This window comes from Okeania sp. SIO2B3, from assembly GCF_010672525.1.
Taxonomy (GTDB): Bacteria; Cyanobacteriota; Cyanobacteriia; order Cyanobacteriales; family Microcoleaceae; genus Okeania.
Genome location: NZ_JAAHGH010000036.1, coordinates 1 through 57,671, shown reverse-complemented (window position 1 = coordinate 57,671; position 57,671 = coordinate 1). Strand labels below are relative to the sequence as shown.

Annotated in this window: 32 protein-coding genes; 15 read left to right on the top strand and 17 right to left on the bottom strand. The window is 38.2% G+C overall.

Features of this window, described 5'->3' with window-relative positions:
* Positions 1–117: 117 nt before the first annotated feature.
* Together F6K15_RS21415 and F6K15_RS21410 are read right to left on the bottom strand one after the other, a co-directional pair.
* The gene (locus tag F6K15_RS21415) at positions 118–252 is read right to left on the bottom strand and encodes a hypothetical protein (RefSeq protein ID WP_293064071.1); all 135 of its coding nucleotides are present in this window, start codon (positions 250–252) and stop codon (positions 118–120) included.
* Positions 253–458: 206 nt separating this feature from the next.
* Positions 459–1,358 (bottom strand): bestrophin family protein, encoded by a 900-nt coding sequence (locus tag F6K15_RS21410; protein WP_293064068.1) that lies wholly within the window; start codon positions 1,356–1,358, stop codon positions 459–461.
* Positions 1,359–2,165: 807 nt separating this feature from the next.
* On the opposite strand from F6K15_RS21410, the gene F6K15_RS21405 reads away from it, so the two are divergent.
* From F6K15_RS21405 to adhE, 3 genes are all read left to right on the top strand, one after another.
* Positions 2,166–3,296 carry a hypothetical protein gene (locus F6K15_RS21405; RefSeq protein WP_293064066.1) on the top strand — a complete coding sequence of 377 codons (1,131 nt, stop codon included), beginning with the start codon at positions 2,166–2,168 and terminating at the stop codon, positions 3,294–3,296.
* Between the two features lie 387 nt (positions 3,297–3,683).
* The gene (locus F6K15_RS21400) at positions 3,684–4,538 is read left to right on the top strand and encodes a mechanosensitive ion channel family protein (protein ID WP_293064063.1); all 855 of its coding nucleotides are present in this window, start codon (positions 3,684–3,686) and stop codon (positions 4,536–4,538) included.
* A 1,624-nt stretch (positions 4,539–6,162) separates the two neighbouring features.
* Entirely contained in the window at positions 6,163–8,793 is a 2,631-nt protein-coding gene (gene adhE, locus F6K15_RS21395; protein ID WP_293064060.1) for a bifunctional acetaldehyde-CoA/alcohol dehydrogenase, read from the top strand.
* Between the two features lie 743 nt (positions 8,794–9,536).
* Here adhE and ppk1 read toward each other — a convergent pair.
* Positions 9,537–11,708 (bottom strand): polyphosphate kinase 1, encoded by a 2,172-nt coding sequence (gene ppk1, locus F6K15_RS21390; protein WP_293064057.1) that lies wholly within the window; start codon positions 11,706–11,708, stop codon positions 9,537–9,539.
* Between the two features lie 1,081 nt (positions 11,709–12,789).
* Here ppk1 and F6K15_RS21385 point away from each other — a divergent pair.
* Complete coding sequence (locus F6K15_RS21385; protein WP_293064056.1) at positions 12,790–15,231, top strand: choice-of-anchor Q domain-containing protein; 2,442 nt, start codon at positions 12,790–12,792, stop codon at positions 15,229–15,231.
* Positions 15,232–16,031: 800 nt separating this feature from the next.
* On the opposite strand, the gene crtD is transcribed toward F6K15_RS21385, so the two are convergent.
* Positions 16,032–17,555 carry a C-3',4' desaturase CrtD gene (crtD, locus tag F6K15_RS21380; protein WP_293064054.1) on the bottom strand — a complete coding sequence of 508 codons (1,524 nt, stop codon included), beginning with the start codon at positions 17,553–17,555 and terminating at the stop codon, positions 16,032–16,034.
* Between the two features lie 1,800 nt (positions 17,556–19,355).
* Between crtD and F6K15_RS21375 the strand changes: the two genes are divergently transcribed.
* The 5 genes from F6K15_RS21375 to F6K15_RS21355 all read left to right on the top strand — a co-directional run bounded on the left by F6K15_RS21375 (position 19,356) and on the right by F6K15_RS21355 (position 25,106).
* The gene (locus tag F6K15_RS21375) at positions 19,356–20,663 is read left to right on the top strand and encodes a choice-of-anchor L family PEP-CTERM protein (RefSeq protein ID WP_293064052.1); all 1,308 of its coding nucleotides are present in this window, start codon (positions 19,356–19,358) and stop codon (positions 20,661–20,663) included.
* Positions 20,664–21,275: 612 nt separating this feature from the next.
* Positions 21,276–21,536 carry a photosystem I reaction center subunit PsaK gene (gene psaK / locus F6K15_RS21370; RefSeq protein WP_293064050.1) on the top strand — a complete coding sequence of 87 codons (261 nt, stop codon included), beginning with the start codon at positions 21,276–21,278 and terminating at the stop codon, positions 21,534–21,536.
* 696 nt (positions 21,537–22,232) lie between these two features.
* Positions 22,233–22,700 carry a L,D-transpeptidase gene (locus F6K15_RS21365; protein ID WP_375341081.1) on the top strand — a complete coding sequence of 156 codons (468 nt, stop codon included), beginning with the start codon at positions 22,233–22,235 and terminating at the stop codon, positions 22,698–22,700.
* Between the two features lie 90 nt (positions 22,701–22,790).
* Entirely contained in the window at positions 22,791–23,540 is a 750-nt protein-coding gene (locus F6K15_RS21360) for a L,D-transpeptidase (RefSeq protein WP_293064046.1), read from the top strand.
* Between the two features lie 375 nt (positions 23,541–23,915).
* Positions 23,916–25,106: a peptidase U32 family protein gene (locus tag F6K15_RS21355; RefSeq protein ID WP_293064043.1), complete on the top strand. Its 1,191-nt coding sequence runs from the start codon at positions 23,916–23,918 to the stop codon at positions 25,104–25,106.
* A gap of 575 nt (positions 25,107–25,681) precedes the next feature.
* Here F6K15_RS21355 and F6K15_RS21350 read toward each other — a convergent pair.
* A complete protein-coding gene (locus F6K15_RS21350; protein WP_293064040.1) occupies positions 25,682–26,143 on the bottom strand; it encodes a GNAT family N-acetyltransferase in 462 nt (153 codons plus the stop codon).
* Between the two features lie 1,573 nt (positions 26,144–27,716).
* Here F6K15_RS21350 and F6K15_RS21345 point away from each other — a divergent pair.
* The gene (locus F6K15_RS21345; RefSeq protein WP_293064037.1) at positions 27,717–29,135 is read left to right on the top strand and encodes an aldehyde dehydrogenase family protein; all 1,419 of its coding nucleotides are present in this window, start codon (positions 27,717–27,719) and stop codon (positions 29,133–29,135) included.
* Positions 29,135–29,515: a DUF2784 family protein gene (locus tag F6K15_RS21340; RefSeq protein ID WP_293064034.1), complete on the top strand. Its 381-nt coding sequence runs from the start codon at positions 29,135–29,137 to the stop codon at positions 29,513–29,515. Before F6K15_RS21345 ends, F6K15_RS21340 begins: the two co-directional genes overlap by 1 nt.
* Before the next feature lie 906 nt (positions 29,516–30,421).
* Here F6K15_RS21340 and F6K15_RS21335 read toward each other — a convergent pair.
* Together F6K15_RS21335 and F6K15_RS21330 are read right to left on the bottom strand one after the other, a co-directional pair.
* Positions 30,422–31,465 (bottom strand): nitrilase-related carbon-nitrogen hydrolase, encoded by a 1,044-nt coding sequence (locus F6K15_RS21335; protein ID WP_293064031.1) that lies wholly within the window; start codon positions 31,463–31,465, stop codon positions 30,422–30,424.
* A 440-nt stretch (positions 31,466–31,905) separates the two neighbouring features.
* The gene (locus F6K15_RS21330; RefSeq protein ID WP_202224222.1) at positions 31,906–32,094 is read right to left on the bottom strand and encodes a hypothetical protein; all 189 of its coding nucleotides are present in this window, start codon (positions 32,092–32,094) and stop codon (positions 31,906–31,908) included.
* Between the two features lie 524 nt (positions 32,095–32,618).
* Between F6K15_RS21330 and F6K15_RS21325 the strand changes: the two genes are divergently transcribed.
* Both F6K15_RS21325 and F6K15_RS21320 read left to right on the top strand, forming a co-directional pair.
* A complete protein-coding gene (locus F6K15_RS21325) occupies positions 32,619–35,003 on the top strand; it encodes a CBS domain-containing protein (RefSeq protein WP_293064021.1) in 2,385 nt (794 codons plus the stop codon).
* 108 nt (positions 35,004–35,111) lie between these two features.
* On the top strand, positions 35,112–36,293 hold the full coding sequence (locus tag F6K15_RS21320; RefSeq protein ID WP_293064020.1) for a DUF4336 domain-containing protein: 1,182 nt from the start codon (positions 35,112–35,114) through the stop codon (positions 36,291–36,293).
* 355 nt (positions 36,294–36,648) lie between these two features.
* Here the strand turns inward: F6K15_RS21320 and F6K15_RS21315 are convergent, their stop codons facing one another.
* From F6K15_RS21315 to F6K15_RS21300, 4 genes are all read right to left on the bottom strand, one after another.
* Positions 36,649–37,143 carry a transposase gene (locus F6K15_RS21315; protein ID WP_293064018.1) on the bottom strand — a complete coding sequence of 165 codons (495 nt, stop codon included), beginning with the start codon at positions 37,141–37,143 and terminating at the stop codon, positions 36,649–36,651.
* 653 nt (positions 37,144–37,796) lie between these two features.
* On the bottom strand, positions 37,797–39,194 hold the full coding sequence (locus tag F6K15_RS21310; protein ID WP_293064016.1) for an alpha-amylase family glycosyl hydrolase: 1,398 nt from the start codon (positions 39,192–39,194) through the stop codon (positions 37,797–37,799).
* A gap of 434 nt (positions 39,195–39,628) precedes the next feature.
* The gene (locus tag F6K15_RS21305) at positions 39,629–39,760 is read right to left on the bottom strand and encodes a hypothetical protein (protein WP_293064014.1); all 132 of its coding nucleotides are present in this window, start codon (positions 39,758–39,760) and stop codon (positions 39,629–39,631) included.
* A gap of 84 nt (positions 39,761–39,844) precedes the next feature.
* Entirely contained in the window at positions 39,845–41,437 is a 1,593-nt protein-coding gene (locus F6K15_RS21300; RefSeq protein WP_293064011.1) for an AGE family epimerase/isomerase, read from the bottom strand.
* 456 nt (positions 41,438–41,893) lie between these two features.
* On the opposite strand from F6K15_RS21300, the gene F6K15_RS21295 reads away from it, so the two are divergent.
* Positions 41,894–42,301: a DUF4430 domain-containing protein gene (locus tag F6K15_RS21295; protein ID WP_293064009.1), complete on the top strand. Its 408-nt coding sequence runs from the start codon at positions 41,894–41,896 to the stop codon at positions 42,299–42,301.
* A gap of 375 nt (positions 42,302–42,676) precedes the next feature.
* On the opposite strand, the gene F6K15_RS21290 is transcribed toward F6K15_RS21295, so the two are convergent.
* From F6K15_RS21290 to F6K15_RS38525, 4 genes are all read right to left on the bottom strand, one after another.
* Positions 42,677–44,839 (bottom strand): bifunctional UDP-sugar hydrolase/5'-nucleotidase, encoded by a 2,163-nt coding sequence (locus F6K15_RS21290; RefSeq protein ID WP_293064006.1) that lies wholly within the window; start codon positions 44,837–44,839, stop codon positions 42,677–42,679.
* Between the two features lie 691 nt (positions 44,840–45,530).
* Positions 45,531–46,622 carry a formylglycine-generating enzyme family protein gene (locus tag F6K15_RS21285; protein WP_293064003.1) on the bottom strand — a complete coding sequence of 364 codons (1,092 nt, stop codon included), beginning with the start codon at positions 46,620–46,622 and terminating at the stop codon, positions 45,531–45,533.
* Between the two features lie 282 nt (positions 46,623–46,904).
* Positions 46,905–48,629, bottom strand: a complete 1,725-nt coding sequence (locus F6K15_RS21280; RefSeq protein WP_293064001.1) for an arylsulfatase — start codon at positions 48,627–48,629, stop codon at positions 46,905–46,907.
* A gap of 138 nt (positions 48,630–48,767) precedes the next feature.
* Positions 48,768–48,959, bottom strand: a complete 192-nt coding sequence (locus tag F6K15_RS38525; RefSeq protein WP_363268420.1) for a zinc ribbon domain-containing protein — start codon at positions 48,957–48,959, stop codon at positions 48,768–48,770.
* A gap of 382 nt (positions 48,960–49,341) precedes the next feature.
* Here F6K15_RS38525 and F6K15_RS21275 point away from each other — a divergent pair, with 382 nt between their 5' ends.
* Positions 49,342–53,871 carry a caspase family protein gene (locus F6K15_RS21275; RefSeq protein WP_293063998.1) on the top strand — a complete coding sequence of 1,510 codons (4,530 nt, stop codon included), beginning with the start codon at positions 49,342–49,344 and terminating at the stop codon, positions 53,869–53,871.
* A 1,400-nt stretch (positions 53,872–55,271) separates the two neighbouring features.
* Here the strand turns inward: F6K15_RS21275 and F6K15_RS21270 are convergent.
* Positions 55,272–57,425, bottom strand: a complete 2,154-nt coding sequence (locus tag F6K15_RS21270; RefSeq protein ID WP_293063995.1) for a tetratricopeptide repeat protein — start codon at positions 57,423–57,425, stop codon at positions 55,272–55,274.
* Positions 57,426–57,429: 4 nt separating this feature from the next.
* Positions 57,430–57,671 (bottom strand): hypothetical protein (locus F6K15_RS21265; protein WP_293063993.1); only part of this gene is annotated, 242 nt, incomplete at its 5' end.

The following is a 57,671-nucleotide window of genomic DNA, read 5'->3' as shown; positions in this document are numbered from 1 at the left end:
GGGTAAAAATTTCCATCAAAAAAACTCTGGGAGTGATATAGGCATGAGAATATCCATGGTAGAAATGGGCACTATAAATACTTCCAGACCTTGATGATGTGATTTGAGATGTATTTTTTATTCTGTAGTTAGTGCGACAGTATCTAGAACATTTGTGGCTAATATAAATTTATCTGCTCGCTTTTTTTCCAGCTCAACTTTTTCTGTAATAACAGTTATTTGACCAAGGACATTGATAACAGGAATCTCCACTCTTATTATCTTAATATTTGTTTGATATTAATTTCTGTTAGTTGATGATACATACACTTTTGGAAAAGCTGCTTGGGTGATTTTTGAGCATCAGGTATATACGCAAACTTTTGAGATATTAATTCCCTGAGTTTTTTCTGAACTGCTACCTCTTCATTTTTAATTTTTTCCTCTAGATGTTTTAAAAAAGTCTTCTCTATATTTATTCAACGGTCATATTCCTTTCGAGAATCAGAACTCATTAACTCCTCAACATCCCACAAAAGTCGATTACACATATTATCTAAAGGTAAATCATTAGGATCGTAACCAAAAGGATTTTCTATCTCTAGTCCTATTGCTTCAATTCCTAATAAAGCAAAGCTAATTACTCCTGTAGCAGGAATAGTTATCCAAGATAACTCAGCTACTAATTGAAAAGGTAGAGCAAAACAATACAAAAATAATAAATGTTTTAAGTGAATTGCATAAGCTAAAGGAATAGGTGTATTTACAATTCTTTCGCAGCTAGTTTCATCTTTTACCATTAAATCTAAAATTTGATTATAAGTAGATAACTGAATACTGTCTATATAATTAAGGTCATAGATTTTTCGGAAATAATCTCCAATCCATTTAGCTATTCTCAGGGGTCTATGATGAATCTCTTTCAATTCTAAATATTGATTATTGCTAATAATTGACTGAAGTTGCTGATCGATACTTTCATTTCTTAAATGTAATTTTGTTGCCATCAGAAAACCAGCTAAAAGTAAAACTGCTGCCTTCTTCTCCTCTGTATCTGCTGGAGTTTTCTCCGGAATATTTACCCACATTTGTCTTGATAAAGACCGACCTGAAATTATTATTCCCCCAATCAGTTTTCGCCCTTCCCAGAATTTATCATAAGATGTATTTGTTCTAAAAACTAATAACAAACCTAAAACAACACCCGGGATTAAGCTAGCTAAAATTGGTTGATGAATCCAAATAAGTCCACTCTGATAAATAATAGTAACTATTAAAGAAAAAGTCATTGCAATTACTACCCGTTGCCAAACTCCAGGTATGACAGATCCTTTTAATGTCAACACTAATTCTATCCAGTTTTTCTTATGAAAAGGCATATTTACTTAATAAGTCATTAGTAGTGTATAAATTAAAATTACCATAAAAAAAGTTGACTAGGCTCAATTGTAAAAGTATCTATCAAGCTTGAAAAATAAGGTGTCAAGTTATGTGTAGTCTGACTTTAGGAAATTGGTATAGCGTTTCTCAGGCTAGTAAGGTACACTCTTGTCTTTACTTCACTATTGCCTATTGCCTGTTCCCTGTTCCCTGTTCCCTAAAGCTTAGAGTTTTGTACCTCACTCTTTTTGGAAATTGCTATATAACTTTCATAAGCTAAAGGTTCTAATCATTTATATTTGATAAATATCCACAATATTTATATTTGATTTAATTGTGGTGAGTAAGTGGGCAAAAATATTATTATTTATTTTATTCTTTATATTTTTTTTGCCGATTACAGGGTTTTTTATTCTGGTAAATCGAAACATTTTCCATTACTAAGTAGGTGGGTTTAATTATCCGTAAAATAGCGATGGAAATTCAAAACTTGGAAAACTGCATTCTGGCTTCATTTTCAGATTCTTAGTTTTTTTGCGTAGCATGACCTAGGAAAAGTTTATGTATGCCCATTTACTTAATACTGTTTCTTTTTCTAGCTTTTCAACTTAATTTATCAAATGCAAGCTAAAATTATATTCACTATTAATCTGACCTTCAAATACATGACTTTCTCAGATATTATTTCTTGATAGCTGTTAAACGGACATGGTATATAGCAATAGACAGGGTTTTTTTATACTGTTCCCTATTAAGGGTTCCCTGTTCTCTGCTATAAAAACTCCGATGTGAATACTAATAAAATCATGCAAATCTTTGATCGATTAAAATCTCTGTTTATAAAAGTTCCATTCCAGGAAACTGAGAATGAACTTGATGAACTCCCAAAAAATGTTATTTCTGGTTTAAATCAACAAATTCATGCTTTGCCTTGTCATCCTAAATATGTCAAAATTTTGCAATCTACTTTAGAAGAAGCATTATGCCAATGGCAAGATCATCCAGAAGCTAATGAACTGGTAATTTTGAGCAGTTCTATAGAACCTTTATCTCAAATTATCCAGACAGCTTTAGTTAATTGGAGTTATGAAAATATCAGAGATATAAAATTATTATCCTGGTCAAATAGACCTAAAGATTTCCTGAAAATTGTCTCCAAATTACAAAATGATTTAGGTTTGTCTGCAAAGTTAGATGTCGATTGTAATTCTGGCAAATTTCAGGAATTAATAGTTATTCCTTGTTTGGAATTTTGCTTTCTACGACATATACATGGTTTGGATGGAATTGAGTTTTTAAGAAATAGAATCTTTCAAGATCATTCTCGATTTTGGTTAATTGGTTGTAATTCTTTAACGTGGCAGTATCTTGACTATATTTATAATATTAATTCTTACTTTGAAAAAACTCTATTATTACCGACTATGACAGGAGAAGAACTTATGGAATGGCTAACTCCTGTATTTACTAAGATGGAGTTTCAAAAAAATGACCTAGATGAAGAAAAACAAGTTGCTAAAATGCAAGAATATTTTGATTATTTATCCCATACTTCTCAAGGTTTAAGTTCAGCAGCTTCTCAATTATGGCTAAAATCTTTGAGTATGATAAATACGGAAAATCTTGATTCTCAAGAAACAGAAAAAGAGAATATTTTAGTAGAGTATCATCAAATTAAATCATTAGATTTACCAGAATTAAGCAGTAGCGATCGCTATCTTTTATTTTCTATGCTTTTGCACAAAGAAATTAATTTATCTCACCTTGCCTTGAGTTTGGGAGAGTCTGAAAGTAGAATTCAATTCCAAATTCAAAAATTATTAAGCATGGGAGTAATTCAACGTTTGAATAATCTGTTGACTATTCATCCTACATATTATCCAAAGCTGCGTAAGCATTTAAAAAACTATAACTTTATTACTGATTTAATAGAATAGATTTATTGCATAAATTAGGGAATAGGGAATAGGGAATAGGGAATGGGGAGATTAAATTGCTGATTTAATATCTTGAATTGATTTAATTAGGGCTTGCTGATTAAATCTAAAAGCATTGACATATAAAGACAAGTGCCTTTTTGGGGTCGAATTGCAGTGCGCCTGTTTCAGTCTAAAACGCCCAAAAAGGAGCGTATTTTAGACGCATAGTTGGGCAGAAAAATCACTCTGACAATTCTTACTCCTACCTCCTTGCTCCCGACCCTTTTCTCCTGTCTCCTGTCTCCTGTATTCCCCTCCTGGGAGGGGCCTGCGGGTGGGTTGTCTCCTACCCCTACTAAAAAACTTTTTCAGCAAACCCTAATTATTTTTTTTGCAAGAGGTATAATGATTCTAAAGTATTTAGGATTAACATTCTTTTTTCATTTTCATCTACTTACAGTAGCGCCAGGATTAAATGGAATAGGTATCAAAGATATAAATCTTCGGACTATTCTACAAACAGTAATTGCTTTAGCTCTTGCTTATGGATTTCTTATTAGCGTTAAATTTTTGAGTAAGTGGTTATCAGAAAGAGTTCCTTTAAGATTTCGAGCGGCAGCTAAACAATCAGAGCCTTTTTTACAAGCCTTAATTTTATTGACTTCCACAATATATATATTGAGCTTGTTCTTGCAACTTTCGACTGAAAATTTATTAGCTATAACCGGAACAATTGCTGTGGCTTTAGGTTTTGCTTTTAAAGATTATGTTAGTTCTCTAATTGCTGGAGTAGTAGCTCTATTTGAAATTCCTTATCGAGTAGGAGATAGAGTTCAAATTGGAGAAAATTATGGCGAAATTATTACTTATGATTTGCGGGGAATACGTTTACAAACTGTTGAAGATAATCTGATATTTATTCCCCATAACAAAATTTGGAATGAGCCGATATCTAATGCTAATAATGGTGCTTTAGAAGCTCAAGTCACAACTGATTTTTATTTGGCTCATGGAGTCGATTCTGAATTGGTTATTAAAATTTTACATCTGGCTGCTTATACCAGTAAGTACACTCAATTAAAACTTCCAATTACTGTATTAGTTGAGGAAAAACCTTGGGGAACTCAATATCAGTTAAAGTCTTATCCTATAGATGCTAGGGATGAATATGTTTACAAAACTGATTTAGTGAGACGAGTTAAACAAGCTTTTGCTAAAGATAATTTTAATTATCCTAAAAGTAATTTTAGTCAAGAGTAAATATAGAGTAGGGGAGAAATTCAAGTAGATGCTAGGGATGAATATGTTTACAAAACTGATTTAGTGAGACGAGTTAAACAAGCTTTTGCTAAAGATAATTTTAATTATCCTAAAAGTAATTTCAGTCAAGAGTAAATATAGAGTAGGGGAGAAATTCCAGTAAGCATTCAGCGGTCAGCTAGCCTCTTACAGAAGAACTGCATTATCAGTTATGATTTATTATAGCGCTACTTGAATCGGGAATAGGGAATAGGGAAAGTAAACTGTTAAAGGGTTTTCGGTGCGGAAATTCTCCGCAAACAGGGTTTAGAAATGTCAAATACCTGAATGCGTAGTGCTATAACTGATTATCGCACTGAAGGAGAAATTAGTCTCCAAGGATAATTAACAGTTATGTTTGCTTCCCAATTTCGCAGGAAAGAAAAAGCTTATCAGCTATCCTTCGTAGTTGCTTGAATATGTTCAAAGGCTGAATGCTTACAAATTGAAAGATATCAAGTTTCTTCAATACTGTGTGGGAAAGACTCGATCTTACCCAGAAACAGCAGATTAGTTCCTAGGAAGATTTTCCCTGAATAATTGACGAAAAATAAATCAGAAGATACAGCAGATTCCACCTTTGTGAAATACATCCATAGCGAGCAAGATGCTCGCACTACAAATATTTAATTGTTAATGTTTGTACTTCATTATACTTGGAATTTGCTGCATCAATATAATAAAATCTATAAATCCACATTCTGCACTTCAAAATAATAAAAAAATACTGATAATTAACATTTGATTTGTGATTAATTTGAACATCTATAGCGACCTAATAGCAAAGTCTGAAAAACAATTAGACAGAGCAAATAGCCAAAAATCTAAGAAGTACAGAGGTGCTATTAAACCGCAATTAAAAAACTATCATATTAATTATTAATTTTTGAATGCTTATCTTTTATGAGAATCTCAAAATTTCGCCGATCCTAAAATTCGTTTTAGTCAAGAGTAAGAATATCTAAAGACTTGAATACCACAAAATTTTCATTCTGTCAAAATGGACAAATTATTGGTTCCAACAAATAGTTATATATTGAGGCGGTGGCACAGCACTCAATTACTACTTTATTTCTATCTCAGGAACGAAAATACTTAGGTTTCAGCCTATTAATTCCTAAGTATTTTTAAAAGTAGCTACAACATTGGCAGCATATCATTGTTTTTCAGTATACCAAATCTCTGAAAAAACGCAAGTTCGTTGAAATACAAAGTAAAATTTATACCGAATTTGATGACTCATATTTAAAATTTAAAACAGAGATTGTATTTTGTACAAATTTTATTTATACACATTTTTTCGGACTCTCTTAATTAAAAATCCGTAATATTTTCATAAAATTTTGTTTGTTTTATCGATCAAGATATTTTTTCAAATACATGAAACTATCATAGTTACCTGAAATTTAATACTAATTTAAACTTAATTAAATCTTCAACAGAAAAATGTGTCATCAATTATAAAAAAAGTACAAAAAAATAGAGAAAACAATTCAAGTCAACCCCACAAAAAAAGAACAGAACTATAATAAAACAGATATCAAACCAGCCCCAGAAAAATCCCAAATTAGGGCAAGGAGAGAATATGAAAGTAACAAACGAGCAAGAACTTGAAGAACTGATAAAAAGAGTAAAACAAGCTCAAGAAAAATACGCCACTTATACTCAAGAACAAGTAGACTACATATTCAAAAAAGCCGCCCTAGCAGCCAACGCAGCTAGAATTCCCCTAGCAAAAATGGCAGCCACAGAAACAGGCATGGGATTAGTAGAAGACAAAGTAATCAAAAATCACTTTGCCTCAGAAATAATATATAACAAATATAAAGGTGAAAAAACCTGTGGAGTTATCGCAGAAGACAAATCTTTTGGCTTTCAAAAAATCGCCGAACCAGTAGGAATTCTTGCCGGGATAGTTCCCACAACTAATCCCACATCAACAGCAATTTTTAAATCATTAATAAGTCTCAAAACTCGTAACGCAATTATATTTTCTCCTCACCCCAGAGCCAAAAAATGTACCTGCGAAGCAGCTAGGGTAGTTCTCGAAGCAGCCGTTGCAGCAGGGGCACCAGAACAAATAATCGGTTGGATAGATGAACCAACAGTTCCCCTATCTCAACAACTGATGCAGCATCCAGATATTAAACTGATTCTTGCTACTGGCGGACCGGGAATGGTTAAAGCTGCCTACTCCTCGGGTAATCCATCCTTGGGAGTCGGTGCTGGTAATACTCCAGCTTTGATTGACGAAACTGCCGAGATAAAAATGGCAGTCTCTTCAATTATCCTCAGTAAAACCTTCGACAATGGGATGATTTGTGCCAGCGAACAATCAGTAGTTGTCGTTGATAGTGTTTATGATACAGTCAGACAAGAATTTATCGACCGAGGCGCTCATTTCTTAACCCCAGAAGAAAAAGACAAACTAAGAAGCAAAATTATAGTCAACGGACGGTTGAATGCGGAAATTGTCGGCCAACCCGTGCAAAAAATTGCCGAAATGGCAGGTTTTTCCATTCCAGAAAATACCAGAGTAATTATTGGTGAAGTAGAAAATATTAATCAAGAAGAACCATTTGCCCACGAAAAACTTTCCCCTATCTTGGCAATGTATCGAGCAAATACCTTTGAAGAAGCTGTAGACAAAGCCGAAAGTTTAGTAGAATTTGGTGGACGTGGACATACAGCAGCTCTATATACTTCTCCTGCCAATACAGATCATATCAAACGATTTGAAGATACAGTCGAAACAGCCAGGGTTCTAATTAATACCCCTTCTTCCCAAGGAGCGATCGGTGACATCTATAATTTTCGCCTTGACCCTTCCCTAACTCTTGGTTGTGGAACATGGGGTGGTAACTCCGTTAGTGAAAATGTTGAACCTCACCATCTGCTGAATATTAAAACAGTAGCGGAACGTCGAGAAAATATGTTGTGGTTTCGCGTTCCACCAAAAATTTACTTTAAATATGGAGCTTTACCTACTGCCATGCGAGAGTTGGCAGGTAAAAAACGGGCATTCATTGTCACTGACAAACCCATATATGAACTTGGCATGACTCGTGGTTTAGAAAATGTGCTGGATGAAGTTGGGGTTAAATATGACATCTTTTATGATGTAGAACCTGACCCTTCTCTGGATACTGTCAACCGTGGTTTGGAAATGATGCGGAAATTTAATCCTGATGTGATTATTGCTATCGGTGGTGGTTCGCCTATGGATGCTGCCAAAATTATGTGGTTGATGTACGAGCATCCAGAAATTGAGTTTGAAGGTTTGGCAATGCGGTTTATGGATATCCGTAAACGGGTTTATGATTTACCACCTTTGGGAGAGAAAGCTATTTTGGTAGCAGTACCTACGACTTCCGGTACAGGTTCGGAAGTTACACCTTTTGCCGTGGTTACTGACCGCCGAAATAATATTAAGTATCCTCTGGCAGATTATGCTTTGACTCCCAGTATGGCAATAGTCGATCCAGAGTTGGTGTTAAATATGCCGAAAGGTCTGACTGCTTTTGGTGGAATAGATGCTTTGACTCATGCGGTGGAAGCTTATGTTTCTGTTTTAGCTTCTGAATATACTAATGGTCTGGCATTGAAAGCTGTTGGATTAATTTTTAGATATCTCCCTTCTGCTTATAACAATGGTGCTAATGACCCCAAAGCACGAGAAAAAATGCACTACGCTGCAACAATTGCAGGTATGGCTTTTGCTAACAGTTTTTTGGGAATTTGCCATTCCATAGCTCACCAGTTAGGAGCTATTTTTCATATTCCTCACGGTTTGGCAAATGCGTTGATGATTTCTCATATTATTCGTTACAACTCTACCAATGCGCCGTTCAAACAAGCAACATTCTCCCAGTATAAATATCCTAATGCTAAATGGCGTTATTCTCAAATTGCTGATTATTTGCTATTGGGCGGAGAAACTGAGGATGAAAAAGTAGATTTGTTAATTGCTGCGATTGAAGAACTAAAAAGTCAGGTTGGTATTCCCAAGGCAATTAAAGATGTGGTCTCTGTGAGTGAAGCTGAATTTTTTGCTAAGTTGGAAGATTTGGCAGACCAAGCTTTTGATGACCAATGTACAGGTTCAAACCCTCGTTATCCTTTGATTAGCGATATTAAGCAGTTGTTGACCAATGCTTATCATGGTGACTTGGCTACTTCTCCTCACGGGGTGACAGGCGTTCTAAACGCTTTGTAGTCAAGGGATCAGAGTAAATAAGAGTGTTTCTAAAATTAAGATTTTTGGCGTTGGTGATGCGTGGCTATGATTGGGCTTTAATGGCTATTGCCTAACTATTAACTGAAAAGCATTTTATGTTTTGCAAAATTTAGATTTCATAGCTTGATTAAGCAACGCCACTTCCACAGTTTAACTCCCCCGGCGAGAAGTCCCGCGCTCTCCCGGAGGGAAGCGTCGTATGGGAAAGCCGGGCGTTATCTGTGTTGTCCATCGGGGATTTTCTCTTTGTAGCATACATATTATATTGTAGCATATAGATTGACTATAGCTATTGACAATTACAAATCAATAGATTATTATCGTTATCAATACAGGGGGAGGACATCACCTCTGTTAAAACAGCGGTCAGAGCTTCTCTGACTGAAGAATCCTGCTTTTTCGCGTAAGCGCAACGTCGGGAGTATGTCAAGTCTAGTCCCTATGTCTAATTAGAGCTTGCTGATTAAATCTAAAAGTATTTACAGATAAAGGTAAATGCCTTTTTGGGGCCTAGAAAAAGTGCCTAATTTTTAGCTATTGATGCTCATGCGTGTTAATATTTTAGGCTCATAGTTGGGCAGAAAAATCCCAAATTGACAATTGTTACTCCTACCTCCTCGCTCGTACCCCGTTCCTCCTGTCTACTGTCTTCCCCTCCACGGTCGGGGCCCGTGGGTGGGTTGTCTCCTACCCTCACCCATAAGACTAGTGAAGTGCAAACCCTAATTACTCACTGCCGTTTCCATCAAAATTTTATGAGAACCCAATTCTGGAGAATTTTCAACAGGGCGACGTTGAATATACTGACCATCTGATTGTAAATCCCAAGCTTGACGGTTGTCAGATAACAGAATACCCATAATCTCTTGCAACTCTTTAGTTAAGTCAGGATCTTCAATAGGCGTAATAGCTTCTACCCGACGGTCAAGATTGCGAGGCATCCAGTCAGCAGAACCAATATATAACTCCTCTTGAGCATTATTATAGAAGTAGAAAATACGAGAATGTTCTAAATAACGCCCAATAATACTTACTACCTTAATATTTTTACTTACACCCTCTAAACCAGGACGCAAACAGCAAATACCTCGAACAATCAAATCAATTTTCACCCCTGCTTGAGAAGCTTCGTATAACTTAGCAATTATTTTCGAGTCCACCAAAGAATTCATCTTAGCAACAATGCGACCTGTTTCTCCATTTTTACAATTCTCAATTTCACGATTAATTAGCTTAATAAAGCGATCGCGCATATTTACAGGTGCCACCAACAACCTCCGGTAAGACTGCTGACGCGAATATCCCGTCAAGAAATTAAACAAATCTGTTAAATCTGCTCCTAACTCTGGGCAACAACTCAACAAACCCAAATCGGTATAAAGTTTAGCAGTCTTAGGATTATAGTTACCAGTACCAATATGAACATAGCGGCGGATATGATCTTCTTCCTGACGCACCACCATCACAATTTTAGTATGAGTCTTCAGACCTGCTAAACCATAAACAACGTGAACGCCAGATTGTTCTAACTTCCGCGCCCACTGAATATTATTTTCTTCATCAAATCTTGCTTTCAATTCCACCAATGCTGCTACTTGTTTGCCATTTTCTGCCCCAGCAATCAAAGCATTGATAATAGGTGAATCTCCAGAAGTGCGGTAGAGAGTCATCTTAATTGCCAACACATTAGGATCGTGGGCAGCTTGAGTAATGAAACTTTGTACCGTATTTGTAAAAGAGTGATATGGATGATGTAGCAATAAATCTTTCTGGCGAATGACTGAAAAAAAGTCTATGCCATTATTCTTATTCTGGTCAGAAGTTGCGATGCGATCGCCATGATGTCGCAACCGTGGAGGGACAGTAGATGCCCAATTTGGATCTTTGAGTTGTGGTAATGGTAACCCCATGAATGACATCAAATCTTTTAAATCAAGTAATCCATCTACTGTGTATACATCCTTTTCTGATAGCTCCAACTTTTCCATTAGTATCTTTTTTAATGTACTAGGCATTGTTGAATTAATTTCCATCCTCACTACGGTACCACCAATACGGCGTTTTCTTAGTTCTTTTTCGATCGCCAATAGCAAGTCATCGCCTTCATCTTCTTGCACTGATAGATCGGCATCACGAGTAATCCGAAATAGGTGATACTCCTGGATATCCATACCAGGAAACAGAACACCCAAATTATGAGCAATAACTTGTTCGAGAGGCACTCCCATCCAATTTACAGTTTTATTCTTTTCTTGCACCTGTAATTTTTCTGGTAAGGGCAAAAACCGAGGTAGTATTTTGGGAACTTTGATTCTGGCTAATAAATCTTCCTGAGTTTCTGGATTTTTCAGCATTACTGCTAAGTTTAAACTGAGATTAGATAGATAGGGAAAAGGGTGACTAGCATCAATAGCTAAAGGTGTTAGTACAGGAAATATATGTTCTTCAAAATAGTTTTGTAAGTATGTTTTTTGTTTTTGATTTAAGTCTATATAATTGAGGATATGAATGCCATTTTTTACTAACTCTGGTCGTAAGGTTTGCTCAAAGAATTGATGTTGCAAAGAAACCATTGGTAATAGTCTTTGATTAATCCCATCAAGTTGTGTTTGGGGAGTACGACCGTCTGGAGTTAATTTATTTACTTCAGCTTCTATTTGTTTTTTCAGAATTGCTACCCTGACCATGAAATATTCATCTAAGTTAGAACTAAAAATTCCTAAAAACTTTAAACGCTCTAATAAGGGAGTACGGGGGTCTAAACCCTCAGATAAAACTCTACGGTTAAACTCTAACCAACTAAATTCTCTGTTAAAGTAGTATTGTGGATCGCTAAAATTTTTTTCTGCCTTAGTTTCTGCACTTTCTGTGGTATTTTTTTTGTTTTTGGACATAGTTAATTTAAGGTATATTTTGATATTTGTTGAAATTAATATTGATTGTAAGGTAGTCTTTAACCTTTGTAAAGTCTACTTTTCAAATGAATATTTAGTATAGATAGATACTTTGATGACTATAGTTAAATTCGTGGCAATGTTCAAATTTATCACACCATGAAGTGATAGAAATCAGATAGTTTTTTTTGATTTTGTTTGTGATTTATCTAGATAAGTTATGGCTTGGCAAATAACTGTTTAAACAATGGCAATAATAGTTAAATATATCTAAGTTTCAGCATCACAAATATCTCAGTTTTTTTTAGTAGTCAAAGTGTGTAGCTTTCGCAAAAAATAAATGCTTTGTTTAATCCCAAGCGTAAAAAAAAGAATGCTTAACTTAGGTAAAACTTCAATTATTAAGTAATTAACACAGACCTATGGAACTTTTTTCCCAGTTATTGTTAATTATTCTTATGTTTACTACTCCCCCACTGTGGATAAAAATTGAATATCTATGTATTATTAAGATTCTGTAAAGCTACTCAAAAATTAGTCATTAGTAGGTGCTATATGTAGTTTCTTCGCGTAATATCATGTCCGGTAGAAAAGTTAGTTATAAATAAATGACAGAGGAGTCAGGTAGGGGAGCCGTCGGATTGGCAACGTACAGGAGTCAGCAGGGAACAAAGAAGAGGAGGAAAAAGAGAAAGTTTTTTTATCACTAATTATCCGGAAATGATATAAGTCCTGAGTTAAATTTATCTGAGCTTCAGTACCACAAATATCCCTGTTATTTTTTGGCAGTAAAAAACTGTAGATTTAGTAAAAAATAGATGCTTTGTTCCGTATTTTTATGGATAAAAATCTATGTATTATGAAGATTATGTAAAGTCGCTCAAAAATTAGTGACAAAGTAATTGGGATGATATTATACTAAATCTAAACCTTTGTTGCATGAATATCCCCAACCTCTTGCTGTGTCATACAAGATTTTATTATTAATAAAAGCCTTGTAAATCAGGGTGATGGTATTGTTATCCAACAAAGCCCTAAATCAAGATCGAGTTAGGCAAAATAAACAGGAGATTCTCATCTTATGGCAACTTTTTTTGTAACCAACACCATGGATGCGGGTAATGGCAGTCTGCGGGATGCTATTGCGATGGCAAATGCCACACCGGATGCCGATACCATTACCTTTGATAGTTCCCTCACTGGAATGACCATTGGACTAACGAGTGGAGAATTATCCATCACCAATTCTCTCACCATCAATGGATTGGGTGCAAATCTGCTGACAGTGGATGCACAACAGAATGGCTTCCGGGTCTTTAACATCGATAACGACAGTGACGACCTGATAAATGTGTTCATAGATGGCTTGACCATTACTGGAGGTAACCCAATAGGTGGTGGTGGAGGAATTTCTACCTCCGAGAATCTGACCGTTCAAGACAGTATTATCTCTGGTAACACCTCAATTGGCATCGAAGGCCAATACGATAGATTTACTGCTGATGGTGGCGGAATTGACAGCCACGATAGTAATTTAACTATCATCAACACGGATATTATTAATAATGAAGTCAAGGGACAATTAGCCGATGGAAATCCCAAATTTCAAGAAAATTTTGGTGACGACCCTGACGGTGGTGGTGTGTCTATCCGGTATGGTCAGCTCAACGTTGTCGATAGCAATATTTCCGGTAATAAAGTCACTGGTGGTTTGAGTGATGGTGGTGGGATTTACAGTTGGCATAGTGACATAACGGTTACTAATTCTACTATTTCTGGCAATACTTTGGAAGGAACTGCCTTTGGCAGTGGTGGTGGGATTTATAACCGCCATGGTAATACAACAATCGCAAACTCAACCATCGCTGATAATTCGACATTTATGACCAGTGATCTCGGATCTGCTGATGGGGGCGGTATTTTTAGTCGCAATGGCGATTTAGAAATTACTGATTCAACTGTATCAGGTAATTCAGCAGTTGGCCTAGATAAAACAGATGGTGGTGGAGTTTACAGTAAAAATGGCAATTTAACCGTTGTTAACTCTACTATTTCTTATAACAGTACTGCGGGTAATAGCGCTGATGGTGGAGGTATTTTCAGTGGTTCTGGTATCGCAACAATTACCAATTCTACCATTTATGGTAATTCTGCTGATGGACGTGGAGGAGGCTTATTTAGTGAAGGGAGGACAAACCTTACCAATACCATCATTGCCAACAGCACTGGTCGCGATGCCGTCCTGAAGACTAACAAGATCGACACTAACCTCAATAACCTGATTGAAGACGGCCATTATAATCCATTTTTATCAGGCGATCCTGGTTTGGGTCCCCTACAAAATAATGGTGGTTCCACTGAAACCCACGCCTTACTCCCCGATAGTATTGCTATTGATGCAGGGGATAACGGAGGTGCAACTGGATTAGCATCCGACCAACGAGGGCAGGGATTTGATCGCATTATCAACGGTACGGTAGATATCGGTGCTTATGAAGTACAGCAACAACAGTCACCAACTCCCGAACCTGAGACACCAACTCCTGAACCTGAGACACCAGCTCCTGAACCTGAGACACCAACTCCTGAACCTGAGACACCAACTCCCGAACCTGAGACACCAACTCCTGAACCTGAGACACCAACTCCTGAACCTGAGACACCAACTCCTGAACCTGAGACACCAACTCCTGAACCTGAGACACCAACTCCTGAACCTGAGACACCAACTCCTGAACCTGAGACACCAACTCCTGAACCTGAGCCACCAACTCCCGAAACAGAATCTTTACTGTTTAGCCTAAAAAACAACCAACCAACTCTAGGTGGAGTTAGTTTCACAAGAGAAGACATCGTTGAGTATAATCTAGCTGACCAGAGTTTCAGTAAGTTCTTTGATGGTTCAGAAGTTGGTCTTAACGGTTTTAGGATTGATGCCTTTGAAGTGGTTGATAATAATGAGATTCTGTTTTCTTTTGAGGAACCTAAAAATATAAATGGCATCCAAGTAGATGACTCTGACATTGTTAAATTCACTCCCACGTCACCTGGAGACAACAGTAGCGGTTCTTTCGAGTTATACTTCGATGGTTCAGATGTTGGCTTAAATCAAGGTGATGAAAATATTGATGGTCTGAGTGTCGATCCTCTTACTGGAGACCTTCTAATTTCGACCATAGGGAACGCTTCTGTATCAGGAATTAGCAGTAAAGATGAAGATATACTGCGTTTCAATTCTGATACTTTAGGTAGCAACACCAGTGGAACTTGGTCTCTTGAATTTGACGGTAGTGATGTACAGCTGAAGACGCGTAATGAAGACATTGATGCTATCGGTATTAATGGAGAGCAACTACTTCTGTCCACAACTGGCAACTTTGCTGTAACTGATGTATCAGGTGAAAACAGAGATGTATTTATCTTTAATCCAAATACTCTGGGTTCTTCAACATCAGGTACATTTGAAGAGTTTTTTAGTGAATTGAGCGACAGTGATATCAGTGGCGTTCATTTTCTGGCATAGACTTGATAGAAGTTTGTTATAGCAGAAGGAAGAAGGAAGAAGGAAGAGGGAAGAGGGAAGAAAGCTTACAGCACTTTTCAGGAAGCGTGAGGTACAGTTTGAAAATTAATCTTTTTTTTCCCTACTCCCTACTCCCAACAACTCTAATAAGTATTCAACCGGATTTGATATGACACGGGAGCAAGATGCTCCCACTGCCCTAGGTAACAAAAATAATCACAATGCACTACCACCGTTAACGAAGTCAGAAGTCAGAAGTCAGAAGTTATTTTTGTAATATGAATAGGACTTACGCAGATACGCTATATATAGCGCTCAAAACTATTGTCCAACAGTTACTTTACTCTATAAATAGTGCCTTTGCGTAAGTCCTGATGAAATCCGGTTATACAGTTATCGTACTTTCTACTTCCATTCAATGTAGACATAAAATGCCTGCTTGTCCACAAATAATTCCCACTCTCATCCTTCCTTTCCCCTTTTGATTTTCTCCTGATATAGAATCCGGTTATATAGTATATGTTGATAGTTGATAATTTCTATAATTACTTCAAGCCTTTAATTTCCCCTACTCCCCTACTCCCCTACTACTCCCCTACTCCCCTGCTCCCCTGCTCCCAACTATACAATAACCATTCAACCGGACATGATATAACGGGGGTGCGTGAGCAACTATCCAAAAATATTTCGCCTTAAGGGGTTGCGCGACCCAATTATTTTGTATAAATGCTCCCTACTCCCCTACTCCCCCACTCCCCTACTCCCCCACTCCCCTACTCCCCCACTCCCTATCTTGGATTTTACAAGTATTCAATCTGTCGCACCACAGTCAATGCTGAATAAGACACTCCTGCGGTACCCTCTCCCGGATGAGTTGAATCTCCTACCAACCATAAATCCTGAATGGGAGTACGATTGGCAAATCCAAAAGGTCCGAAAGTTGAAAGACGCTGACCAACACCACCTACAACACCTTCCTCCCGTGCTGTAAATTTAACAAAAGTACGAGGTGTCGCCGCTTCTTGATGAACTATTGTTTCAGGTTTTAAATAAAAATATTCACTCAAACGAGCGATCGCTTCCTGAGTATATTGCTGCTTCAACCCCTGATAATCTTGGCAATGTCTCCAAATCTGAGTATCGGTAAAACTTGAAGCTGTAATTGTTGCTTTACCTGTGGGAGCGCGACCGTCTCCAGGATGACTCACTGATACAAACAAAGAATTATTTTCTCCAATAGGACCGTCATAATTGTAGAAAAACTGCAAATGAGGCGGACAGTCTTCTGGAATAGCACTTTCATCTACTCCCAAATAAATCACAAATGCACCCGATGGTGAAGGGAGTTTATTCACTCGGCGTTTGTAACCGGGTATTGGGTGTGAGGTCTGATTTTCATCTTCCACTAACTTCACTAAGTTTTGCACAGTGACATTAGCCACAATATGATCGGCAGTTTCTACCCAAGTTTCTCCAGTTTTTTGATTTTTGACTCTGACACCAGTAGCTTTACCCTTATCTATACATATCTGTTCGACAGTATGACCCATCAAGATTTGCCCCCCGTCTCTTTCTAAAGCTGTAACTAGGCGATCGCTTAACACCTGCATACTTCCCTGAAGATGATACAAACCCTGGGGAGCTTGGGAAACAGCTAAAGCGGTAGCAGCATAAAGTAGAGCAGTTTCTTCTGTACCTACTTGAGAGTAAAGTTTCAGTTGTAAATCTAGAAATGTTTTCAACCGTAGATTATCATTCAAACCATACAACCGTAACGCATCTGCTACCGTCATCAAGGTAAATGGTACTGTAATCAAAGTATCCAGACGTACTGCTCTTGCTAACTGCCACATATCCCAAATATTGCGCGGTGGTAAAACTGGGTCTCGCCCTTGAAACTTCCAACTTACCTCAAATAATTTTGTCATTAGTTGCCAAAAAGCTTCGCTACCGGGAAACTGACGAAGTCTCTCTTGTTGCCATTTTTTGGGGTCGCGCCAAACATTAATAGGTTGAGTCTCTCCTGGTAGAAATACGGCACAGGCAGGGTCGCAGTTGGTGGCGTTCGGAATGTCGATATCCAACTCAGAGAAAATCCGGTGATGAATACCACCTGTTTCTAAACCTGCTACTTGAGTTGCACCAACATCAAAAGTGAAACCGCGTCGTTTAAAAGTAGAAGCACAGCCACCAGGAACGATCGCTTGGTCGAATATTTGGACTTGATAGCCTTTGTGGGCCAGCAATGCTCCTGCTGTTAGGCCACCAATACCAGCACCACATATCACAATTTTTGATTTTTGTATAGTATTTTTAGAGGACATATCATTAATATTAATATTTCTTAATTAAACATTAGTATAATCTATCATTTAATCGGATTTTTGGACAAGGTAGGAGACAAGATCAAAAAGCTTGGGAAAAGGCTGTATCAGCAATAGACAAAAAAAATTAGCCAATTGTTATAGTTAGATGATACCAAGTCCACCGAATCAAGGTACTTTTTTGTAGCCCCTTAACCTTTGAGCATAGCGGCCTCACGCCTTACCTTTGTAGTCAAAAAATAGAGCGATCGCCAGATTGAGTATTAATGAGAGAATTGAAATCGATGAATTATATCATGTCCGGTTGAACAGTTATAAATAAATGATGGAGTCCTCAGGAGTCAACCCACCCCTCGCCCCTCCCCCAACCGTGGAGAGGAAGTCAGGAGTCAGGAGGAAATAAAGAAGAAGAAAGAGAAAGTTTTTTTATCACTAATTATCCGGACATGATATTAATTCTGTCTCTTAACTACAGACTCCTTCTTCAAAATTCATTCAAAGCATTGCTAGCTAAAGTATTGACAAATAATAATAGTTGCTAAAACCATCCGGATGATATCCGACATCAAACTAGAGAATATCAATAATCAACGGCGTTGCTGATTCGGTAATATAGCCGTCTTTTGGCGTTTGACAATAAATTTGAGTTGTAAGGGAACAGGGAACACCAGATCTGGGAACAGAAGAATGTCAAGAGCGTATTTACGTAGCGCTATAATATTTGGCTCTAACTAACAACTTATTATGAAGATTTTGTAAAGCTATTCAAAATGTTGAAAAACTATAATTGCTCAAACATTTTAGACTGTACTTATGGTGAAACGACAGAATATCAACAATAAACCTGATTTTATACATCCGCATAACTACAGAAATATTTGAATTTCAACTAATAACTGAATTATGAAGATTCTGTAAAGTCACTCAAAATTTAGTCAAAAGTAATTCAATTTATCCGTATAGTATGCTAAAAAAATAAAGCAATCAAAAATATTGATGACGATTGCTTAAATATTTTTCCCGGTGCATCCTACGATTCTTTTCATTAAATTAGCAGCTTATTATGAAGATTGTGTAAAACCACTCAAAATTTAGTCAAAAGTAATGCGGTTTATCCGTATATGTGCTAAGAATAATAAAGGGAGCAAAATATTGATGACGATCACTTAAATATTTTTCCCGGTGCATCCTACGATTCTTTTTATGAAACTAGCAGTTTATTATGAAGATTGTGTAAAGTCGCTCAAAATTTAGTCAAAAGTAATGCGGTTTATCCGCATATATGCTCAGAAGAATCAGAATACCAAAATATTAATATTATTATGAAGCTGATATCTTAATACTTATACTTAGTGAATGCTATAACTCTCTTCCGACTGATGGTTAGAAGATCGGGTTTTTGCAATTATTTCAAGATACAGCACAACATATTCCTTCCCCACCACTCCCAAATTCTTCTGTAAGACTATTTCAAAGTATCAAAATTGAGTTGACAATCTTAGCACTTACAGCTATTTTTATCGCTCTGAAAAAGCTATAAGCTCGACAGATTAATAAGTAGAGCAATTACACAGAAACTTTAGAGCTGTCATCAAACATCTAACTATATTTGTCATTGCGACCGATATGTTTTATTAACTGAGTCGCTAAATTCTGCATCTTCTCCAGACAGCACGATAGGCCTGAGATCAAAAGCTCTCATCATGTCTTGAGGATAAGACAAAAAATCAACAAAGGGCTCATATATTAACTATTTTCCAATTTATCAAAAAAATTTGATATTTCAGGAGGCATCAAGCTATGACTATTTCCAAACTCATCAAAAAATTTTCCATGACCTTTGCTGGTACAGCTTTCGTTGCTCTCAGCGCCACCACAGTAGCTCAGGCAATTTCCATAACTCCCACCAGTAATGGCGATGATTTGCTCAAAGAAATCCTCGGCAGTGGGATCACAATTGTACCACATTCTATCAATTATACAGGTGCTTCTGGTGCTTCAGGAACTTTCACTAATGGATTATCATCTGGTATTGGCATCGATACTGGTATTATTATCACCACAGGTAAAGCTATAGATGCTCAAGCTCCCAATGACTCAGATAAGAAAACTACCAATAATAAATTGCCTGGAGATTCAGATTTGGATGGGTTGATTCCTGAAGACCAAAAAACTTTTGATGCCACCATTCTGGAATTTGACTTTCAAACTGAAGGAGGGAATATTTTCTTCAATTATGTATTTGCCTCTGAAGAATATGTAGAATGGACAAACTCTGAATTCAATGATGTCTTTGGTTTCTTCCTCAATGGAACCAATATTGCTCTAATTCCTGGTACATCTACTCCAGTTGCTATCAATACAGTTAATGGGGGTAAGCCACTAGGAACTGATGCTAGTAACCCAGAATTTTTCAATAACAATGATCCTAGTGAGGGTGGACCATTTTTTGATGTAGAATATGATGGCTTCACTAATGTATTTACTGCACAAGCACTAGGACTTAGTGCCGGAACTCACAAGATTAGATTAGCGATCGCTGATGCTGGTGATGCTTTTCTCGATTCTGCTGTATTTATCGAGGCAAAAAGTTTTTCAGATAGTCTTAAGGAACCTGAAACAAAATCAAAACCTACCTCAAACTCTCAACCAAAATCAAAACCTACCTCAAACTCTCAACCAAAATCAAAACCTACCTCAAACTCTCAACCAAAATCACAACCTACCTCAGACCCTCAACCAAAATCACAACCTACCTCAGACCCTCAACCAAAATCACAACCTACCTCAGACTCTCAACCAAAATCACAACCTACCCCAAACTCTCAACCAAAATCACAACCTACCCCAAACTCTCAACCAAAATCACAACCTACCTCAGACCCTCAACCAAAATCACAACCTACCTCAGACCCTCAACCAAAATCACAACCTACCTCAGACCCTCAACCAAAATCACAACCTACCTCAGACCCTCAACCAAAATCACAACCTACCCTAGAACCTGATACTCCTATTAAAGATGTCCAAGATATTCCTGAACCTTCTGTAGTTATTGGTTTGTTAGGAGTTGGTTTTGCTGGACTTTCCTCAAAAAAAAATCAATAAAGTGTAATAACTAATTTCTCAAGAGAATAAACCTCATGTATTGAACTTGATGGTTAAAAGCTTACTCCTACTAACTCCCTACTTCCCACTTAAAAATTATATTTATTTAAAAATTATATTTATTTATTTAACGTAATTTAATATTCAGAATTTTATCTGACAATATTTTCATCCGATCACTCTTATAGTAATTATATTTTAAAAAAATTTACCAATTTATTAACTTTTAAATATTTTTAATCAATAATTAACCAAAGCTTCCACGGTTTCCTACTGCTTCATAAAACTGACATAAAACGTCATATAGCGACACTTTACTGTTTACTTCCTGCTTCTACCGGAACTGTCGGCAGCACTCCGTCCACAGGCATCCACGGTCAAGCCGACCGCATGTCTTAAATTAATTGAGGCATTCAAGTCTCGGTCAAGCGTATTATATCGTTATTCTCTGATTAAGTCAATGCTCCCAATTTTTGCAAGAGTTCTATTAAATCTAAAGCAGGATTTGTAAAGAATTATTACTAAGTTACTCTATAAAAGAAAATAATTCTATTTTCTGTTATAAAGATGCCACTTAGGTTTTTGATTGACTACATATAAGGAAAAGAAAAAATGCTTTACTCAACTTTACTCGCAGTTGGCCCTAATACTTTTAGTTGGAGTCCCAAAATTGGTTTAATTATGATTATTTGTAATATTGTAGCGATCGCCTTCGCTAAGTTTACAGTTAAATATCCTAGCGTTGGACCTGCAATGCCTGGATCTAACTTTTTCGGTGGTTTTGGTTTAGCTGGTGTTTTAGCAACTACTAGCTTTGGTCACATTTTAGGTGCAGGTGTAATTCTTGGTTTGGCAAATATAGGATCTCTGTAAGATTTCCCTCAACTATAATCATTAGCAGAGAATTTTTAATTAAATTTTGATTTCTTTCTGGCAACTTCCCTAAAAGTTGCCTTATTTGTTAACAATTACTATTGCGCAATAGCAATAAATCATGGGAACCAAACAACCAGCTTTTTTTATGAGGCAAGAGATTTACCGTTAAAGCGAGAAGATAGGTTTTTTCCACGCTATTGAACTTATCTATCAAATTTATATGCCATAGCACTCTACTGAATTTTCGGCGTTGCTGAATGACTTTATGATTTTGCTAGATTATGAATGTGGTTTATAGCTTTTAAGTATCTATTCATACCCACGTATCAGTAGCACCTAATTTTCAATTACAGTGCTTTTTAAATGGATGAACCACATAGTCAAAACTAAAACCCTTGTAGAGAAGTTCCATGGAACGTCTCTACTGTAATCTACCAATCTTGAAAACTGCTGTATAATCAAAAACCAGCATATTTTCAGTAGTTAAGGATTGACTAAATGAATGAAAAAGTCAGAAAAAAATCTTTATCTAGATGGATAAATAGTAGTCAAAACCACAATATTTTTAGTGGTTTTCATCTGTTAATACTCTTAAGCATAAGTATAGTCATTAGCTGGAACTATTTACAACGGAAAGCTCATGCTTCAACTCCTGTTAAAAATCAAGAAGCTTCAACCAATGCGACAGACTTAATAGAAATTCAATCTCCAATAAAATCAAAATCACCTGTTACAAAAAAAGTACTAAAAGAACTTTATATTCAGCAAAATGAAAATATTTATTTAATCATAAAATTAAGCGATCGCCGTGTCTATATATATCAAGACGACCAATTAAAAACCAGCTATCCCATTGCTATTGGTAGAGAAGGATGGGAGACTCCCGCAGGTACATATAAAGTCATGCAAAAAATTTCCAATCCATCCTGGAAACATCCTTTTACTGGAGAAATAATACCACCAGGTCCAGAAAATCCTTTAGGGGAAAGATGGATAGGTTTTTGGACAGATGGCACAAACTATATAGGTTTTCATGGAACTCCCAACGAAGAAACGGTAGGACAAGCTGTCTCTCATGGTTGTGTTAGAATGTTGAACCAAGATGTACTAGCCCTATTTGAAAAAGTAGCAATTGGTACAACTGTCATCGTCGAACCTTAACAGAATATGAGCATAATTTATTGATAAATTAAGCTACTAATAATATTAGTTTCTGATAATATCTATATGATTAATTTTGAGGAGTGAAAAATGATCGAATCTACCACAAATAAATGGCTTAGTCCGATGCTCAAAATCAACAATGGAGCATATAATTTAACAGCAATCTTCTTAACTACAGCAATTATTATATTATCTGGTCAAAAGTTATCTATAGCTTCTATTGATACGACTGAGACAACTAATAATAATCAGCAAACACAGAAGGAAGCTACTTTAGCATTTAGTGATTTGATACCAAAGCGACAACCTCCTGTTCAAGACCTCCAAAAATATTTACTAACAGAAGGAGAATCAGTTAATCCATCATTTGGTGGCTTAATGCCAAACCTGAAACGTGCTGTTAAAGACTTTCAAAAATATTTGGGAATAGAAAGAATAGAAGTAGAAAAGTTAATCCAGGTGGTACTTCGCTTAGGGGAACGACGAGTATATGTGTATGAAGGAGAACAGGAAATAGCTAGTTATCCTGTAGCAGTGGGTAAACCAGGTTGGGAAACACCAACGGGTGAATTTGAAGTTATTCAACTGGTGGAAAATCCGCAATGGCAAAACCCCTGGACAGGTGAGGTAATGCCAGCAGGGCCAAATACAGCTTTAGGATTGAGATGGATTGGTTTTTGGACAGATGGAAAAGATACAATTGGGTTTCATGGTACTCCCACTGTAGAATCTATTGGATATGCTGCATCTCACGGTTGTGTGCGGATGCGGAATGAAGATGTGATTGCTTTATTTGAGAAAGTACAGGTGGGTACGACTGTGGTTGTGGAACCTTAATGAAGGAAGAAGGAAGAAGGAAGAAGGAAAAAGTCAAAAGGAAGAAGGAAAAATCTTACGTTGTCTGAGTTTTAAGCTTTTGATATTTCCTAATCTTTCCTTTAGATCGAGCTAAAATATTTAACAGGAGTTACGCATGAGGTACGAGAAACTAGGATTTGAGATGGCTTTCTGTTCCGGACTGCTCCGTAAACCCTGTCGGTCGCTTCGGACGACAATACAGCGGTTTTCATTTCGGTAAACCACAATTAGGGATGTTGTATGCAACGTCCCGACAAGGTTTTGGTTATGGCGATGTGGTTCATCAATGAGCAAAAGCGCTGTAGGTTCTACTGCGTAAGTCCTAATTTAAGTTAATAACTATATGTGTTTAATATGTGGAAACCAGAATTGTTAGCTCCTGCTAAAAATCTCGAACGTCTAAAAGTTGCTGTTACTTATGGCGCGGATGCTGTTTATGTGGGTGGGCAAAAATACGGTCTAAGGGCCCGAGCAGATAATTTTTCTGACTATGACTTAGAACACGGAGTCAATTTTGCTCACCAAAATAATGCTAAAGTTTATCTGACTCTGAATGCTTTTCTCCACGATGATGACTTTGAGGGATTAGCAGAATATTGTCAATTTCTCGAATCTATTGGTGTGGATGGTGTTATTGTTTCCGACTTAGGGGTTTTGCGAGTCGTGAAAAATAGCTCTAATCTTGACATTCATCTCTCGACTCAAGCATCTTGTCTTAATTCTTATGCAGGACAAATGTGGAAGGAATTTTCTGTGAAGCGTTTAATTGTGGGGCGAGAAGTCAGTGTTGCGGAGGGGGGGTTGATTCGTAAACAAACTGGTATTGATGTGGAGATGTTTATTCACGGTGCTATGTGTATGGCTTTTTCTGGTAATTGTACAATTTCCAATTTTACCGCAGGTCGAGATTCTAATCGTGGTGGATGTATTCAATCATGTCGTTTTCCCTATCAGTTGGAGGCAAAAACAGATAATCAACCAGTAACGTTTATGTCTTCTAAAGATTTATGGGGTATTCATCAAGTAGGAGAATTTTTTCAACATCAAATTTGTTCTCTCAAGATAGAGGGGCGAATGAAATCATCGTTTTATGTGGCGGTGACTTGTAGAGCTTATCGTCAAGCGATCGATGCTTATGCAGAAGGGAGGTTGACCCCAGAGTTAGTTAATCAGATTAGTGGTGAATTAGAATCTGTGCCTCATCGTGATTATTCTTCTGCTTCATTGGAAACTCCCGCAGGAAATGATTCTGTATATAAGCAGTTGGAAAGTAGTAGGGGGACTCACGAATATCTTGGTATTGTGATGGAGACAACACCAGAAAATATTGTTTTGCAACTGGTTGAGTCTGTGGAAGTGGGTGATGAAATTGAGATTATTCCTGTGTCTGGAGAGATAGTGCATTGGAGAGTTAGTCAGCTTATTTCTGTGGTAGGCGATCGCCTTGAGAAAATGCGCGCTGGTAATGTTGTTTGTGTTCCTAGAACTGCAGCACCAGATATCTTGAATAATGTAGCAAAATTAAATATAGTTAGGGCTTGCTGATTAAACATTAAAGCATTGACTGATATTGGTTGTAGCATTTTTTGATCTAAAAAAGTGCCAGCTTTTCAGTGGAAAAAGCTCAAAAAGCTAGTATTTTTGGAGGATTATGGCAGAAAAATAAAGGGACAATTTTTCCGACTACCTCCTCTATAATTCCCATTTATCCTGTCTTCCCCTCCTGGGAGGGGCGAGGGGTGGGTTGTCTCCTGTCTCCGACCCTCACCCATAAGACTTTTGAGCGCAAACCCTAGTTAGAGTCCCGCCAGTAATATAGCGCTACGCGCAAGTCAGAAGTCAAAAGTCAGAAGTCAAAAGTAATCCCTGACTGAGTTTGAGTGTTTATAATTGCCCTGACCTATTTGCGTCGTGCGATATCATCAGGACTTACGCAAATTGACCTTTAAAGCAGCATCTGTAGGGGCGCCATTCGGAGCTTTGCGGAACGCAAATGGCATTCGCCCTAGCTTATAAATAATATCATCTCCGGATAATTAGTGATAAAAAACCATTACCCTTGAAACTTTTGTTTCCCTTCTGACTTCTGACTTCTGCCTTCTGCCTTCTGCCTTCTTCAATTACTTGTTTCCTTGATACTGCATAATTATTACGGGAAGTTTGAAGATTTTTCTAGCTAATTGAGATATACCAAATTTGAACTTTAGAGATTGAGGTAATTCACCTAAAGAAATAGGTACAAAACCAAAACGACTGTAAAAAGATTCTAATTTTTTACCCAGACATTCTAGATATAAAGGTTTAGTTGATTGTTGAATCAGATGTTTAGCTAGTATTGTTCCTAAACCACGTTTTTGCCAAGATTTTACAACTACTAAACTACCTAATTCTTCTGCGTCTTCAAAATTACGCAACTGCCCACAAGCTACTAATTTTTCTTCACATTCAATTACCCAAAATTGCTGCCAAATTAATTGAGTTGGGTCAAGTTTAGCAGTCAAAACTACTTGACGAATAGACCAAATATCTTTGGCAGATGCAGGTCTGAGAGTACAGGAATTTGGCAATAATATTTCTGTCATTTTCGCCTTTTTTGATAGTTGATTTATTTGTTTATGATTATTATTCTCGATCCTAATTTTCAGTCAGTTGAGATAAACACTTTAAAATTTGAAAAACCTGATCGGATCATTTCCAGGATTAATAAGAAGTTCAAAAAGTCAACATATAGAATACTGTAAATTATCTCCCTTCATTAGTTTAACAAATCTGAAATTACTGCCATTGATCAATAATCCAAATGTCGGTAATTTTGGAGCCATATCAAATCCGGTAGCATCGGTTTCAACAATTAATAATTAATAATTAATAATTAATAATTACCTCTCCTTGAAAACGGATAGGATTGACTAATCATGAAAATTTTTATTTATTATCCCCTTAAAAGGGGAGGCTTTAAACCACAATTTTTCGGTAATGAGATGGGGAGATGGAGACCCACCCGTGGGCCCCTCCCAGGAGGCAGGGTCTATTTATTGTCACCAGAGAAAAAAGAAAGAGGGGGGAGAGGGGGGAGAGGGGGAAGAGGGGGGAAGCATAGGAACTCAAAAAAATATAGGGTTGTAAATATTCTCGCTACGACAATGAATTAGCTCTGGGGAGATGGGGAGATTTGTATATTTGCACAATTACAGCACTTTTGAGGAAGCGTGAGGTACAGCTATAAGACTATTTATTCCTATATTCCCTTTCGGAGCTGTTGCCTTCCGGAGCTGTTGCCTAAAGCAATAAAACTTTGTACCTCATCAACTAGAAAACTGCTGTAAATGTATTTCTTATGAATATTCTCGCTACGACAATGAATTAGCCCTGCTCCCCCTCCTGGGAGATCGAGAAATATTTGGTAATGGTTGAAGATGGAACATTTTTTTATACCGAATTAAACGGATTTGATATCAGATTAGTTAACATAATCAGGACTTACGCAAAGGTACTATCTATAGAGTAAAATAACTATTAGACAATAGTTTTGAGGGCTATATATAGCGTATCTGCGTAAGTCCTAATAATAAAATAATCGTTGAGGCGGTAATAAATTCAGAAAGTGTGGGAATGGTAATATGAACATTGTCCTCCAATAATTGAAACGATGAAGGCAAAAGGCTTAGAGAGGACTAGCCAAAAAATAAAAATAAAAAATTGCATTTCCTTAAAAAGAAAAGGATTGACTAAAAGGAAAAAAATTTCTTGTTTCTGCTTAAAGGTAGAGGCTTTAAACCTTAATTATTCGGTAAATTTTGATCGGTGAATTTAGTATCATTATATATTTAGGAGTATCTATTTTGCGTTGAACTAATGAAACACAGTTACCCAATAATATCTTAGAAATTAAATTGTGATTTTTTGCCTGTTTTATTTTTTTGACCATAGTTTTTTTATCCCTTGATAATCAGAGTTTAGGAAGATTTTATAACTATATATGTCCTGAATTAGAAAGCTTATGCAATATGATATAATCCAAAACTTAGTCAAACATTTATCAATAAACTCGTAGTTATGTTAACCGGGTCTCAAATATATCTCTAGCCCTAAATCACAAAGATTTCCTCTCTCTGCTGAACCCCAACCCAAATTGCCAAAACTCCCTTCTTCAATATGGTCAATCAAATTAAAATTCGTAACCCGCGCACTGGTATAAATGATTATTTCATTACCCAACCAACTGTAGAACAAATTGCTACTAAATGCCTCAATTTACGAGCTGCTCAAATTGACTGGGAAAAGTGTGGAATAGAACAACGTATTCAGGCAATTCAACAATGGAAAGAAGCTATATTTTTTCACCGGGAAAAACTCACACAGGCATTAGTCAATGATACAGGTAGACTAATAGAATCAAGACTAGAAATTGACTCTGTGGCTAATAGTATAGATAGATGGTGTAAGTTAGCACCGCAACTCTTATCAACTGAGTCAGTCAAAACTACAACAATTCCATTTATTCAACTACAAAATCAATTTTCACCTTATCCGTTAGTTGGTATTATTAGTCCCTGGAATTTTCCCTTATTACTTTCTTTAATCGATGCAATTCCAGCTTTAATTGCTGGTTGTGCTGTGGTAATTAAACCAAGTGAAATTACTCCGAGATTTATCAAACCTCTGTTAGAAACTATTGCTAATATTTCCTTACTGTGTGATGTTTTTACTTATATTGAAGGAGCGGGAGAAACTGGCGCAGCTTTAATAGAATATGTAGATTTTATTTGTTTTACTGGTAGTGTTGCTACAGGTCGAAAAGTTGCCGAAGCAGCAGCAAAAAGATTTATTCCAGCTTGTTTAGAATTGGGAGGAAAAGACCCGGCAATAGTTTTAGCTTCAGCAGATTTAGAGTTAGTAACATCGGCACTTTTATGGGCTTCAGTTGTTAATGCGGGGCAGTCATGTTTATCAATTGAACGTATCTATGTTGCCGAATCAATTTTGACAGAATTTATGACTAAACTGACCGAAAAAGTTAAAGGTCTGAAATTAGCTTATCCCAATATTGAGTCTGGAGAAATAGGACCAATTATTTCAATAAAACAAGCTGAGATTATTAGGGAACATTTACAAGATGCTGTGGCTAAAGGTGCAGTTATTCATTGTGGAGGAAATGTTGAAAATTTAGATGGTGGCTTATGGTGTTTGCCCACAGTTTTAGAACGTGTAAATCATAGTATGAAAATAATGACCGAGGAAACTTTTGGACCAATAATACCTGTGATGTCTTTTACTACTGTTGAAGAAGCGGTAAAATTAGCAAATGATACAATTTATGGATTAAGTGCTGCTGTTTTTGCTGGTTCTGAAGCTGAAGCTTTAGGAGTTGCTAGCCAGATCAATGCTGGAGGTATTAGTATTAATGATGCAGGTTTAACAGCATTGATTAACGAAGGAGAAAAAAATTCTTTTAAGTTTTCCGGTTTAGGTGCTTCTCGCATGGGAGTTGATGGTATGAAAAGATTTATGCGGAAAAAAGCGATTTTAAGTAAAGTAAATTCTGTAATTAACCCTTGGTGGTTTAAAAGCTGATGAATGAATTATCTCTGGATAAAAAATTAATTGTTTTTTTGCTCAAAATATTACATATTTCTGTCTTGATTTTTACCTTGACTGGATGGCTATTACCGAATAAATTGTTATTGATTTATTTAGTTTGGATACCAGTGATGGTGATTCAATGGCAACTAAATCAAGGAACTTGTATATTGACAAATCTGGAAAATTATCTATTAGGTGAAACTAACAAACAAAAGTCACAACAACAGGGTCAGTTTGTGAAATCTTTGTTTTTAAATTTATGTGGTTTTGTACCAGCAGATAACTTTTTAAAATATTTGATTTATTGCACAATTTTTTCCTGTTGGAGTATTGCAGGTTATAAATTTTATCTGTATTATTATGGCTATTGAAGAAGGTGCTAAGTTTTAGGTTTTAGGTGATACTGATATAGCAATTCCCATATTGGTAAGGTACAAAATTTGTTTGTTTTAGGGAGTAGGGAGTAGGTAGGGACGTTGCATGCAATGTTCCTAAAAAGTAGTAATTCGGGAAACATTGTAATTAGGGTTTGCGCTTCACTAGTCTTTTAGTAGGGGTAGGAGACAGGAGACAACCCACCCCTAACCCCTCCCAGGAGGGGAAAGACAGGAGACAGGAGTTAGGAGAGTTTAGAGTAGGTAGGATTCATTAATGGATAATGGATAATGGATAATTGATAATTACCTCTGGTTTTAACCGTTACAGAATTGAATATAAGGAGATATTATTTCTTCTCTTGGTTGATTGGATATGGCGAGGGGACCTCGCCATCCCTCAACCGCTTTTTTTCCCCTTAAAAGGGGAGGCTTCAAGGTACGAATTATTTAATAATTAATAATTAATAATTAATAATTCGGTAAGAATTGTAAGAGTGATTTTTCTGCCCAACTATGGGCTTAAAATACTAACTTTTTGAGCGTTTCAGACTGAAAACCAAGCACTTTTTAAAGGCCCCAAAAAGGCACTTGTCTTTATATGTCAATGCTTTTAGATTTAATCAGCAAACCCTAATTATTTTGGTCAAGGACAAAAGTAGTGGGAGCAAGATGCTCCCATGAAATGGCACTGTTCATCCCCATCTACCATTATGTGAGTAGGACTACCGTTTTTCGATCGCTAATTATCCGAACATAATATTATATATTTTTTCGCCGATAATATCATGCGAAGAAGGTGATAGGTGGTAGTAAAAAAAAACCATCCTCTAGCTTTAATAATAAGGTGAGGTTTCATATTTTCTTTTCTTCCTTCTTCCCTCTTCCTTCTTCCTTCTTCCCTCATATAATACCTTCTTTTCTCAACTTTTCAATAGTTGCACGTTGAGTTTCAATAAAATGTTTTCGCTCAACTACTCCACTATCCATAGTATTAGCAGGATAAGCATGAAACTGACGATAACTTTCTGCATAAATATCCCATCTTTGCCTTGCTAATAAATTTTTTATTCCTACTTGAGAGCGATAGTTGCGGAGAGCCATAAGATCAATTTCACCATAGGCGGCCATGCTTTCCCCTGCCCCAGTTTCCGCTAATATTAAACCTCGATAGTCGATAATTTTGGAACCCCCATCAACCGAAGCTTCAGGAATAGGAGTGTTAGCAATACCTGCAGTATTAGCAGATATCACATACATCATATTTTCCACAGCACGAGAAACTTTCGCTGCTTCTTTTGGCGATCGCGCTTGCCCATAAACCTCTGAAGTAGGATGCAGTAAAATTTCTGCCCCACGCATTGCCAAACATCGGGTCACTTCTGGAAATAAAATTTCATCGGAGGCAACAGCAGCAAAATTACCGATCGCTGTTTTGGCAACAGGAAATACTCCCTCTAAACCATAACAGTCGAGATATTTATCCCAAACATCGTGGGGAGTAGGAGCAAACATAGAATTGAGACGACGATAGCGCAATACGATATTGCCACTGGGGTCAATTAGAAAGCAGCTTTGAAAATATAATTCGGGAAAGTTGGGGTCAACTTCGTAAGCATTGCCCCCTAGAAAAATATCATTTTTTTGAGCAATCTCCCCTAGAAGGTCGTAGATGGGGTCAGTCATTTCTAAACAGGCTTTATTTGCCCAACTTGTCAAAGACTCGGCCATCGGAAAACCTGTGAGAAAATATTCTGGCAGTAAAACTAATTTACAGTTTAGGCCAATAAAAGCTTTACTAGCAGCTATTTGTTTTGCTAGGTGGTTGATGGTTTCCTGAATCAGCGATCGCGCAGATTCCCGATCATTGGCCTGATTTACTGCTTTAGCCTGGACTTGAAGGGCCAAAGCCTGGAAAGGGGTAACTTGATGGATAGCTTCTACCATATTTTGCTATAGTCATCCTCAGCATGGGTGTGTAGAAAATCTCTGGGATTTTGAAGAAGTAATCATTAGTCAATGAGTGACTGAGAATGGGGTTGATGAGGATTATCTCCCTAAAAACTCCATTGACATCCTGGGTGAGAGTGGGATATAAAACCCATCATAGAAAAGATAAAACAGTAAAAAGGAAGAATAAATAATTTATATTATACCAATGTTCCCTGCTCCCTGTTCCCTATTCCCTGACAATACATTTGGATTGTCAAATGCCAAAAAACGTAGTGCTGTAGCATTAATCAATGAAAAATGATATTACTTGCCTAATTCCAAGATTCTAAAAAGAAAAGGCGCAAAATATTACGCCCCAGAACAAACAACTGTAGTTAAAGTGTTAGGAGTAATGTACTCCAAGGCTTTTTCGGTGGATGATCAACTCTATAACCTTAAGAAGGTTGGTCTTGATTCATCTGGCGCTCAATGGTTTGAATGGCCGCATTAAGTCCAGCTAATCTAGTTTCTAGATCGTCTCGCATCCACTTGAGGAATTTCAGTTTATTTTCCTGATGGACTTTACGAGACTCTGGTTGAAAAAAGTCCCAGCCACAGCAGGATTTAGCAAAGAATGGAAACATGGGTAATACTCTCAACTCATCTTTACTTAATATTTTGAAACAAAAACTCTAGAAATGACAGATTATATTCTAATTTATTTCTTAAATATCAAAAATGAAGGCCATGCCAGCCAGTAAAAATCCTTAGAAGTCCGTACTTCAAAAAGTAGAGCATTATATCTATATACATATATTATCTTCTTGGGTCTGTGTCTATAAAATGCAAGTAAGTATTCAATCGAACTTAATATAAGTAGTGTTCGCGATCGCTTCCTTACTTAGTTTTACCGCCATTATTAACAGTAATCAGTTTCATGGCATTCTGATTTTTTTCAAAGTATATCGAGTTTACGAAACTCAAACTCAGCCTAATTTTAGCACTTTCAAATATTGATCCAAACTTGATTTCATGCTAAAATTTATACTGTAATTTTTAGGCAATAATTACGGTTCTAATATAATTACTTATTAAATATAAAAAACTCTAAATTTGCCTGAAAAATATCAATAATATTTTACATTTATCTATAAAAGGATATATGATTATGGTTGCTCAATCTCGTATATATTCATCACCTCTACAGCAAGCAATTGACCGTTATCCGCTAACTGTAACCCCGGAAACTCCTCTGGTAGACGTACTAAAACAAATGAGTATGTTACAAAGCAGCTGTGCAATACCGATAAATACACTGAAAAATGGAAAAATTGATGAATCACCATTATCAAACCAGGAAAAAGCTACAAGTGTTTTAGTTGTAGAAAATAAATCTATAGAAGAAGATAAAAAAGGTGGTAATGCACAATCTTCTTTTTTATTAGGAATATTCACTGTCAGTAACCTTGTCAAACTAATTGCAACTGGTAAAATTGGTAGTCTGAGTAATTTATCAGAAAAAGTGAAGATAGCAGAAGTCATGTCATCTAATTTTGTGACTCTAAAAGAATCAGACGATCAAGATTTATTTACTGCTTTATTTCTGTTTCGCCAACATCAAATTAGTCATCTACCAGTGCTAGATAGTATGGATAAAATAGTTGGTGTCGTCACACCAGAAAGAATTCGTCAAGTACTGCAACCTTCTAATATTCTCAGCTCAAAAAAGGTAAATGAAGTAAAAAATGATTCTGTGTCAGTCACAACTCCAGAAACGTCATCACTGTTGAAAATCAGTCAATTAATGTCAGACCGACAAGTGAATAGTGTAATCGTCACACAGAAGAAAAAACATAAAACACAAAAGACTGAAATTGAAAAACCAGTTGGCATAATCACAACAGATGATATTGCACAAGCCTATTTTATAAATATGAATTTGGCAACAACACCTGTAAAAAAGGTAATGAAAATGCCACTTAATTTTTTGAAACAAACAGATTCTCTCTGGGATGCTCATAAAAAAATGTTGCAGGAACAGGTACAAATCTTAATAGTATGTGGTAAACAAGGAGAGTTTCTGGGAACAGTTAATCAAGCTAGCTTACTGCAAGTATTAGACCCGACAGTAATGTTTGGGTTAGTCAGAAAATTACGAAAAGATGTTAATCAACTGCAAGCAGAAAAATTTGAACTATTACGCACTCGAAATGCAGAATTAGAAAAAGAAGTGCAGGCACGAACGGCAGAAATACAAGCACAGTTAGAACGCGATCGCCTCCTGGCTAAAATAGCTCTTCGGATTCATCAATCTTTATATATAGATGAAATTATTAACGCTGTAGTTACAGAAGTTCAACAATTCTTCAAAACAGACCGGGTAGTGTTATTTCAGATAGAATCTTCAAAAGTAGCTAAAATAGTTGCTGAGTCAGTAGAAAAAAATTGCAATTCCTGGATGGGAGAAACATTTTCATCTGAATGCTTAATGTCAAATTTCAAAGTGAATCAAAATAAGATTCAGGCAGTTTCTGATATAACTCAAACAAATGTAAGTACAGAAAAAATTACTGAACTGAAGGAAAAACAGGTAAAAGCTTACTTAATAGTACCAATTTCCCAAGATGGGCAACTATGGGGACTGATGTGTACCCAGGAATGTTCCGGAATTCGAGAATGGCAACAATCTGAAATTGATTTGTTGAAGCAGCTAGCAACTCAGTTAGCGATCGCTATTCAACAGGCCCAACTTTATCAACAAGTACAAACTCTTAACACAGACTTAGAAAAACAAGTTCAAGACCGCACAGCAGAATTGCAACAAAAAGTGCGAGAACTACAGCAACTTAATATTCTCAAAGATGATTTTTTAAGCACTGTTTCCCATGAGTTAAGAACACCTCTATCGAACATGAAAATGGCTATTCATATGTTGAAAGTCTTTCCTGTATCAGAACGCGGTCAAGAATATTTAAATATTTTAGATACAGAGTGTAAAAGAGAAATTAACTTAATTACCGATTTATTAGATTTACAGCGTTTAGAAGGTGGTACTGAACTTATTCCTATAGATACAATAGATTTAGCAAGTTGGCTTCCCACTATTATCGATCCTTTTAAATCTAGAGCTCAAGAACGTCAACAAACTCTAAAAGTTAAATGTCCTAAAAAACTCCCTCAGATCGTGTCTAATAATAATAGTTTAAGCCGGATTTTAGCAGAACTCCTAAATAATGCTTGCAAGTATACTCAGAATGGTGGCGAAATCAAGTTTTTAGTTGAATGTAACCAGAAAAAAAGTAACAAAAAAAGCCTGAAAGAAGCACCTTCTTCGATCAAATTTATGATTAGTAACCCATCAGAAATTCCTGAATCTGAGTTACCTAAAATATTTAATAAATTTTATCGAGTGCCTAATGCCGATCCTTGGAAACAAGGGGGGACAGGTTTAGGTTTAGCCCTAGTGAAAAAATTGGTAGAACAGCTAAATGGCAATCTATTAGTATCCAGTATTAATGGTTGGACAACTTTTACAGTAGAACTACCAACGTAAAGGAATTGCATCAAATTCTAATTTCCGAAATTTAATTTTGGTTATCCCACTTCCTTATTTCTACTTAATACTATACAGTAATAACTGTAGTAAATAACTGCATTAAAAGTGCATTCAGGGAAACAAAGACCACAGAATATTTCTCTCTCTCAGGATTGGTCATGGCCTCTATGGCCTATTTTACCATTATACCCTTATGGACAAAGACGAACATTACGAAAGGAGATAGTCAAAGATACAATTTGGACTTTTGAGCAACTTCAGGGTATCTTCTATGTCACTGTACCAATTCGGATGACAGTGGTAAGAATGATCGGAGGGGGTTTGTTTGTTTATACCCCTATAGCACCAACGCGGGAATGCCTACGCCTTGTCAATGAATTGGTAGAAAAATATGGAGAAGTTCGCTACATTATTTTACCAACTATTTCTGGCTTAGAACATAAAGTATATGTGGGACCCTTTGCGAGAAAATTTCCTACGGCGGAAGTTTTTGTCACGCCCAACCAATGGAGTTTTCCTCTAAATTTACCCCTGAGTTGGTTGGGTTTGCCAAGAAACCGCACCTACCTACTCCCTGTGAATAGTGGAGATGCACCTTTTGCAGCAGAATTTGACTACGCAACTCTCGGACCCCTTGATATTGGTTTCAAACCTTTTGCAGAAGTAGTATTTTGGCATAGTCCATCCCAAACTTTACTGGCGGTTGATACTGTTTTATCTGTACCTGCTGAACCGCCTGAGATTTTGAATTTAGACCCCTATCCGTTATTATTTCATGCCAAAGATGACGTGTTTGATGTGGTAGAAGATAATCCCACAAATAGATGTGTAGGGTGGCAAAAAATATGTTTGTTTGGATTATATTTTCAGGTAGATGCTTTAGATGTGGTTCCTACTGGGGAAATGTTGAAGAATGTGGTCAAAGCAAGCGATCGCTCGAAGCGTGCATATTTTGGTCTCTTACCATGGCGGTGGAAGTCAGACTGGCAGCGTTCTTTTACAAAATTACGACAGGATGGGCGGTTGTTAGTAGCACCTATATTGCAAACTCTGATTTTAAATCGCGACCCACAGCAGGTAATGGAATGGGTTGAGAAAGTGGCAGGTTGGAATTTTCGGCAAGTTATTCCCTGTCATTTTGATGCACCTATTCAAGCAAGTGGGTATGAGTTTAGACAAGCTTTTAGTTTTTTACAGGATAGAGATGGAGGGTATTTACCAGAGATAGATTTGCAGTTTTTGAGACAATTAGACTGGCAATTGAAAAAAAGAGGGATTTTGCGTTAACAACATTCTATCTGTGGAATTTAAACCTGCTTCATAAAACCGACATAAAACGTCACATAGCGTGATATTTTAATGTTTACTTCCTGCTTCCACCGGAACTGTCAGCAGCACTCCGTCCACAGGCATCAACGGTCAAGCCGACCGCATTTCTTAAATTAATACTTGCATCTCATACGCGGTCTATAGATATGCCACAATCTGCACCCACCCCCATCCCCTCCCGGGAGGGGAGCTAGAGGGGTGGGTTATGATTTTTGAGCATTCCACTTACATTCAAGTCTTCTATCACTATGGTGCTGTGGTTTAAAGCTCGCCCATGTTGTCAGTTTATGTAGTGCATCTGCTCTGATATCAGCTACTGCTTGGTGCGCGTTCCGCAAGCGAGCTGTCGTCGTCGCGGGGTCGCATCCGCTTTTTTGTGAGCCTTAGCTAGTCTTTTTACCGCCTTGACTCTGTTTTTGGAGCCTGGTTCTTTTTTGTTAACACGGCTTTGATAGCGACTTAATCGTTTTTTAGCTTGTTTGTAGGCTTTGACGTTAGCAAAAACCTTCCCATCACTACAAGTTGCTAGAGTATTTATGCCAACATCTACACCTATAATATCTCGTTCTTTGGCAGTCGGTGCTGGTTCAAAATCATATTTCAAGCTGATATACCAATTATCTGCACGTCTTGATATGGTCACATTTTTGACTGGTACAGAAGGTAAAATTTCATAAGTTTTTACGATTCCTATTCTCGGTAGCTTTATATCGTTTCCCTTGAGAATCTTAATACTTCCTTCTAAATAGAAACTATCTTTTCTACCCTTTTTCTTAAACTTAGGAAAACCACGTTTAGGAACAGTCAAAAAGTTTTTAAATGCCCTTTATAAGTCTCTTAATGCTTGTTGTGCGGCACATTTAGATACCTCATAATACCAAGGATTAATTGACTTAACTTCAGCCACTAGACGCTTATGTAAAGTGATAGCACTAGGGCGTTTTTTTGTTTCTTCATACTCAGTAATACAAGTAGCTAATCCCCAGTTATAAGCAGTCAGGGGCTACACCTGCGTGTTTGGCAAGTATGGTTTTTTGGTAATTGTTAACTTTTAATTTAGTCTTGATTGATTGCATTTCAATTGATCAGCCACCTCTTTGAATAGTTTAATTAAGTTAGACATAAACTTAGTATATCACAGTAAATGTCTATTTATGTTAAATTTTGCCCAATTATTTTAATACTGTTGATAGCCCTTACCAATTGTATGAAGAGCAACAGAATTATATTACTCCGAAGCCAACGGATTTGATATAACTTCAGCAGAAGGGAATTTCTCAGCCTTGGTTTTTTTGAAGCAATCGCCTCTGGTTAGGAAGCGATCGCTCACTTGCTGGAATTACAGTCAGTCAATGGGTTTTGAAACTGCCAAGTTATTATGATATGCCAGCATCAGATCGTTGACCATCGCGATCGCCTGACTCACCAATATTAATCTGGTCTGGTCATCAAAGAGAGGACTTAAACCTCATTTTTGACAAAGAACAATGCGGTACGGGGACCGATTTCAATTCCACCACGATTAGGGGAACCCCACTTGTTAATGTACTTCTGACCGTCACCGCCATAGTCTACACACATTTCAAAGTCGTACTGTAGTTCGTTGTAACAACCAACTCCTAAACCAGGCATTTTAGCAGCACTGACATCAAATGTTTCACCAGCTTTATTAATAATGGTTAAACCTTTATCTCCACGCTCGATAAAGAGTAAATTAGGACTGTCTGCACTATCAGCAATTTCGTTACCATTGCGATAGTATTGAGATTCTCCCATCATTTTTTCGTGAAATTTGGTACCAGCAACAATTGTAGGTTCAAAAGCATCAAAAGTTAAAATCAATGGCGTTCCTTCTTTTCTCCCTAAAACGTAAGCTGTTGCTAAAACTAAATCGTTCTTGTCAAATTTCCAATTATCAAACTGTCCTATTGCCCAAGTGTCGTGGTTACGAGCAAAGGTGACCGCATTTTCTCCAGGTACAGCACGCTGAGTATCTGCTGGATTAACTAGAGAGCGTAAGTCTCCCCCGTAAACAAAAGCACTTTTCAAGGTATTGACCAATTGAAAATCTGTTACTTTGGGAAACACTGGAATATATTTCATGCTCTCGTCAAAGTTACGACCGATAGCTTCACCATAGAAAAACTTATCTTCAGGGATAACTGCAACTATCTTCTCCAAATCTTCAACAGAAATGTGTTTGACAGCATCAAAGCGGAACCCATCTACTCCAAGAGCAATCAGTTTTTGCATATATTCATGCTGTTTCTGTTGCACATAAGGTAAGTCAGTCCTTAAATCTGGCAATCCTTCCTTGTCATTTTGACTGCATAACCAATCATTTTCAACTTCGTAGGAATTATTATAGTTGGCGATACATTTTGCCTCGTGGAAATATTCTTTTTTTGGGTAGAGCGGATATGCTTCAGGGAAAGGTGCAACATCTTGATAAAAACGATAATTAGCCATGTGATTAAAGACCACATCAGCAATAATTTTAATTCCTCGTTCGTGAGCAGCGTCAATCAAATTCTTTAAATCTTGCTCATTTCCTAGGTTTCCTTCCAGAACATAATCAAATGGCTGATACTGAATGTACCAGTATTTATCTGAAGTGCAGGCATCATCTTCCCGTGATGGCGTTTTATTGGGAGGCGAAATTTGAATATAGTTATATCCTGCTGCTTGAACTTCAGGCAGTTTTGCTGTGACATTGGCAAAACATTCATCGAAAGCGTGGTAGATAACATCTGCTTTGGCAGGAGTAGGATTGGATGTTAGTCCAATCATTACTGCCAGCAAGCAGGTACAAACCCACGTTATTAGAAAACTGAAAGCCAAACGATTTTTTGTGTCCATAAATACGATTCCTGTTTCTACTTTATAGGTAATATCATGTTTCGATAATAAGTGATAAAAAAGTTTTTGTTTGTAGTAGATATTTAGCCCATTAAATATCTATCTTTTTGCTCAATCCCTACTACGATCTCTAACTATAACTATTCAACCGGACATGATATAACAAGTTGTCTGAATTTAAGGCTATTTATAATTAGGGTTTGCGTATGGAAAGTATGAGTGGTAGGGGTAGGAGACAGGAGACAGCTATACTGGATAAATGGGAATTATAGAGGAGATAGTAGAAAGAATCATCCCTTGATTTTTCTGCCCAACTCTTGACCAAAATCCTAAGATTTTGAACCTGAGTCGCCTAAAACCTCGCACTTTTTGATACTTAAAAAGGCACTTACCTTTATCTGTAAAAACTTTGAGATTTAATCAGCAAGTCCTAATTAGACATCATTCTCGTACCAAGTTCTCAGTTGCTGGATAAATGGTTGAATGTCTTCTTTGTTTGGTAATCCCATGATATTCTCCTTGAGTGAATTTCTTGAAACTTGAGAAAACTTTTCAGATGTGGTCAACTAAACACTCAAAATCACAACAATTGTAGGAACGTTGCAAAGATATAGTTGCTCAATTAGCAACTATATCTTGAGATTTAGGGTTTATCGAACGTCAACTAATGTAACCATTTGTTGAGTTGAACCCCGAACCGGACGAATCTTTCTCCCATTGCGCTTCAGAGGTTCGATCATGGATTGAACTTTAGCCGCAAATAGGTAAGGACGAATTTGAGTATTCTCAGGAATTTCCTGGAAAGCAAAATACAAAGTGACAGGTAGGTTGTGAATTGCTTGACCAGTAATATAACCAACCAGATCGTGCTCAAAGCTGTGGAAAGCATTTTTCCAGGAGTGTTGCTTAGGTAGACTCAAGTCGGGAAGATTATTCTTAGCACTTACCCAGTGCCAAGTACCACCATGTTCATGGTCTATCATATACTTAAACCAATAAGCATAGCTGGTAGGCAAGTATTTAGCGTAGGAAGGATCGCGCAAACTGAATGTAGCAGCAGTTTGATCCAACTCTGCTAAAATCCACCATTCTTTATCAGTTTCTAATTGACCATATTGATTGATTCGACGACCCCAAGTTCCATCTTCTAGGAAAGCTTCTTCAAAAATTAAAGGTGCTTTTTCTTGAGCAAAAGCTGTGAGTTCGTAATGTCCAGTTAATTTACCGATTTCATAGATCAACCATAAGGTTTTAATGGAGTGACCAAAATCTGTATGATCTGTTCCTAACCTTTGTTTGCTCGGATCGGTAATTGCTCCAAAGAAAATATTGTTGTCTGGTGTATAGAACTGCTCGCTCATAATTCTGGCTAGATGCACCAAGTCATCTTCCCATTGGGAGCGGAGGGATTTGCCATTAAAAAATTCAGGCAATGTGGGAGTGAGCAACAACATATAACCATAAACTTGGTCAAGTTGAGATACTAATTCCCGTTGATCCTTACTAACTTTTTCTTCCTTACCGTTCTCATCAACGTAATCCACATAATCCTCATGTGCCCACGCAAGTAAATCCCATTCTGCATCGTAATAGGTCTCAAAAATATAGTCTTTGAGGGCAACGATATCTGCTAATACATCGGTATCGCGGGTAAGATAGTAGTAAAATCCTAGACCAGCAACAGCATAAGCCATATCTTGACTGATCCGGCGATCTTTACTTGGTAGGCCAACTCCATCTTCAAAGTAAGTGTAAGCACCACCTTCTGGGGCTAAACCATATTCGCGTAAATAATCTACTCCATCTTGAGCAAATTGTAGGTATTCGCTCTTTCCGGTTAGATGGTAAGCAACACCATAGGCAAAGATTTGTCTTGATTTTGCCCTGATGTATTCTCGTTCTGGCTTGACAATACTGGAGTCAGCATTTTCAAGTTCTGGACAGGGATTTCTCCAACTGTACAAAGACCCGTCATTGCATCGATAAGTCGGGTAATTGCCAACAGGATCGCCCAGTGCTTCGTCCATTGTCCAAAATGGAAGCAAGTCTTCTTCTAAATGTTGAAGCCAACGTTCGCCTGTGGGAACATCGGCAATAATGCCATCAATATTATCAACAGGATATTGAGCAGTTGATGATACTAATGCTAAAGCTGGTTGAATGCTTGATACAAACAGAAGTGTAAAACTCAGGAATACACTTGCTGCCATCTTAAATAGACGATGGCGAGTTAGGTTGAACATAAGAACTCTTGTTTGCTTTGATGTTTGCTTTGAAGGTGAACAATTGAACTTTCTTGAAGGCCATTGCAATCAAATAATATTAGTTAGTTGCTTGCTGTGATTGCCTTTACTTCAAATCTTATCACATCCTTTTTTAATGTCAAAAATTTATTTTTTCTTAAATATTAGAGATTGTAGTTGACAAATAATCACCAATAGCTTATGGATGAAACAATTATCCTGAAAAAGATGCAGGAACTTAAGAGGACGGCGATCGCTTTGAAAGCAAATGACTCAGCTAATAATATCTATTGACTCGATCCTTTGGTGAGTGTTAAAATTTCCCCATACCTAATTCAAGGAGACGATCACTGTTTTGACAAGCAGTCTACAGAAAATCAATAAGCCATAGAAAAAGAGGCGAAAATTCAAAAAATTAAGAATAAAAGCTGGGAAAAACTGCTAGCAATAGTCATAATGACGGTGGCAATGTTAGCATTCAATCTATTCCTACAGCCATCTGCTACGGCAGAATCAGAATTGTCTGCGAAGGCAATTTCTCAATGCCCTCCTGCGTCTAAAACTGTCTCAATAAACGTCGAACTAAATGGAGAAAAAATTTACGACATCCAAAACGTGCCTTGGATCGAAAATGAGACCGTAAGTTTAGCGATGAAGAATGCAAAGTTTGTGGACAGCACTTTCACCTATGAAACAAATACAAGTAGTCCTTTTGGAGATTTAGTAACCACTATAGGCGGGAACGGCCCTGGATTCAAAAAATATTGGCAATTGAGGATCAACGATAAACCATCCTTAAGAGGAATTGATACAGCCATCCTCCCAACATGCGACCAAATAGAATGGAAAAATGAATCCTTTTAACCTTGATCACTCGTAGGCGACCAAGAGAAGTTCTCTTCGCAGTCAGAAAGTGGTTTTTGTGTCTGTGGAGGACCAGAAGGCTCCCCATGCTTTCCTAAAGATGTTCAGTGTAGAACGGTTATGTTCCACGGTGCACTGCTACTCCCTCTCCGTTCTGCGGATGTATGTGCGTAAGGAATTAGGTTATATCATGTCCGGATAATTAGTGATAAAAAAACTTTCTCCTTCTCTTCTCCTTTCTTCCCTCCTGACTCCTGACTCCTCCGTAGTTTATTTATAACTGGTCAACCGGACATGATATTAATGGCCTCCGAAAGGTTTAGGTTTTGAGAGGTGATCGCATCGCATCGGGGAAGCGATCGCCTAAAAATTGCTCTATTGAGAAATTACTGTATCTTCCCGGAACGCTAGGTTCTGAATCCGCTCGTCAGAGTCAGGTCCCCCATCCGCTTGGCTAAAGGCAGTGTCTGCTGTAGGAAAAACTTGATAGAAGTATTCCGCAAGTGAGTCCTGCTCAGTGCCGAAAGGAGTGAAGTCAGCAACGCCATCGACAGCTTCTGCAATCGCTTCATCCCTCACCCCGTTTTTGTTGAGGTCCTCTTCTGGTTCAAAATTTCCATCGCTGTCGCTATCTGGCTCACCTAAGAGGTCGACACGATTAAACAAAACCGGATCGGCACTCAAAAAACTGGGGTAAGGATAGCTGTCGCCACCGTCAGCGAGATAGTTAACGGTAATCGCACGGAAGGTGCGGTTGGGGTCGCCGACTAATTCCCCATTTTCAGCTACAACATCAGATTCGCCATCGCCCAAAACGACTAAAGAGAGAATACGATCACCAGCAGGAAGTTCTGGATCGAAGCTAAACTTCAAACCCCCTACTTGTGGAAACTGGCCAGGTGTTGCACCAGGAGCTGTCCCTGCAACCCCATGTTCGAGTGTCTGTAAGAGTTGTTCTGCTGTAAGGGTAATCAGGGTGAGTCCATTGTTGAACCGGAGAGAGTTGTTGATATCAAGTTGGGACACTTCTCCCTCTGCTTTCCCTGCCTCCGGATTTGCTTCTGGGGGCAACAGTTCAAAGTCATTGGGATCGGTGCTACCGCTTGCAGCGTTGATGATACCTATGTTGGAACGGATACTACCTCCATTTTTCAAAGCAATACGTGTTGTAGCATCAATCGTTTTGGCATAGGCAAGATCGGCATCGGAAGTCAGATTGCCCAGATTGGTTTCTTCAGTGCGGACATAGCTGCGGTCGCCCCGTAGGAAAACCGTTGTGTTGCCAAAAATATTACCATCCTGGGTAGCAATGACTCCATGGAGGGTATCAATGATTTCCACGATTTCCGGGTCTGGGGTGCCACCAGTGGCTGCAACCCCCTCTTCGTCGGCGGCATAAGCTCCACTGATGCTAGGGTCGATGCTACTGGGAATAAGGAGACCTTCGGCATCGAAGTCTACCACCAGGCGACCCACATAAGTATAGTTGGCTTTCGTGTTGACTACAGCGATCGGGTTTCCGTCTGCATCAGTTTTGAGAATAGGATAAGGACCGGCGCTAGTATCTCCAGTGCGGAGGCGGTCTGTTTCATCAGACAGCAACGTATGGGAACCACCCGCAACGAGGATATCCACATCTCGGAGGCGGGGTGCAAGTTCGTCGCGCTCGATATTCAACTGTTGCATATGGGACAAAAGAATCACTTTGTTGATGCCCGTTGCCGTCAGCTCATCTACAGCAGCCTGAATATCAGCAGCCAGTGCATCGTAGTCAGTGTCATTTTCAGGGAGTACGATCACCTCACCTGTAGAGGCGATAGCAGGTAACAATGGTGTGCTTGCACCAACGATGCCGATTTCTTCCCCACCAACAGTAGCGATCGCCGTTCCTGCTAATTCTCCTGCTGCCAGCGTGCTAATCTCTTGTCCGTTTTCCGTCACCTGGTATGCCAAGTCGGGGTCTGTACCAAAATTCAAGTTGGCGCTCAGATAAGGAAACAATGCCCCACGATATTCCCCAGAAGGTTGAATGATATCGCTCACTTCCTTAGTACCGAGATCGAAATCGTGGTTGCCAAAAGTGGAGGCTTGAAGGCCCAGTTGGTTAAGGATTTCGATATCGGCGTGGCCGATGCCCGCTTTACCCACAGGGGTGTCATTCATGGTCGGGTCGCCACTCGCAAACAGGAAGGGGCTGGGAATGTAGTTATCTCCAGAGGAAAGGAAAAGGGTATTGGGATAGTCGTCTTTGAGAGCATTGAGGACGGCTGAAAAACGAGGCGCGTCTTCCAGAGCTTCCAGGCCAGCTTCAAAGTCGGAAGCATGGAGAAGTTGCAGGGTGAAGGTTGTGGCCTCTGAGTCAGCAGCGGTGCTGGTGGGAGCGGGTTCGGATTTGCTAAACCAGTCAAACCCTTTGAAGAAGTCGAATAGGTTCCATGCTGTCGCCGGGGGGACAGCGACACTCAAAAAAAAGGTAGTGGCGATCGCAATAACCACGACCTTCCTCCACAGATGCTTCCAAATACGATTTAAAATCATTAAGAAAAACCTCTAAACAATAACGTTGAACTTTGGACGAAATGTCCGTCGATTCACTTTTTGTTGCCTTCGCATAGCGAGCCGTAAGTTTATCATATCATGTCCGCTTGAATACTTATACTTTGGTGGAAGAAATGCAGAGGGTAGAAGGCAGGAGAAAGAAGGGTTTCTTGCTATTGTGACTTAAAATGTTGTATTAGGATTTTGGCAAAAACAATATAATATAGCTTAGATTTTGCCATTTTCCTATTCCCCTGTTTTAAGCTTGACACGACAGAAGAAAAGCTGTTTGGATAAAACGAGTATGAAAACCGGATTTGGTATTAGATAAAAAAAAACCCAGATAGGTTTTACTACTTGGAGTTTTGCATTTTTGAAGTTGATAGAGCGATCGCCACACTATACCGCTAGGCGGAAGACAAAAGTCAGTTGAAAACGATTCCCACTATCAAAACCTAACTTTGATTACGATTAACAATCACACTTTTTGTCCTGGCGACGCTTATTGAGTCGCTTCAACACCTTGCGAGACTTACGCCCAATGCCAGATTGCTTCCTTACACTCCGTTCCACTCGCAATGACTTGGGTATATTAATTATCCGGATTTGATATAACGCACCCTACTGGCTGGAGTATCCGAGCTAAATCGTTTAATTATTAATTATTCATTATTAATTATTAATTATTTAGTTAGCCCAAATTTTTGACAAGGCGAAAACCAATGTGAGTGGTTCCAGTATCGGGTGACTGAGACTCCCGTGCAGCCGGACGGTATCGACTGCAATAGTTCGGCGCACAGAGGTGAGAACCACCTTTAATGACGTGTACCGCACCCTCACCAGGTTTTTTGGGGTCAAAACTTTCGGCTTGCCTGGGACCTTCTGGGTTAACGCTATGAGCCATATCCTTTCGTTCAACTTGATACCAGTCGGCTGTCCATTCCCAAACGTTACCTGTCATGTCATACAAACCGTAACCATTCGACTTGAACGAAGCAACGGGAGCAGTTCCCAAGTAGCCGTCTGCTTTGGTATTTAGAAAGGGAAAAATTCCTTGCCAGGTGTTGGCTTTTTTGGCAGAATATTCTTTACCCCAGGTGTAAGTAGATTCTTTTAAACCACCTCTGGCAGCGTATTCCCATTGAGCTTCGGTGGGAAGTTGTTTTCCTGCCCACTTGGCGTAAGCTAAGGCGTCTTCGTAGGCAATATGAACAACGGGATGTTTTTCTTTCCCCCTAATATTGCTATCGGGGCCGTAGGGATGTTGCCAGTTTGCGCCCACAACCCAATGCCACCAACTCAGATAAGCAACTTGTTGAATGCCTTCTGCGGGAGGTTCAAAAACCAGAGAACCAGGCGATCGCTGGTCATCTGGTAAATCAGGAAATTGTTCTTTTGATAGCGGACGTTCGGCTACGGTAACGTAACCTGTATCTTCAACAAACTTAGTAAATTGGGCGTTAGTAATTTCGTGGGAGTCAATGCAAAATGAACTGACAGTCACATCTTCAACAGGTAGTTCTTCGATAAATTCTGGTTGTTCCGACCCCATTTTGAACTCCCCTCCCGGAATGAAAACCATATTTTCGGGACAAGTTGAAGAGGGTACGGCAAACGCACTCGGACTAAAAATAGTAACGGTAAGAATAAAAAAACTGAGAACAATTAGGAGTTTTTGAATATAATTTTGAGAATTATCCATCATTTGAGTCGCAGAATTATTTCGCTGAACGAGGAGAATAGCTTTGAACAGAGAAACCTCATTTATTTGATGTGATATCAAATCCGGTTAAAAAGTTATAGATAGGTTGACTCTTTAGGATTCAGGAGGAGAAAGATAAGACAAGATGAGCGTAGTTATAGCGATTGGAGAATTTTTTTATGTCCAATTAAACAGATTTGATGTGAGATAGAAAATATCCAGGCTGGCTATAGCCTGGAGGTTAAGTCGAATTCATTGCCAATTTTTGTGAGATTGGATGCCGAAGCGATAACAAAACTTCGACATCCTATTTCTAATGGCTAGCTGTTTAATTCAACAGTCGCAGATTGAGTAATCTACAGACTACTGCAAACCCTTACTCGTCAGCCCACCAAGTTGGTCGTTAATGTCCTCGATAGCATCCCAGATATCTTGATCCTTGATAGTCTCACTGGCATCTTCAATGACACTCGACAAATTGAAGGATTTTCCACTTTGTACCGGGGGATATTCAATCAAGCTTTTAATGTGTTCGCCTAACTGTTCGCTGATGGGTTGGAAAAGCCATGAAACTTTCTGTGTAAGGTGTCCGTAAGCATCTATGCTGTCATAGCTCTCAAACGGGTCCATCCGTAGATTGAATATTAGGGGCATAGTACGAGGAACAAGATTGGCGTAGTAGTCCTCCTTAGTGGAAAAGTGGAACTTCCACGGTCCCATTCGCACTCCGGTCAAGATACTTTCGTAATAGTTGAACAGTAAGTTGCGGTTTGACTTGTCCGTCTCGCCAGTCCAGTAATCAAGATTGTTAACCCCATCAATGTACTGATTTTTTTCAGTCTTCATCTGCTCTACTACATCAGGTACACCAGCCGCAGTAGCAAAGGAGGTGAACATATCTTGGTGAGCCTGAATACCATTGAGTATCTGACCTGGCTGGATCTGCTCCGGCCATCGGAGCATGGAAATCACACGAATTCCACCTTCGTAAGTCGTCATTTTTTCACCTCGGAAGGGTGTGGTTGCACCATGAGGCCAAGCGGAATGTTCGGGGCCATTGTCTGTGGAATACCAAATGATGGTGTTCTCATCTAAACCGTTGTCTTTAAGGAAATCTAGGATAACACCGATATCGTGGTCATGCTGAAGCATCCCGCTACCGTGATAATCAGATTCACTGGTATAGTCTTCGGCTGCGTAGCGCCATTCCTCATTTAGCCGAGTGTAAAGGTGCATACGACTGGTGTTCAACCAGACAAAAAACGGTTTATCCTGAGCTTTGGAGTCTTCCATGAAGTGAAGCGCTCTGGGAATTACTTCCTCTCCATCAAAATTCTTCATCCGCTCTCGGTAAAGAGGACCGGTATCTTCGATTGTTTGATAACCCACGACTCCAAAACGAGGATCTACGCTACTATCAAAAGTATCTGTCGCAAAGGAGTGGATTACGCCTCGCGTGCCAAACTTCTTTTCATATTCTTCTAGGCTACCCGAATACTGCTCACCAAAGTTTTGATAGTCCCGCTGTTCAGCTTCTTCTTGGGTATTGAGGTGGTAGAGATTACCGAAAAATTCGTCAAACCCGTGGACAGTCGGCAGATGTTCATTGCGATCGCCCAGGTGGTTTTTACCAAAATGACCGGTTCTATAACCTTGCTCCTTCAGCACTTCTGCCAGAGAGGGTGATTCCGCTTTGAGACCGAGGGAGTCTCCAGGTTGTCCCACGGTGGTCATACCAGAACGGATGGGATACTGACCTGTAATAAATGCTGCTCGTCCCGCTGTGCAGCTTGGCTGGGCGTAGTGATCGGTGAAGCGAATTCCTTCGTTACCAATCTGATCGATGTTTGGCGTGGTATATCCCATCGTCCCCATACCGTAAGCAGATACGTTCTGCCAACCAATGTCATCTCCCCAAATGACCAAAATGTTAGGAGGCTGAGTTGTTTCGGCCAATGCTGCAGCTGTAGGGAGCCAAGGCAGCATTCCTGCTACCCAGAGCGTTAAGGACATCGCCATAGCGGTCCCTATTTTTATGATTCGTTGCTTGAAAATAAACTGCTTCATAAAACTGATATAAAACGTCATAAGCGCGATCTTTTAATGTTTACTTCCTGCTGTACGGACGTTGCATGCAACGTCCCTACCGTTAGCGGTTACTCATCCACAGGCATCCACGGGTCTTGCCCGACCGCATTTCTTAAATTGATACTTGCCTTTAAGCCTCTATCTATATGATAAGCCACAAGATTGACAATCATAAGTTCTCAGGTTTAATGGCATATCTTGGACAAGATCGCAGTTAGAACAAGTCTTTTTTGATGAAAAGAATCTATCAACTACTACTAACTCACAACCGTACCATTGGCACTTATATTCTATCTCTTCTGATAGTTTGAAAAAGTAGTTTGATATCAAACACTAACATAGTATCAGAATTTATTCTCTTGTCAAACAAAAAATTTGTATATGTGTATATTTATTTTCAGGTAGAAAATATCTTTTTTTTTATTTTGAAGCTACAGTTAGAAGGCAATAATAATAATAATAATAATAATAATAAATCTATGACTCACCCCTGTAAGTAGTATTTATAAATAACAATAAAAGTGTAGCAAACTTTGCAGTATTTAGTAAATAAATTATGCTTTTACCAATTCTGAAAATTGGCAATATTTTAACATTTCTTAAAGAAAAGGAGCTAGAGTCCCAATTGTGAATTTGATAATTCTGTGCAGCCTAACATAAAATTGGTATTATAATAAACTGGCCAGTTATCGACTAAAATGGGCTACCGTGCATGAACCGAAAAGCATTAGTAGTGGGTATCAATCATTATCCTTTGCTGAAAGATAGCTCTGCTCAACCCCGAAATTTGATTAAACCAGCAGCAGATGCAGAGGCGATCGCTCAACTATTAGAAACTTATGGCAATTTTCAAGTGCAGCGTTTTCCAGGGGCAAATATAGAGGGTTCTTGGCAAGTAGACCCTCTTCCTAAGATTAAAAACTGTGAAATAAATGCTTTGAAAGAGGCTATTTCTAAATTATTTAATCCTCTAGATAATATTCCTGAAACTGCTTTATTGTTTTTTGTGGGAAATAGTTTATTAGATGAACAAGGGGGGGTTCAAGAAGGATTTTTAGCAACCAGTGATACGAACCCTGAAAAAGGAAAATGGGGAATTTCACTACATTGGTTAAGTCAATTATTACAAAAATCTCCTGTCAAACAACAAATAGTATGGTTAGACTGTTACCATCAGGAAAAACAAATTGACTTCTTACAAACAACTCTTAGTAATATAGAATCAACTTATAATGATAGGTGTTATATTTTTGTTTCTCAAGAAGCAGAAGTTTATACAACACAAATAAATTCAGAACATGGCTTTCTCACAAATTGTTTATTAGAAGCATTAGAGCCAGAAAATTATTCAAATTTTTGCGTAACAAATTATAATTTAATAGACTACATAAATCGACAACTAAATCTTTCTACTATACATCCAGTATTTAATAATTCTGGGAATGAAATTATTTTGACAGGGGAAAAAGAAGCGACAGAAAATCCAGATTTGACGGCGGGAGTTTGCCCTTATAAAGGATTAGCTGCATTTGAGTTTAACGATAAAGATTCTAAATATTTTTATGGTCGGAAAACTTTGACAAATGTACTTTTAGAAAAGGTTCGTTCTCGGAATTTTTTAGCAGTAGTCGGAGCTAGTGGAATTGGTAAATCAAGTGTAGTAAAAGCAGGGTTATTATATCAACTTAAACTAGGACAAAGATTATCGGGGAGCAACACTTGGCCAATATTAATTATTAGACCAGGAGAACATCCTTTAAAAAATTTAGCAGCAGCGTTTGTAGATTATCAACTACAGACATTGTTAACACCGACAATAGAAGAAACAACAACTCCAGAGGAAGAATTATTACAACTTTACACTACTAATTCTCAGCAGCATCAACAAAAAAAGCGACCGCCAAAATCACCTATTCCCGATCCACCTCCACCACCAGCACCAGAAATAAGAGGAACCCCTAGGCGATCGCCAGAACAAAGAAAGTCCGGTGCTACATTACCTCCTAAAATCAAAAATTATCACAATGAAAACCTAGAGCAAGAGATAAAAAAGGCTGAAGTTGAACGTATAATTTATTCACCTATAGAAATCGAAGAATTAATTGATCGGGGTGCTAGTGGGTTTAGACAAGTGTTGCAAAATACTCAAGCACCTAGAATAGTCATGGTAGTAGACCAGTTTGAGGAAGTTTTTACTCTGTGCTTAGACAAAATAGAGAGACAACAATTTTTTGAATGTTTGATGGGAGCAATAGACAAAAATTACCAAGATAATGCTTATGCTAGTACATTTCTGTTAATTATTACTATGGGGGCAGAATTTTTAGGTAAATGCTTTGAGCAGGAATATTCTGGGTTAGCGAGGCAAATTCAATCTCATTTAGTGACAGTAACACCGATGACTAGACTGGAGTTGCAACAAGCGATCGCCGAACCTGCGAAACAAGTAGGTATAGAAATTCAGCCAGAATTAGTCGAACAAATGATTGTAGATACAGAAAGTCATGCTAATTTACCATTATTACAATATACTTTAACAGAACTATGGCGACAGCGTCGAACCGATCAATTTACTCTGAATCAATATATTAATTTAGGTGGTGTAAAAGGTTGTCTAGAAAAACAAGCTTATGCAACTTATCACTCCCTCAATGCTAGAGAGCGTCAGGTGGCAAAGCAGATATTTCTCAAACTCGTACAAATAAATGAAGATACAGTAGTAAGCTGTAAACGAGTATTAAAAACTGATTTAATTACTCCTCAACAATCATTAGCAGTTGTGAGTAAAATACTGAAAAAATTAGCAAAAGCGAGATTAATTATAACTACTAAATTTACCAACTATCAAAACACTAATCAAACAGTAACATTAGTAGAATTAGCTCATAATACTATTATTCATCATTGGTCTCAGTTAAGTTTTTGGGTAGAGTCAAACCGGGAGGCAATTAAACAAAAACCTGGTATGGAAGCTGATGCTCAAAGGTGGCTGAAAAAAGATAAATCAGATAAATACTTACTAAGTGGGCGCAAGTTAAGTTTAGCTGAAAGTTTATTAGAAAGTGATGCTGATAGTGCTTTTGTCTCTGTATTAGCAAAAGAATTTCTCGAAAAAAGTATCAACCGCAAACGTTTTCAAAACAATTTTCGGTTCGGGAGTGTAATAGGATTAATTTTAATTTTAGGTGGGTTAAGTGGGTTTTCCTTGATTAATTGGCAAGTGGCAGAAAAGGAGAAATTAAATTCCCAACTTAATGCTTTGAGCTTATCCGCAGAAAATCAGTTTACTGCTAACCAACGGTTTGATGCTTTACTTACTGCTATCAAAGCTGGCACAAAATTATACAATACCTCAGAAGTATCAGCAGATGTAAGAATGCGAGTTTTAATTGCTTTGCGCAAAACTGTTTATGGTGTGAGTACGCGCAGAACTATTGCAGAACATACACAACCTGTTAATAGCATCAGCGTGAGTAAAGATAGAAAAATAATTGCTTCTGCTAGTGATGACGGTACTGTGAAACTCTGGACTAACTCTGGTAAGGAATTAGCTACTTTAAAAGGACATCAGGGTGCTGTTTACAGTATTGACTTTAGTCCTAACAGTAAAATGTTAGCTTCTGCTGGTGATGATGGTACTGTAAAACTCTGGAACCAGAATGGTAAAATATTAGTAACTATGAAAGGACATCGAGGAGCAGTTAATAGTGTGGGTTTTAGTCCAGATGGAAAAGCGATCGCTTCTGGTGGCGTAGATGGAACGATTAAATTATGGAATCTTCAAGGGAAACTATTGAAGTCTATTCAAGCACATCAGGATAAAATTTACAGTGTCAGCTATGGTAAAGTATTAGCCTCTGCTAGTGAAGACAAAACGGTGAAGTTATGGAACTCTCAAGGCAAACAATTGGCTATTCTCGAAGGTTTTCAAGACAGAGTTTTGAGTGTGAGTGTGAGTCAGGATGGTAAAACTATTGCTACTGCAAGTTGGGATAGTACTGTGAGAGTATGGAGTATAGATGGTCAAGAAATAGGTACTCTCAGAGGTCATAAAAGTCCAGTTGTCAGCGTTAATTTTAGTGCTGATGGCAAGACTATTGCTTCTGGAAGTTCTGATGGAACAATTAAACTCTGGACTCATTATGGTCGAGAAATAGCCACTCTCAAAGGTCATGGTACCTGGGTTAGTAGTCTCAGTTTGAGTAACGATCGATTAACTCTTGTTTCTGCTAGTGCTGACAATACAATCAAACTTTGGAATCTTCAAGAACGGAAATTGCCTACTCTCAAAGGACACACCAGTTATATCACAGCTATTAGTTTTAGCCCAGATGCTGAGATGATCGCTACTGGGGGTTACGACCAGAATGTGAAAATTTGGAGTCGAGATGGAGAGGAGTTAGCAAGTTTAAAAGGACATAAACGTGGTATTTATAGCTTGAACTTTAGTCCCGATAGTCAAACTGTGGCTTCTGCAAGTGCTGATGGTATAGGAATAGTTTGGAATTTGGCTGGTTTGGGTAATGCAACTCTTTCCGGACATAAGGATCGGGTTTATAGTATTAGCTATAGTCCTGATGGTAAAATGTTGGCAACTGCTAGCTTAGATAAAACAATTAAATTGTGGAATATTCGCGGTCAACAACTATTGACTATTCCAGGGGGTATTTCTGAACTCAGAACGGTGACTTTTAGACCGGATGGAAAAGCGATCGCTGCTGGTGGTTTTGGTGGAGAGAGCAAGGTTGTCTTGAAAATATGGAGCATAGAAGGTGAGGAACTGGGAAAATTTGAAGGGTTGTGTAGTGTTGTGAAGAAGGTTAGTTTTAGTACAAATGGAAAAATTCTTGCTGTAGCTTGCTCTGATAATACAGTTAAATTATTAACTCCTGAAGGTCAAGCGATCGCTACTCTCAGAGGACATCAAGGTCAAGTGAATAGTCTGAGTTTTACTCCTGACGGCAAAATTATCGCCAGTGGTAGTGATGACGGTACGGTGAAAATTTGGACTCTTGATGGTGAAGAGTTGGCGAGTCTAGCAGGTATTCGAGAAGGGGTAATGGATGTTAGCTTTAGTCCAGATGGTAAAATACTCGGTGCAGTTGGTAGAGACCGAGTAGCAATATTGTGGAACTTTGATTTAGATAATTTATTGGCACGGGGTTGTGATGTTGTTCACGACTATTTGCAGAATAGTCCTGATGTTAAAGAAAGCGATCGGCTTCTTTGTGAAGGGAAGTAGGGGTGATGGGGGGATGGGGTGATGGGGGGATGGGGAGCAGTAGGGTGTGTTAGCGAAGCGTAACGCACCGAAGTATTATATCAAATGCGTCTACAGCGGTTTTCATTTGGGTAGACCACAGTAGGGACGTTCCATGGAACGTCCCTACAAGGTTTTGCTTGTGAAGATGTGGTTTATCAATTTGAAAAGCGCTGTAATTGGACATAAAAAAATTCTTCAATCGTCATAACTACGCTCATCTTTGTAATTCTTTCTCCTCCTGAGTTCTGAGTTCTGAGTTCTGACTCCTCCTCACTTAACCATTCTATGGCTGTTTAACCGGATTTGATATTAAACATCTCCAAAAATTAATCTTACAGCAGTTTTCTAGTTGATGAGGTACAAAGTTTTATTGCTTTAGGCAACAGCTCATCTGGCAACAGCTCATCTGGGAATATAGGAATAAATAGTCTTATAGCTGTACCTCACTATCCTCAAAAGTGCTGTAAGCTTATAAATATAAATATTAGGCATCAAATTAATCTTAAACCCTAGTAACTATCAGGCTAAAATTTAGTTTCTGGAGATGTCTATTTGAGATATGCGGTGCGTTACGCTTCGCTAACACACCCTACTGCTTGGGAAAATAACTGATAACTGAAATTACACCCTAAAAATAATGCTCAAACCAATATCAGTTAATGCTTTGATGATTATTCAGCCAATTCTAACTATTGTCCAATAGATAAATCAAATATCAATGTCGGAAAAAGCTCAAACAACGGCACTTTTTTGCAGCCTAAAAATAATGCTCAAACCAATATCAGTTAATGCTTTGATGATTATTCAGCCAATTCTAACTATTGTCCAATAGATAAATCAAATATCAATGTCGGAAAAAGCTCAAACAACGGCATTTTTTTGCAGCCTAAAAATAATGCTCAAACCAATATCAGTTAATACTTTGATGATTATTCAGCCAATTCTAACTATTGTCCAATAGATCAAAAAAATATCAATGTCGGAAAAATCAGCGATATAGCTGCCACACTTGCTCCGCTAACGCGACTTTTCAGTTATCAGCAGCTAGACACAGATTCGGGCACGGATAAACGGATTAATTATTTGGCTTCATATCAAATCTGTTTAATTCGGTATAAAAAAATGTTCCATCTTCAACCATTACCAAATATTTCCCCATCTCTTCATCTCCCTATCTCTCGGTCTCCCTACCTCTCCATCTCCCCACACTCTTTATCTAATTACACCGATGCTACCGGATTTGAGATAGTCCGTGCATCTGTGGCAAAATCCTTGTCTAGCCCCTGTCTAGCTCTATTGTTGTTGCCGACAACGTTCGAGATTTTCTCGCACAATTTTAGTGTTAGGATGTTCCTGACCTAATGTTTGTTCAAAAATATCTAATGCTTGTAGGTACAAAGGTTCAGCTTCTGAAATCTCCCTTGAGAACGATATAAAAATGCCAAGTTGTTGAGGTTTCTAGCTTGGCTTGGATGATTTTCTGGTAGGGCAATTTTGTCAATTTCTATAGCTTGTAGGTACAAAGGTTCAGCTTCTGAATATCTTCCTTGAGAACTATATAATTCTGCCAAGTTGTTGAGGTTTCTAGCTTGGCTTGAATGATTTTCTGGTAGGGCAATTTTGTCAATTTCTATAGCTTGTTGATACAAGGGTTCAGCTTCTGAATATCTTCCTTGAGAACTATATAATTCTGCCAAATTGTTGAGACTGGTGGCAAGATAAGGATGATTTGATGGTAGGGAAATTTTGACAATTTCTATAGCTTGTTGATACAAGGGTTCAGCTTCTGAATATCTTCCTTGAGAACTATATAATTCTGCCAAATTGTTGAGACTGGTGGCAAGATAAGGATGATTTGATGGTAGGGAAATTTTGACAATTTCTATAGCTTGTTGATACAAGGGTTCAGCTTCTGAATATCTTCCTTGAGAACTATATAATTCTGCCAAATTGTTGAGGTCGATGGCAAGGGATGGATGATTTTCTGGTAGGGCTATTTTGTAGATTTCTATAGCTTCTAAGTACAAAGGTTCAGCTTCAGAATATCTCCCTTGAGATTCATATAAACCTGCCAAGTTGTTGAGGTAGGTGGCAAGGGATGAATGATTTTCTGGTAGGGCTATTTTGTAGATTTCTATAGCTTCTAAGTACAAAGGTTCAGCTTCAGAATATCTCCCTTGAGATTCATATAAACCTGCCAAGTTGTTGAGGTAGGTGGCAAGGGATGAATGATTTTCTGGTCGTGCTATTTTGTAGATTTCTATAGCTTCTAAGTATAAAGGTTCAGCTTCAGAATATCTCCCTTGAGATTCATATAAACCTGCCAAGTTGTTGAGGTAGGTGGCAAGGGATGAATGATTTTCTGGTCGTGCTATTTTGTAGATTTCTATAGCTTCTAAGTACAAAGGTTCAGCTTCAGAATATCTCCCTTGAGATTCATATAAACCTGCCAAGTTGTTGAGGTAGGTGGCAAGGGATGAATGATTTTCTGGTCGTGCTATTTTGTAGATTTCTATAGCTTCTAAGTACAAAGGTTCAGCTTCAGAATATCTCCCTTGAAATTTATATAAACCTGCCAAGCTGTTATAGACAGTCGCAATATCAGCATTATTTTTATCTAGCTGTTTTTCTCCTATTTCTTTACCTTTCTCTAACCAAGGTTGTGCCTGGGAGTAAAATCCTTGACCTTCATAAAACAGACCTAACCTCATAAAAGGAACTATTAAATCATCATCACTCAAATACTCAGTAAAATTTTCCGCTACTTCCTCAATATGGGGAATATCAACCTCAACTTCCTCAACTTGCTCCCGTGTAATGTCATAGGGAATTTTATCTGCCGCCTCCACCATCACCACAACAAAACCACGTTTCAACTCATCCACCTCCGAATATTCTCTCAATTTTATCTGCAAAAATTCCCGCACCAAAGAATGCAAACTATAAACCCCAGACTCAACACCCTTCAACAAATGCAGATTTTCCAAATCCCCAATAGCAATTTCCCACACCTCCAACTCCTCATCATCTTCTATCCCATCCAACGACAAACGAAAAGGAGCCAAAGCATACAACCCCAACCTCAAACCTATTACTTGAGTCTCCTCATCTAACCTATCCCAACTCAAAGCGATCGCCTCTGCCACACCATGAGGATAATTAATCAACTCATTAGCCTCCATCGCTTTATGTTCCAGACTTTTGCGCTGTAAACGCTGGAGCATTTTTGTCAAAGCCAAATTATCCCTATTCAAAGACTCCCAATACTCATCCAAATACCGCCCCACCAATTTGATCGCCAGAGGCAAATAACCCAACCATTTCAACAACTCCCTTGCCTTCCAAGGTTCCTGCAAAACTCTATCTCTACCCAATATAAACTTTAACAACTCCATCGCCGCCAAAGGTTTCAACACATCCAGACGCAACTCCCGAAATGCCGAACCAAAATGTTTACGAGTCGTCAGCAGTACCCGAAACCGAGACAAGTCTGGAGGCAAAAAAGGTTTTACCTGAGATTTGTAGTCAGTCACATCATTATAAATAAGTAACGCCTCCCCTAGCTCCTCGGCAGGTTGACGCTTTGCTTCGCATAGCTGTCGCTAACACGGGGTGCTGCTCCCTTGGCGGTAGTCTAACGCTTCCCTCCACGATAGCAAGATAAATAACTGTACGACGACCAGCATTATTCACAGCAGATGCTTGACTTAAAACATCAATTAAATCCTCATCTGCTGGGTAGGTTTTTGCTAGTTCATATCCGTCACTGCCGAGTGCGG

What these genes read in the sequence shown, in the direction of transcription:
- F6K15_RS21410 (WP_293064068.1), bottom strand. Translation starts at nt 1,358, where the DNA reads ATGCCTTTTCATAAGAAAAACTGGATAGAATTAGTGTTGACATTAAAA.
- F6K15_RS21405 (WP_293064066.1), top strand. Translation starts at nt 2,166, where the DNA reads ATGCAAATCTTTGATCGATTAAAATCTCTGTTTATAAAAGTTCCATTC.
- F6K15_RS21400 (WP_293064063.1), top strand. Translation starts at nt 3,684, where the DNA reads ATGATTCTAAAGTATTTAGGATTAACATTCTTTTTTCATTTTCATCTA.
- adhE (WP_293064060.1), top strand. Translation starts at nt 6,163, where the DNA reads ATGAAAGTAACAAACGAGCAAGAACTTGAAGAACTGATAAAAAGAGTA.
- ppk1 (WP_293064057.1), bottom strand. Translation starts at nt 11,708, where the DNA reads ATGTCCAAAAACAAAAAAAATACCACAGAAAGTGCAGAAACTAAGGCA.
- F6K15_RS21385 (WP_293064056.1), top strand. Translation starts at nt 12,790, where the DNA reads ATGGCAACTTTTTTTGTAACCAACACCATGGATGCGGGTAATGGCAGT.
- crtD (WP_293064054.1), bottom strand. Translation starts at nt 17,555, where the DNA reads ATGTCCTCTAAAAATACTATACAAAAATCAAAAATTGTGATATGTGGT.
- F6K15_RS21375 (WP_293064052.1), top strand. Translation starts at nt 19,356, where the DNA reads ATGACTATTTCCAAACTCATCAAAAAATTTTCCATGACCTTTGCTGGT.
- psaK (WP_293064050.1), top strand. Translation starts at nt 21,276, where the DNA reads ATGCTTTACTCAACTTTACTCGCAGTTGGCCCTAATACTTTTAGTTGG.
- F6K15_RS21360 (WP_293064046.1), top strand. Translation starts at nt 22,791, where the DNA reads ATGATCGAATCTACCACAAATAAATGGCTTAGTCCGATGCTCAAAATC.
- F6K15_RS21355 (WP_293064043.1), top strand. Translation starts at nt 23,916, where the DNA reads ATGTGGAAACCAGAATTGTTAGCTCCTGCTAAAAATCTCGAACGTCTA.
- F6K15_RS21350 (WP_293064040.1), bottom strand. Translation starts at nt 26,143, where the DNA reads ATGACAGAAATATTATTGCCAAATTCCTGTACTCTCAGACCTGCATCT.
- F6K15_RS21345 (WP_293064037.1), top strand. Translation starts at nt 27,717, where the DNA reads ATGGTCAATCAAATTAAAATTCGTAACCCGCGCACTGGTATAAATGAT.
- F6K15_RS21340 (WP_293064034.1), top strand. Translation starts at nt 29,135, where the DNA reads ATGAATGAATTATCTCTGGATAAAAAATTAATTGTTTTTTTGCTCAAA.
- F6K15_RS21335 (WP_293064031.1), bottom strand. Translation starts at nt 31,465, where the DNA reads ATGGTAGAAGCTATCCATCAAGTTACCCCTTTCCAGGCTTTGGCCCTT.
- F6K15_RS21330 (WP_202224222.1), bottom strand. Translation starts at nt 32,094, where the DNA reads ATGTTTCCATTCTTTGCTAAATCCTGCTGTGGCTGGGACTTTTTTCAA.
- F6K15_RS21325 (WP_293064021.1), top strand. Translation starts at nt 32,619, where the DNA reads ATGGTTGCTCAATCTCGTATATATTCATCACCTCTACAGCAAGCAATT.
- F6K15_RS21310 (WP_293064016.1), bottom strand. Translation starts at nt 39,194, where the DNA reads ATGGACACAAAAAATCGTTTGGCTTTCAGTTTTCTAATAACGTGGGTT.
- F6K15_RS21300 (WP_293064011.1), bottom strand. Translation starts at nt 41,437, where the DNA reads ATGTTCAACCTAACTCGCCATCGTCTATTTAAGATGGCAGCAAGTGTA.
- F6K15_RS21295 (WP_293064009.1), top strand. Translation starts at nt 41,894, where the DNA reads ATGACGGTGGCAATGTTAGCATTCAATCTATTCCTACAGCCATCTGCT.
- F6K15_RS21290 (WP_293064006.1), bottom strand. Translation starts at nt 44,839, where the DNA reads ATGATTTTAAATCGTATTTGGAAGCATCTGTGGAGGAAGGTCGTGGTT.
- F6K15_RS21280 (WP_293064001.1), bottom strand. Translation starts at nt 48,629, where the DNA reads ATGACGTTTTATATCAGTTTTATGAAGCAGTTTATTTTCAAGCAACGA.
- F6K15_RS21275 (WP_293063998.1), top strand. Translation starts at nt 49,342, where the DNA reads ATGAACCGAAAAGCATTAGTAGTGGGTATCAATCATTATCCTTTGCTG.